48 protein-coding genes and 2 pseudogenes (2 of these 50 running past the window's edge) are annotated in these 56,572 nt (G+C 70.8%); 20 read left to right on the forward strand and 30 right to left on the reverse strand.

Features of this window, described 5'->3' with window-relative positions; genetic code table 11:
- The 3 genes from ACIBBB_RS18605 to ACIBBB_RS18615 all read left to right on the forward strand — a co-directional run.
- A protein-coding gene (locus ACIBBB_RS18605; protein ID WP_398983205.1) for an FABP family protein crosses the window boundary here: on the forward strand, positions 1-465 show its 3' portion. 111 nt of this gene lie to the left of the window's left edge; 465 of the gene's 576 nt are visible here — the last part of the coding sequence; its start codon lies beyond the left edge, outside the window; its stop codon occupies positions 463-465.
- Positions 466-576: 111 nt separating this feature from the next.
- On the forward strand, positions 577-1,680 hold the full coding sequence (locus tag ACIBBB_RS18610) for an LLM class flavin-dependent oxidoreductase (protein WP_398983397.1): 1,104 nt from the start codon (positions 577-579) through the stop codon (positions 1,678-1,680).
- Positions 1,681-1,693: 13 nt separating this feature from the next.
- Complete coding sequence (locus ACIBBB_RS18615) at positions 1,694-2,323, forward strand: CE1759 family FMN reductase (RefSeq protein ID WP_398983207.1); 630 nt, start codon at positions 1,694-1,696, stop codon at positions 2,321-2,323.
- Between the two features lie 5 nt (positions 2,324-2,328).
- Here the strand turns inward: ACIBBB_RS18615 and ACIBBB_RS18620 are convergent, their stop codons facing one another.
- Entirely contained in the window at positions 2,329-2,934 is a 606-nt protein-coding gene (locus tag ACIBBB_RS18620; protein ID WP_398983209.1) for a TetR/AcrR family transcriptional regulator, read from the reverse strand.
- Between the two features lie 92 nt (positions 2,935-3,026).
- On the opposite strand from ACIBBB_RS18620, the gene ACIBBB_RS18625 reads away from it, so the two are divergent.
- Both ACIBBB_RS18625 and ACIBBB_RS18630 read left to right on the forward strand, forming a co-directional pair.
- Complete coding sequence (locus ACIBBB_RS18625; RefSeq protein ID WP_398983211.1) at positions 3,027-3,449, forward strand: nuclear transport factor 2 family protein; 423 nt, start codon at positions 3,027-3,029, stop codon at positions 3,447-3,449.
- A complete protein-coding gene (locus tag ACIBBB_RS18630; RefSeq protein WP_398983213.1) occupies positions 3,449-4,288 on the forward strand; it encodes an NAD(P)H-binding protein in 840 nt (279 codons plus the stop codon). Before ACIBBB_RS18625 ends, ACIBBB_RS18630 begins: the two co-directional genes overlap by 1 nt.
- A gap of 42 nt (positions 4,289-4,330) precedes the next feature.
- Here ACIBBB_RS18630 and ACIBBB_RS18635 read toward each other — a convergent pair.
- The 3 genes and pseudogenes from ACIBBB_RS18635 to ACIBBB_RS18645 all read right to left on the reverse strand — a co-directional run.
- Positions 4,331-4,510, reverse strand: a pseudogene (locus ACIBBB_RS18635) (GNAT family N-acetyltransferase); the annotation flags it as partial.
- Between the two features lie 76 nt (positions 4,511-4,586).
- Entirely contained in the window at positions 4,587-5,297 is a 711-nt protein-coding gene (locus tag ACIBBB_RS18640; RefSeq protein ID WP_398983215.1) for a maleylpyruvate isomerase family mycothiol-dependent enzyme, read from the reverse strand.
- Between the two features lie 43 nt (positions 5,298-5,340).
- A complete protein-coding gene (locus ACIBBB_RS18645; RefSeq protein WP_398983216.1) occupies positions 5,341-6,177 on the reverse strand; it encodes a helix-turn-helix transcriptional regulator in 837 nt (278 codons plus the stop codon).
- A gap of 219 nt (positions 6,178-6,396) precedes the next feature.
- On the opposite strand from ACIBBB_RS18645, the gene ACIBBB_RS18650 reads away from it, so the two are divergent.
- The gene (locus ACIBBB_RS18650; protein ID WP_398983218.1) at positions 6,397-7,830 is read left to right on the forward strand and encodes an aldehyde dehydrogenase family protein; all 1,434 of its coding nucleotides are present in this window, start codon (positions 6,397-6,399) and stop codon (positions 7,828-7,830) included.
- 226 nt (positions 7,831-8,056) lie between these two features.
- On the forward strand, positions 8,057-9,193 hold the full coding sequence (locus ACIBBB_RS18655) for a PQQ-dependent sugar dehydrogenase (protein ID WP_398983220.1): 1,137 nt from the start codon (positions 8,057-8,059) through the stop codon (positions 9,191-9,193).
- A 141-nt stretch (positions 9,194-9,334) separates the two neighbouring features.
- On the opposite strand, the gene ACIBBB_RS18660 is transcribed toward ACIBBB_RS18655, so the two are convergent.
- Both ACIBBB_RS18660 and ACIBBB_RS18665 read right to left on the reverse strand, forming a co-directional pair.
- On the reverse strand, positions 9,335-10,030 hold the full coding sequence (locus tag ACIBBB_RS18660) for a UdgX family uracil-DNA binding protein (protein ID WP_398983222.1): 696 nt from the start codon (positions 10,028-10,030) through the stop codon (positions 9,335-9,337).
- 104 nt (positions 10,031-10,134) lie between these two features.
- A complete protein-coding gene (locus ACIBBB_RS18665) occupies positions 10,135-11,217 on the reverse strand; it encodes an aldo/keto reductase (protein ID WP_398983224.1) in 1,083 nt (360 codons plus the stop codon).
- A gap of 161 nt (positions 11,218-11,378) precedes the next feature.
- Here ACIBBB_RS18665 and ACIBBB_RS18670 point away from each other — a divergent pair, with 161 nt between their 5' ends.
- Positions 11,379-12,296 carry an AraC family transcriptional regulator N-terminal domain-containing protein gene (locus ACIBBB_RS18670; RefSeq protein WP_398983227.1) on the forward strand — a complete coding sequence of 306 codons (918 nt, stop codon included), beginning with the start codon at positions 11,379-11,381 and terminating at the stop codon, positions 12,294-12,296.
- A 125-nt stretch (positions 12,297-12,421) separates the two neighbouring features.
- On the opposite strand, the gene ACIBBB_RS18675 is transcribed toward ACIBBB_RS18670, so the two are convergent.
- Positions 12,422-12,577, reverse strand: a complete 156-nt coding sequence (locus tag ACIBBB_RS18675; protein WP_398983229.1) for a hypothetical protein — start codon at positions 12,575-12,577, stop codon at positions 12,422-12,424.
- 124 nt (positions 12,578-12,701) lie between these two features.
- Complete coding sequence (locus tag ACIBBB_RS18680) at positions 12,702-13,181, reverse strand: CAP domain-containing protein (RefSeq protein WP_398983231.1); 480 nt, start codon at positions 13,179-13,181, stop codon at positions 12,702-12,704.
- A gap of 255 nt (positions 13,182-13,436) precedes the next feature.
- Here ACIBBB_RS18680 and ACIBBB_RS18685 point away from each other — a divergent pair, with 255 nt between their 5' ends.
- Entirely contained in the window at positions 13,437-13,961 is a 525-nt protein-coding gene (locus ACIBBB_RS18685; protein WP_398983233.1) for an NUDIX domain-containing protein, read from the forward strand.
- 66 nt (positions 13,962-14,027) lie between these two features.
- Here ACIBBB_RS18685 and ACIBBB_RS18690 read toward each other — a convergent pair whose 3' ends face one another.
- Positions 14,028-14,453 (reverse strand): VOC family protein, encoded by a 426-nt coding sequence (locus ACIBBB_RS18690; RefSeq protein ID WP_398983235.1) that lies wholly within the window; start codon positions 14,451-14,453, stop codon positions 14,028-14,030.
- Positions 14,454-14,511: 58 nt separating this feature from the next.
- Here ACIBBB_RS18690 and ACIBBB_RS18695 point away from each other — a divergent pair, with 58 nt between their 5' ends.
- Entirely contained in the window at positions 14,512-15,120 is a 609-nt protein-coding gene (locus ACIBBB_RS18695) for a TetR/AcrR family transcriptional regulator (RefSeq protein WP_398983237.1), read from the forward strand.
- Between the two features lie 156 nt (positions 15,121-15,276).
- Complete coding sequence (locus ACIBBB_RS18700; protein ID WP_398983240.1) at positions 15,277-16,488, forward strand: erythromycin esterase family protein; 1,212 nt, start codon at positions 15,277-15,279, stop codon at positions 16,486-16,488.
- Between the two features lie 220 nt (positions 16,489-16,708).
- On the opposite strand, the gene ACIBBB_RS18705 is transcribed toward ACIBBB_RS18700, so the two are convergent.
- The 5 genes from ACIBBB_RS18705 to ACIBBB_RS18725 all read right to left on the reverse strand — a co-directional run bounded on the left by ACIBBB_RS18705 (position 16,709) and on the right by ACIBBB_RS18725 (position 21,594).
- A complete protein-coding gene (locus tag ACIBBB_RS18705; protein ID WP_398983242.1) occupies positions 16,709-17,563 on the reverse strand; it encodes an LLM class flavin-dependent oxidoreductase in 855 nt (284 codons plus the stop codon).
- Between the two features lie 89 nt (positions 17,564-17,652).
- The gene (gene hpnR / locus ACIBBB_RS18710; RefSeq protein WP_398983244.1) at positions 17,653-19,164 is read right to left on the reverse strand and encodes a hopanoid C-3 methylase HpnR; all 1,512 of its coding nucleotides are present in this window, start codon (positions 19,162-19,164) and stop codon (positions 17,653-17,655) included.
- Between the two features lie 70 nt (positions 19,165-19,234).
- A complete protein-coding gene (locus tag ACIBBB_RS18715) occupies positions 19,235-20,407 on the reverse strand; it encodes a Rieske 2Fe-2S domain-containing protein (protein WP_398983246.1) in 1,173 nt (390 codons plus the stop codon).
- A 305-nt stretch (positions 20,408-20,712) separates the two neighbouring features.
- On the reverse strand, positions 20,713-21,054 hold the full coding sequence (locus ACIBBB_RS18720) for a hypothetical protein (RefSeq protein WP_398983248.1): 342 nt from the start codon (positions 21,052-21,054) through the stop codon (positions 20,713-20,715).
- Positions 21,055-21,219: 165 nt separating this feature from the next.
- The gene (locus ACIBBB_RS18725) at positions 21,220-21,594 is read right to left on the reverse strand and encodes a hypothetical protein (RefSeq protein ID WP_398983250.1); all 375 of its coding nucleotides are present in this window, start codon (positions 21,592-21,594) and stop codon (positions 21,220-21,222) included.
- 313 nt (positions 21,595-21,907) lie between these two features.
- Here ACIBBB_RS18725 and argB point away from each other — a divergent pair, with 313 nt between their 5' ends.
- Positions 21,908-22,798, forward strand: coding sequence for an acetylglutamate kinase (gene argB, locus ACIBBB_RS18730; RefSeq protein WP_398983252.1), 891 nt, complete (start codon positions 21,908-21,910; stop codon positions 22,796-22,798).
- A gap of 108 nt (positions 22,799-22,906) precedes the next feature.
- On the opposite strand, the gene ACIBBB_RS18735 is transcribed toward argB, so the two are convergent.
- The 3 genes from ACIBBB_RS18735 to ACIBBB_RS18745 form a co-directional block, all read right to left on the reverse strand.
- Positions 22,907-23,440: a GNAT family N-acetyltransferase gene (locus ACIBBB_RS18735; RefSeq protein WP_398983254.1), complete on the reverse strand. Its 534-nt coding sequence runs from the start codon at positions 23,438-23,440 to the stop codon at positions 22,907-22,909.
- An 85-nt stretch (positions 23,441-23,525) separates the two neighbouring features.
- A complete protein-coding gene (locus tag ACIBBB_RS18740) occupies positions 23,526-25,133 on the reverse strand; it encodes an amidohydrolase (protein ID WP_398983256.1) in 1,608 nt (535 codons plus the stop codon).
- 25 nt (positions 25,134-25,158) lie between these two features.
- Positions 25,159-25,371, reverse strand: a complete 213-nt coding sequence (locus tag ACIBBB_RS18745; RefSeq protein ID WP_398983258.1) for an MbtH family protein — start codon at positions 25,369-25,371, stop codon at positions 25,159-25,161.
- A gap of 109 nt (positions 25,372-25,480) precedes the next feature.
- Here ACIBBB_RS18745 and ACIBBB_RS18750 point away from each other — a divergent pair, with 109 nt between their 5' ends.
- Positions 25,481-26,584: an alpha/beta hydrolase-fold protein gene (locus ACIBBB_RS18750; RefSeq protein ID WP_398983260.1), complete on the forward strand. Its 1,104-nt coding sequence runs from the start codon at positions 25,481-25,483 to the stop codon at positions 26,582-26,584.
- Between the two features lie 125 nt (positions 26,585-26,709).
- Here ACIBBB_RS18750 and ACIBBB_RS18755 read toward each other — a convergent pair whose 3' ends face one another.
- The 8 genes from ACIBBB_RS18755 to ACIBBB_RS18790 form a co-directional block, all read right to left on the reverse strand.
- Positions 26,710-28,332: an ABC transporter ATP-binding protein gene (locus tag ACIBBB_RS18755; RefSeq protein WP_398983262.1), complete on the reverse strand. Its 1,623-nt coding sequence runs from the start codon at positions 28,330-28,332 to the stop codon at positions 26,710-26,712.
- 64 nt (positions 28,333-28,396) lie between these two features.
- Positions 28,397-39,400 carry an amino acid adenylation domain-containing protein gene (locus tag ACIBBB_RS18760; RefSeq protein ID WP_398983264.1) on the reverse strand — a complete coding sequence of 3,668 codons (11,004 nt, stop codon included), beginning with the start codon at positions 39,398-39,400 and terminating at the stop codon, positions 28,397-28,399.
- Positions 39,401-39,471: 71 nt separating this feature from the next.
- Entirely contained in the window at positions 39,472-41,274 is a 1,803-nt protein-coding gene (locus tag ACIBBB_RS18765) for an ABC transporter ATP-binding protein (RefSeq protein ID WP_398983266.1), read from the reverse strand.
- 52 nt (positions 41,275-41,326) lie between these two features.
- Entirely contained in the window at positions 41,327-42,376 is a 1,050-nt protein-coding gene (locus ACIBBB_RS18770) for an iron-siderophore ABC transporter substrate-binding protein (RefSeq protein ID WP_398983268.1), read from the reverse strand.
- Positions 42,377-42,574: 198 nt separating this feature from the next.
- Positions 42,575-43,435: an ABC transporter ATP-binding protein gene (locus ACIBBB_RS18775; protein ID WP_398983270.1), complete on the reverse strand. Its 861-nt coding sequence runs from the start codon at positions 43,433-43,435 to the stop codon at positions 42,575-42,577.
- Positions 43,436-43,469: 34 nt separating this feature from the next.
- Positions 43,470-44,600, reverse strand: coding sequence for a FecCD family ABC transporter permease (locus tag ACIBBB_RS18780; protein ID WP_398983272.1), 1,131 nt, complete (start codon positions 44,598-44,600; stop codon positions 43,470-43,472).
- Positions 44,597-45,655 (reverse strand): FecCD family ABC transporter permease, encoded by a 1,059-nt coding sequence (locus tag ACIBBB_RS18785; protein WP_398983274.1) that lies wholly within the window; start codon positions 45,653-45,655, stop codon positions 44,597-44,599. Before ACIBBB_RS18785 ends, ACIBBB_RS18780 begins: the two co-directional genes overlap by 4 nt.
- A gap of 54 nt (positions 45,656-45,709) precedes the next feature.
- Positions 45,710-47,050, reverse strand: coding sequence for a lysine N(6)-hydroxylase/L-ornithine N(5)-oxygenase family protein (locus ACIBBB_RS18790; RefSeq protein ID WP_398983276.1), 1,341 nt, complete (start codon positions 47,048-47,050; stop codon positions 45,710-45,712).
- 249 nt (positions 47,051-47,299) lie between these two features.
- Between ACIBBB_RS18790 and ACIBBB_RS18795 the strand changes: the two genes are divergently transcribed.
- Positions 47,300-48,247: a methionyl-tRNA formyltransferase gene (locus tag ACIBBB_RS18795; protein WP_398983278.1), complete on the forward strand. Its 948-nt coding sequence runs from the start codon at positions 47,300-47,302 to the stop codon at positions 48,245-48,247.
- 31 nt (positions 48,248-48,278) lie between these two features.
- On the opposite strand, the gene ACIBBB_RS18800 is transcribed toward ACIBBB_RS18795, so the two are convergent.
- Positions 48,279-48,647, reverse strand: coding sequence for a DUF6233 domain-containing protein (locus ACIBBB_RS18800; protein ID WP_398983280.1), 369 nt, complete (start codon positions 48,645-48,647; stop codon positions 48,279-48,281).
- A 207-nt stretch (positions 48,648-48,854) separates the two neighbouring features.
- On the opposite strand from ACIBBB_RS18800, the gene ACIBBB_RS18805 reads away from it, so the two are divergent.
- Complete coding sequence (locus ACIBBB_RS18805) at positions 48,855-49,733, forward strand: ABC transporter permease (RefSeq protein WP_398983282.1); 879 nt, start codon at positions 48,855-48,857, stop codon at positions 49,731-49,733.
- Positions 49,734-49,851: 118 nt separating this feature from the next.
- Here ACIBBB_RS18805 and ACIBBB_RS18810 read toward each other — a convergent pair whose 3' ends face one another.
- The 3 genes from ACIBBB_RS18810 to ACIBBB_RS18820 form a co-directional block, all read right to left on the reverse strand.
- Positions 49,852-50,541: a M24 family metallopeptidase gene (locus ACIBBB_RS18810; protein WP_398983284.1), complete on the reverse strand. Its 690-nt coding sequence runs from the start codon at positions 50,539-50,541 to the stop codon at positions 49,852-49,854.
- Between the two features lie 97 nt (positions 50,542-50,638).
- On the reverse strand, positions 50,639-50,848 hold the full coding sequence (locus tag ACIBBB_RS18815; protein WP_398983399.1) for a pyridoxine 5'-phosphate oxidase C-terminal domain-containing protein: 210 nt from the start codon (positions 50,846-50,848) through the stop codon (positions 50,639-50,641).
- On the reverse strand, positions 50,827-52,872 hold the full coding sequence (locus tag ACIBBB_RS18820; protein WP_398983286.1) for an NAD-binding lipoprotein: 2,046 nt from the start codon (positions 52,870-52,872) through the stop codon (positions 50,827-50,829). The genes ACIBBB_RS18815 and ACIBBB_RS18820 overlap by 22 nt, the downstream gene beginning before the upstream one ends.
- A 328-nt stretch (positions 52,873-53,200) precedes the next feature.
- Between ACIBBB_RS18820 and ACIBBB_RS18825 the strand changes: the two genes are divergently transcribed.
- The 5 genes and pseudogenes from ACIBBB_RS18825 to ACIBBB_RS18845 all read left to right on the forward strand — a co-directional run.
- Positions 53,201-53,644, forward strand: coding sequence for an asparagine synthase-related protein (locus ACIBBB_RS18825; protein ID WP_398983288.1), 444 nt, complete (start codon positions 53,201-53,203; stop codon positions 53,642-53,644).
- 9 nt (positions 53,645-53,653) lie between these two features.
- Positions 53,654-53,926, forward strand: a complete 273-nt coding sequence (locus ACIBBB_RS18830; RefSeq protein WP_398983290.1) for a lasso peptide biosynthesis PqqD family chaperone — start codon at positions 53,654-53,656, stop codon at positions 53,924-53,926.
- Entirely contained in the window at positions 53,908-54,330 is a 423-nt protein-coding gene (locus ACIBBB_RS18835; RefSeq protein ID WP_398983292.1) for a lasso peptide biosynthesis B2 protein, read from the forward strand. The genes ACIBBB_RS18830 and ACIBBB_RS18835 overlap by 19 nt, the downstream gene beginning before the upstream one ends.
- The gene (locus ACIBBB_RS18840; RefSeq protein WP_398983295.1) at positions 54,327-55,262 is read left to right on the forward strand and encodes an ATP-binding cassette domain-containing protein; all 936 of its coding nucleotides are present in this window, start codon (positions 54,327-54,329) and stop codon (positions 55,260-55,262) included. The genes ACIBBB_RS18835 and ACIBBB_RS18840 overlap by 4 nt, the downstream gene beginning before the upstream one ends.
- A 125-nt stretch (positions 55,263-55,387) precedes the next feature.
- Positions 55,388-56,050: pseudogene (locus ACIBBB_RS18845) on the forward strand (ABC transporter permease); the annotation flags it as partial.
- A gap of 162 nt (positions 56,051-56,212) precedes the next feature.
- Here ACIBBB_RS18845 and ACIBBB_RS18850 read toward each other — a convergent pair.
- A protein-coding gene (locus ACIBBB_RS18850) for a response regulator (protein WP_398983297.1) crosses the window boundary here: on the reverse strand, positions 56,213-56,572 show its 3' portion. It continues 318 nt past the right edge of the window; only the last 360 of its 678 coding nucleotides appear in the window; its start codon lies off the right edge, out of view — the gene reads right to left on this strand; its stop codon occupies positions 56,213-56,215.

Genomic DNA, 56,572 nt, shown 5'->3' on the forward strand with positions numbered 1-56,572 from the left:
GGCCGGGGACGCGGCGGATACCCCACGCTCACCGGGGATTTCAGCTACGCGCAGGAGATGACCTTCAGCCACGACGGCCGCCCCTTTCTCCGCTACGAGACCCGGGCCTGGCTGCTCGACGCCGACGGGGCGCCGCTGCGGCCGTCGGCCCGGGAGAGCGGCTGGTGGCGGCTCCAGCCGGACGGCCGGGTGGAGGCGCTGATCACCCAGCCCACCGGCATCGCGGAGATCTCGGTGGGCCACGCGGCCGACAACACGGTTGACCTGGCCACCCACGAGGTGGCCCGTACCCCCACCGCCAAGGAGGTCGACGCCACGCGCCGCCGGTACACCCTGACCGACGACGACGCGCTCACGTTCGTCCACGACCTCGCGGCGGTGGGCCGGCCGCTGCAGCACCATCTCTCGGCCCAGCTGCGACGCACCTCTGGGCCATCCGGATTCGGCACCAGTCCCATTGGGTAGAAATGGAATGGTTTGTGAGGCTTCGGGGGCGGATTAAGCGTGCCGCATCCGGCATCAGGGCGCCCGAGCGGCCCGCGCGAGCTGAGAGGTGCCAGTGACATGACGACCGGGATGCAGTTCGGAATCTTCACCGTGGGTGATGTGACCCCCGACCCGACCACCGGCGGGGCTCCTACCGAGGCGGAACGGATCCGGGCCTCCGTGACCATCGCCCGTAAGGCGGAGGAGGTCGGCCTCGACGTCTTCGCCACGGGCGAGCACCACAATCCGCCCTTCGTCCCGTCCTCACCCACCACCCTGCTCGGCTACATCGCCGGGCAGACCGAGCGGATCATCCTGTCGACGTCGACCACGCTGATCACCACCAACGACCCGGTGAAGATCGCCGAGGACTTCAGCGTCCTGCAACATCTGTCCGGCGGACGGACCGACCTGATGCTGGGGCGTGGCAACACCGGTCCGGTCTATCCGTGGTTCGGCCAGGACATCCGTAAGGCCATCCCCCTGACCGTCGAGCACTACGGCCTGCTGCGCCGCCTGTGGCGTGAGGAGGTCGTCGACTGGGAGGGCAAGCTCCGCTCGCCCCTCCAGGGCTTCACCCTCGCTCCGCGCCCGCTGGACGGCATCCCGCCGTTCGTATGGCACGGCTCCATCCGCACCCCCGAGGTCGCGGAGCTGGCCGCGTACTACGGCGACGGATTCTTCGCCAACCACATCTTCTGGCCCTCGTCCCACACGCGGACGATGGTGGACATGTACCGGCAGCGCTTCGCGCACTACGGCCACGGCGCACCGGAGACGGCCATCGTCGGCCTGGGCGGGCAGGTGTTCATGCGCCGCAACAGCCAGGACGCCGTGCGGGAGTTCAGGCCCTACTTCGACAACGCGCCCGTGTACGGGCACGGTCCGTCCCTGGAGGAGTTCACCTCGCTCACACCCCTGACCGTCGGCTCTCCGCAGCAGGTGATCGACAAGACGCTGGGCTTCCGGGAGTACGCGGGCGACTACCAGCGCCAGTTGTTCCTCGTCGACCACGCGGGACTGCCGCTCAAGACCGTGCTCGAACAGCTCGACCTCCTGGGGGAAGAGGTGGTGCCGGTGCTCCGCAAGGAATTCGCCGTCGGCCGGTCCCCCGAGGCGCCGGCCGCCCCCACGCACCAGTCGCTCCTGCGGGAACGCGACGCGGGGAACACCGAGGAACCCACCGGATCGTGACAGGAGTTGGAGGATGGATGACGTGACGACCAAACTCACGATCATCACCGGCGGGCTGCGCGAGCCCTCGTCGACGCGCATGCTCGCCACCAGACTTGAGGCGGCGGTACGCACGGAACTCGCCGGCGCCGGGGTCATGGTCGAGTCCTCGTTCGTCGAACTGCGCCCCCTGGGACACGCCATCATCGACGCGATGTTCAGCGGATTCCCGTCCGCCCCGCTGGAGAAGGCGTTCGGCACGGTCGCCGACGCGGACGGGGTCATCGCGGTCACCCCGGCGTTCAACGCTTCCTTCAGCGGTCTGTTCAAGTCCTTCTTCGACGTGCTCCCGGAGGAGACCCTGTCGGACATGCCCATCCTCATGGGCGCCACGGGCGGCACCGAACGGCACTCTCTCGTCCTCGAACACGCGCTGCGGCCGATGTTCTCCTATCTGCACGCCCTGGTGTCGTCGAGGGGTGTGTACGCCGCCACGGACGACTTCGGCACCCAGTCGAGCGGAGCGGTCCTGCGCGACCGTATCGCCGCCGCCGCGGCCGACTACGCGCGACTGGTCCAGGGATGCGGCCCCCACCGCAAGCGCGACTCCTTCGGCGAAGGAGCCATCGCGATGGAACAACTCCTGCGCGGCGACGGGCCCTGAGACCGTCAGCCCGGGGAAGTACCGGAGGGGGTACGGGAGTCCAGGACCTTGGCGACGAAGGACGCCAGGTGCTCCCTCATCCGCTCACGAGGCACGCCCTGCTGACCGGCGAGGTGTTCGACCAGGTCGGCGCGGACCGCGGCGAGCAGCGCGTGGGCGGTGAAGTCGCTGTCGGTCAGACCGGGAACGCGCTCCAGCACCGCCTGGAGCATGCCGTGCCAGCGCTGGTAATGGTCCGCCTGGTACGGGCTGTCGCCACCCGCGCTCTCCAGGGCCAGGGCGAGGTGACGGTTGTCGAGCTTGAAGCAGAGGACCGCGTCGAGCAGGGCGGGTACGCGCTGGAGCGGCGGCGCGGTCGGCCCCAGGGGTGGCGGGCCCTCCTCGATGGCGGCGCCGACCGGTTCCAGGCGTGCTTTGTACAAGGCGTGGATCAGGCCGGTGCGATCGCCGAAGGCACGGAAGAGAGTCGCCTTGCCGACGCCCGCCGCCGCCGCGATGTCGGCCATGGTGACCGACTCCGGGCTCTCGCACCGGGCGAAGAGGTCGTCGGCCGCCGCGAAGGCGGCAGCGCGGTTGCGGGCCGCGTCCTTGCGCGGCTTGCGCTCGGGCATGAGGTTCCTCCTGTTGCAAAGCGGACCCGGGGTCCGTATCGTTCATCCCAGAAGCGGACCCTCGGTCCGCATCGTACTGGACGGAGTTACTCATGCCCACGAACACGGCAGCGGCGGACGTCTACCGCCAAGGCCTGCGACTGCTGCTGGACAAGAACATCCCCGGCTGGGTCGACCTCTGGGACACCGGCGGAGTCCTCGAATTCCCCTTCGCCCCCGACGGCTGGCCGAAGCGGCTGGACGGCAAGGCCGCGATCGGCGACTACATGCGCGGCTACCCCGACCACATCGACGTCCACGACTTCCCCGACGTGGAGATCCACCAGAGCACCGTCGCGGAGACCGTCGTGGTCGAGATGCGCGGGGTGGGCCGCCTGGTGGAGACCGACAAGCCTTTCGACATGAACTACATCGCCGTCGTGACGGTCAAGGACGGCCTCATCACTCACTACCGCGACTACTGGAACCCCCTCGCCGTCCAGGACCCGGCCACCGACTTCACGGGCAAGAACTGATGCGCGCCCCGGGCACGACCCTGGTCATAGGCGCCACCGGCACCACCGGCAGCCGCGTCGTCGCCCAACTCGTCGCGGGCGGGCACCGCGTCAAGGCCGCGAGCCGGCGCGCCACCGCCGTGGCCGGCGCTCAGGCGGTCCGCTTCGACTGGGACGACCCCTCGACCTTCGACGAAGCTCTGAGCGGCGCGGACCGGGTCTATCTCATTCCGCCGCTCGGCTCCCTGGAGCCCGCCGATGTCATGCTGCCCTTCCTGAAGCAGGCCCGTACGGCAGGCGTGCGCCGCGCGGTGCTGCTCAGTTCGTCGGCCATCCCGGCCGGCGGGCCCTCCACGGGACAGATCCACCAGGCGCTGCCGGGGCTGTTCGACGAATGGGCGGTGCTGCGGCCCTCGTGGTTCATGCAGAACTTCACCGGCGACAGCCCGCACGCGCAGAGCATCCGCGCGGACGGGACCGTCCTGACGGCCACCGGTGAAGGCCGTGTCGGGTTCGTCGACGCGGACGACATCGCCGCGGTCGCCGTCCACGCGCTGACCGACGCCCAGGCCCCGAACAGCGACCTGGTCATCACCGGGCCGCAGGCGCTGAGTTACGGCGACATCGCCGACATCCTCGCCCAGGTACTGGGCCGGGCCGTGAGCCACCGCGGGCTGACGTACGAGCAGATGCGCGACCGTCTGGCCCCCGTCATGCCGGCCGAGTACGCCGCGATGCTCGCGGGCCTGGACCGCTCCATCGCGCAGGGGGCGGAGGACCGCACCACGGACACCGTCCAGCGGCTCACCGGCCGTCCGCCGGGTACCTTCCGCGCCTTCGCCGAGCGGGAGTTGGCCTGAACGAAGGACCGGCGCGCGGGCCGGTGAAGGTCTCGGCGCGGGTCAGCCCTCAAAGCTGTAGAAGTGCATCGGTGAGTTCGGCCGGAAGCCGATACGTGGGTAGACGGGCGCCCCTGCGGCCGTCGCATGCAGGGTGGCGCGGGTCAGTCCGGTGGCCCGGCCCCCTTCGTACAGCGCCTTGCGCGTCACCGCCTCGCCGTAGCCTCTGCCATCGTTCCGGGGTGGAGCGGGCGCCATGGTGAGTCGTTCAGTGGGTCTCGCGTGCCACGCCGCCGGCCTTGGACGCCGTTGATCGCCGTCACGCCACCTGCCGGCCGCGCTCGCGGAGGAGGTCGACACCGTCGCCCTCAAGGTCGTCGCAGTACGCCGCGCGACCGGTCATGGCCATCACCAGGGCCACCGTCGAGCCGAACACGAGCGGCCCCGAACCCGTCGTGAAGGGGCCGTCATTCGCGACGAGTCTCATGCCACCGATACGTCCCTTGGCAGGGACTACGAGGTCCGTACCGTGGCAATACCCGGCCACCCTCGTGACGACCTCGATCGGATGGTCGCGGCGGATCCCCAGCGGGCGCCGGATGTCCTCCGCGTGCACAACCGTCTCGCCCAGCATGGCCAGGGCAGGGAGAGGAGGCTTGGTCGTGCTCGGGACGATCCGACGGAACCGCTCAAGGGTCTCGGCCGGGGTCGCGCCCAGTTGCTCGGCAAGCCGCATGGCCACCTGCTTGTCGAAGTCGAATCGGCAGCGGATCACCCCCGCCAGCCACCGCACGGAGTTGAGGCTCGCCCCCGAGGTGAGATGGGCCAGAACCTCGCGCACGGTCAGTTCATCGCACAGCGACCGTATCGCCCACTCCTCGGCGGTCAGATCCGCGAGATCGGCCGCCAGCGGAGTGAACTCCTCACGACAGTGCTTGTGCTCTGCGGCTCGGTCGTTGCGACTGGGCGGATCCTCACGGGGAGTCCGGGAGCGGCCGGGGCCTCCCCCCGGTGTTCGTGCTGCTCGCAACGGTGTACTCGCCTCTGGTTCTTGTTCCGTGTGACCGGAAGCGTCAGGCGGCCACGCCGGGGCCAAGGACCAAGAGAAACTTCAGCTTCTCGTGGCTCTCCGTGCCCGGTGGCGCGGTGAAGACCGTGAGGAGCTGGGACTCGTCGGGGTCCAGCAGGTTCTGGCCGTGCAGTTCCAGGGAGCCGATCCGTGGGTGGTCGATGCGCTTCGGGTCGCAGTACGGGCCGATGACCGGGTGCTCGCTCCAGATGGCGGCGAACTCCGGGCTGGTCCTGAGCAGTTCACCGACGAGAGCGGCTGTGCGGGGGTCGGCCGGGTCGCGGGTGTGGGTGGCCAGCAGTTGGGCGGTGACCGTACGGCTGTGCCGGGCGTGGTCCTCGGGCGGGAGGAGACGCCGTTCCGCGGGGTCGGTGAACCAGCGGTAGGCCAGGGCGCGGTGAGGTCCGGTGTGCCGGGTCTGGTCGCCGAGGAGGAGCGTGGAGAGCCGGTTCTGGGCGAGGGTCTCGCCGAGGCGGCTGAAGATCTGCGCCGGGGTGTCCTCCATACGCTGGAAGACCGCGAGCATGCCCGGGTTGATGTGACCGGTGCGCGGAACGCGTCGCGGGGTGGGGTATCCGGCCAGGCGGAACAGGTGGTCGTGCTCGTCCGGGGAGAGCCGCAGGGCCCGCGTGACGGCGGAGAGCATCTGCTCGGAGGGGCGCGGCCCGCGCTGCTGCTCGATACGGGTGTAGTAGTCCGTCGACATGTTGCTGAGGTCGGCGACCTCCTCACGGCGCAGACCGCCGGTGCGGCGGCGGCGGGTACGGGGCAGGCCCACGTCCTCGGGCTGGAGCGCCTCGCGCCGGGTGCGCAGGAAATCGGCCAGTTCGGCGCGGTCCATGCGCCCACACTCCTCTCGGTGACGCGCCATGCCGTCCCGGTGGCCCGAACGGCATGATCACCTCCCCATGATCCCTTTTGCACTCAGCACGGCCCGGGTGAGGGGTATTCCCCCGGCGGCCGGGTCCGCGGACCGGCCCGCCGACAGCACACCTGTGACCTGGATCACGGGACACTCTGTCCCTGGTTGCGCTTCCCGAACCTTGTGACGCTCGGGGCCATGAACACCGACAGCGCACTCAGCTTCCCCTCCCCCGCCCACTGGATCGACGGCCGCGCCGTCCCCTTCGACGGCCCCCTGATCGAGGTCGTCAACCCCGCCACCGGCGACGTCGTCGCCGCCGTCCCCGACGGCACGGCGGCGGACGTCGACCGCGCCGTGGAGGCGGCCGGCGCCGCCTTCCCGGGGTGGGCCGCGACCGACCCGGCCGAACGCGCCGCGGTCATACGGCGCGTGGGCGCGGGCCTGAAGGAGCGCGGCGGCGAGATCGCCGCCGCCATGACCGCCGAGATGGGCGCCGCGCGCTCGCTGACGGGCACGCTGGCCATCGGCCTGCCCCCGATGACGGTCGACAGCCTCGCCGACGTCGCGGAGAAGTTCCCGTGGAGCGAGGAGATCGCGAACTCGCTGATCGTGCGGGAGCCGGTCGGCGTGGTCGCCGCGATCGTGCCGTGGAACTTCCCCGTCCAGCAGATCGTCACCAAGGTCGTCCCCGCCCTGCTCGCGGGAAATTCCGTGGTGCTCAAGCCTGCCGAGGTCGCCCCGCTGGCCGCGCGGATCTTCGCCGAGGTCACAGCGGCCGCCGGGCTGCCGGCCGGGGTGTTCAACGTCGTGCACGGCACCGGCGAGGCGGTCGGCGAGGCGCTGGTCGCCCACCCGCGCGTCGACATGGTGTCCTTCACCGGCTCCACCCGGGCGGGGAGGCGTGTCTCCGCCGTCGCGTCCGAAACGGTCAAGCGGGTCGCCCTGGAGCTCGGCGGCAAGTCGGCCAACATCATCCTGCCCGGCGCCGATCTGAGGGCCGCCGTCACCGGCGGACTGGCCGCCGCCTGGGCCAACAACGGCCAGGTCTGCGGCGCGTACAGCCGTATGCTCGTCCCCGCCGCGCTGCACGACCAGGTGGTCGGTCTGCTACGGGAGGCGGCCGCCGAGTACACGGTCGGCGACCCGGCCGACGAGAGCGTACGTCTCGGGCCGCTGGCCTCCGAGGCGCAGCGCGAACGCGTCACCGCGTACATCGAGCGGGGCATCGCCGACGGCGCCACCCTGGTCCTCGGCGGCCCCGGCCGGCCCGAGGGCCTGACCGGCGGCGCGTACGTCAGGCCCACGATCTTCGCCGACGTCGACCCGCGGTCGGCGATCGCCCAGGAGGAGATCTTCGGCCCGGTTCTGGCGGTCATCCCCTACACGGACGACGACCATGCCGTGGAGATCGCCAACAGCACGATCTACGGCCTCACCGGAGCCGTATTCGGCGAAGAGGAGCACGCCCTGGCCATCGCCCGGCGCATGCGCACCGGACAGGTCGACATCAACGGCGCGCGGTTCAACCCCTTCGCCCCGTTCGGTGGCTACAAGCAGTCCGGCAACGGCCGCGAGTACGGCCGCCAGGGCCTGGAGGAGTTCCTGGAGACCAAGGCGATCCAGCGCTGAACCGACGGCGAGAGCCGGCGCTGAAACCGCCGCCGACGGAAAGCGAACGGCTGTAAATGGGCGGGGCATTGGTCTAGGCCAACCGTCCTGGCCCCTGTAGATTCATCCGTGGCCAGTAGCCCAAGATCCCCACACCCCAGGTTGCGTGCTGGCGCGCGGGCGATGCCCAAGATCTCTGCCCCGAGCAGCCGGGTCACCTCCCCATTCGCCGCCTCTAGGAGTCACGGTGAAAGTTCGCACCAGAAGCTCGGCGATCATCAGCGCCGTCTGCCTTGTTGCTTCCCTCGCCCTCACCACGGCGTCCGCCGACGAGCCCGCCGCCTCGCACAAGGCGGCGGGAGTCGAGTTGACGCAAGTGGCCACAGCCCAGAACCCCATCGCCGGTACCGCCGGTCCGGGTGGCCAGGTCTGGATTGCCGAACGCGCGGGTACCGTACGGGTCTTGGGCGCACAGGGGCTCGGACGACCGGTCCTCGACATCTCCGCCGAGACCACCACCGACGGCGAACGCGGCCTGCTCGGCATCGCGTTCGACAAGGGCCACAAGCACTTCTACATCTCGTACACGGACCTTGAAGGCACCAGCACCGTGGACGAGTTCACGATGCGGTACGGCAAGATCCAGCCGAACACCCGGCGTACCGTCATCACCCAGACGCAGCCGTACGAGAACCACAACGGCGGCGACATCAAGTTCGGCCCCGACGGTTACCTGTACATCGCCCTCGGCGACGGCGGCGCGGGCGGGGACCCGCACGGCAACGGGCAGAAGCTCGACACCCTGCTCGGCAAGATGCTGCGCATCGACCCGAACGGCGCCAAGCCGTACGCGATCCCGGCGGACAACCCCTTCGTGGGCGACCCGAACGCGAAGGACGAGATCTGGGCGTACGGGCTCCGCAACCCCTGGCGCTTCTCCTTCGACTCCGGCACGGGCGACATGCTCATCGGCGACGTCGGCCAGAGCGAATGGGAAGAGATCGACTGGGCCTCCGCGAACAGCGGCGGCGGCGAGAACTACGGCTGGGCCTCCATGGAGGGCAACCACCCCTTCCGCGGCGGCACAGAGCCCGCGAACCACGTCCCGCCGGTGCACGAGTACGACCGTCTGGGGCTGGGCTGCTCGGTGACCGGCGGCTTCGTCTACCGCGGATCCAAGATCCCGGAGCTCAGGGGGCAGTACCTGTACAGCGACTACTGCGACGGCACCGTCCGGTCCCTGAAGCTCAAGAACGGCAAGGTGACCGGCCAGGGCGACCTCGGGGTCAGCGGCGGCGAGGTCATCTCCTTCGTGCAGGGCGGCGACCGCGAGCTGTACGTGCTCGCCCTCGGCGGCACCATCTCCCGTATCGACCCCGCGTGAGCACCTGCTGAAGCGACCTGAGTCCCAGAGGGTTTTCGAGCCCTCCTGACGGATGAGACACAGACAGGCCCGGTGCCGGGAAATCGGCACCGGGCCTGATCGGCGTTCTCGCCGCCCATCCCCTACCGCGCCTTTCGACGCTCAGCGCAGCGCGTCCGCCGCCACCCGCAGGTCGGCCAGGAAACCCGCGTACGCCGCCTCGCGGTCGTCGGAGCGCAGAACCGCGGACGGGTGCAGCGTGATGAGGACCGTTGCCTGTTCCGTCCGCGTAGCGTCGCTCCCCGGGGGAGAAGGCAGCGGGACCGTACTCCCCCGGTCCTTCGTCACCCGGAACGAGGGACCCAGCAGCGAGCGGACGGCGATGGCGCCCAGCGCCACGACCATCTCGGGCCTCACCAGGCGCAGTTCGGCGTCGAGCCACGGGCGGCAGGCGGTCATCTCGCGCAGGCTCGGCGGTTTGTGGATGCGCCGCCCGCTCCCCTCGAAGCGGGTGAACTTGAAGTGCTTCACCGCGTTGGTGAGGTACGTCGGCTCCTCGTCGAGCCCCGCCTCCTTCAGCGCCCGCCGCAGCAGATGCCCGGCCGGCCCGACGAACGGCCTGCCCTGCCGGTCCTCCTGGTCCCCGGGCTCCTCGCCGACGAGCATGAGCCGTGCCGCACTCGTACCCGATCCGAAGACGGTCCCCTTCGCGTCCTCGTAGAGGGGGCAGCCGTGGCAGTCGGCGGCGGCCTTCCGGTGAGCGGGAAGTCCGCCTCGGCCGGGCAGGAAGGGCTCGGCGTCGTACCGCTCGGCGTCGTACCGCTCGCCGTTCTCGTCGGTGCCGTTCGTGGACGTCATGGTCCGGCTCACCTCCCACGTCGCCGACCGTACGGCCGGCGGACGGGGCCCGCACGGCGAGATGCCGCACGGCGGCGCGGCCCGTCAGGACCGCCCGGGACCTCTCAGTAGCGGACGTCGCTCTGCAGCAGCGGCGGATATACGGCGGACTCCTGGCCGTCCACCGTGGCTCCGGCGAACTGCAGCATCGCGCGCGGCTCGCCGTGCATGGGGGCCGGGTAGTCGAGCGTCGGGGCGGAGACTTCGTCCAGGGCGCGTACGTGCTCCGGGCTGAGTACGGTCTCAAGGGCGGCGAGATTGTTCTCCAGGTGCTCCACGCGGCGGGCTCCCAGGATCGGTACGACGGTGCCCTGCCGGGCCCGCAGCCAGGCGAGGGAGACGGCGGCGGAGTTGGTGCCCAGTTCGTCGGCGATGGCGGCCACCGTGTCGATGACGGCGTACTCCTCCTCGCCGGGCCCGCCGACGAAGGCGGTGCGCGCGGAGTCGACCACCTCGGCGCCGCGCCGGTACTTGCCGGAGAGGAAGCCGTTCTTCAGCGGGCTCCAGGGCACGAGGGCCATGCCCTGGTCCTGTGCCAGCGGGGCGATCTCGCCCTCCACGGTGCGGGCCAGCAGCGAGTACTCGACCTGGAGCGCGATCAGCGGGGTCCAGCTTCGGAGCTGGGCCATGGTCTGTGCCTGCGCGGTGACCCACGCCGGGGTGTTGGAGAACCCGATGTAGCGGATCTTGCCTGCCCGCACCAGGTCGTCGAGGGTCCGCATGGTTTCCTCGATCGGCGTGCTGCGGTCCCAGTTGTGCAACCAGTACAGGTCCAGATAGTCGGTGCCAAGCCGGCGAAGCGACTCGTCGAGCTGGGCGGTGATCGACCCCCGGCCCGCGCCGCCGCCGTTGGGGTCCCCGGGGAACATGTTGAAGAAGAACTTGGACGCCAGCACGGTGTGTGAACGCAGCCCGGGGTGTGCGGCGAAGTAGTCGCCGAGGATCTTCTCGGAGTGGCCGTTGGTGTAGAAGTTCGCCGTATCGATGAAGTTCCCGCCCCGGTCCAGGTAGGCGGCCAGGATCTTCTCCGACTCCTCCACGCCGCAGCCCGCGCCCCCGGGGTCCCGCCCGAAGGTCATGGCGCCCAGTGCGAGCGGGCTGACACGCAGTCCCGAGCGGCCGAGGGTGACGTAATGGTCGAGTGACATGAGCCCCACCTTTGCTGGATGGCGTACAGGAACGAACACCTCCAGCACACCTCACCCGGGTGGTCCGGTGTAGACCGATCCGCTCGGGCTTTTGCACGATCCTGCCGAGTTCGCCCGGATCAGGCTTGCTCGGGAAGGTCGGGAGTGCTTTCGTGGAGTGCATGTCCACCACTACCGAGCCGCTCGACGAACTCAGAACGCTGATCGCGTCCCACGCGCGCGCGGACGGTGGCTCCGCGATCGACGGACTCTTCCTCTCCCGGGTGGAGACCACCGAGCCGCATCATTCGCTGACCGAGCCGCTTCTGGTGGTCATGGTCCAGGGCGGCAAGCGGCTCCTGCTCGGTGACGAGGTCTATGAGTACCGCGCGGGCCAGTATCTGATCGTCACCACGGATCTCCCGGTCAGCGGCCACTTCCTCGGCGCCGGCCCCGGCCACCCCTCCCTCGGCCTGGGACTCGCGCTGCGGCCGGGCGCGATCGCCCCGCTGCTGCTGGAGAGCACGGCCCGACGGAGTACGCGCGGAGACGCCGTACCGCCGGCGATCACCACCGGGGAAGCCGGCCCCGAACTGCTCGACGCCGCGACCCGGCTGGTGCGGCTGCTCGACCACCCGGCCGACGCGCCCGTACTCGCTCCGCTGATCGAGCGGGAGATCCTGTGGCGGCTGCTCTCCGGACCGCACGGCGGCATGATCCGCCAGATCGGTCTGCCCGACAGCAATCTGACCCATATCAACCGGGCGGTCCAATGGATCCGCGAGAACTACGCCGAACCTCTGCGCATCGACGACCTCGCCCGGCTCGCGGGCATGAGCACGTCGGCGTTCCACCGGCACTTCCGCGCGATCACCGCCATCAGCCCGCTGCAGTTCCAGAAACGTATCCGGCTCCAGGAGGCCCGTTCCCTGCTGCTCGCCCAGCCGAACGACGTCGCGGGCGCCGGGCACCTGGTCGGTTACGACAGCCAGTCCCAGTTCACCCGCGAATACCGCCGTCTCTTCGGCGCACCGCCCGGCCGCGACGCGGCACGCCTGCACGCCGCCACCGGCCCGGCCGAAGGCCGGCGCCTGCCGTAGCCCATCCGGAGTGTTTGGCACTCCACCGCGCCCTGACCCGCGAACCGCACGACCGGGACCTGACGCTTGAGGCCATCACGGGCATCACCCGCGTGTGAGTGGAACGCCTTTCTCGCCCGGAAGCCTCAGAAGTAGTGCCTACGGCCACCGACGGCGCGACCGGTGGCGCCGAGGATCCACAGGAGAGCGCCGATCAGGACGAGCACGCCGCCGATGGTCGTGAGGAGGGACACGCCGACCGCCAGGCCGATGATGAGCAGAACGAGACCAAGGAGAATCATGACGCTTCCAATCTTGAGGTTCGAACGGTGGACCGTTTCGTTCGGTACGCACTCCGTGTAACCCCGCGCTCTCCCACCAAACCTGGCCGGTTCGCCGGCTTCACGAACCGCCGGCCGGAGTTCGTCAGGACTTCGTTCCGAAGTCCTGCGTCCAGTACTTGCCATGGGCGGTGCCGCTCTTCTTCACGTAGCCAACGCCCATGTGCGTGAGTGAGCAGTTGAGAATGTTCGCCCGATGGCCCGGCGATTGCATCCAGCTCTTGACGACCTCCGCGGGGCTCTTCTGGCCTGCGGCGACGTTCTCCGCGAGCGACCTCCATCCGGAGTAGCCGGCGGCCTCCGCCCTCGTCTCCATGGTGCTGCCACGCGAACCGGTGTGGCCGACGAAGTCGTTCTTGGCCATGTCCGTGGAATGCCGCTGGGCGGCCCTGCCGAGGGCGACGTTGCCGTGCAGTTCCCGGCAGCCGACTTTGGCGCGTTCCTCATTGGTCAGCTTGATCACCCCGGCCCGCGGCGAGGCCCCGGACGTCGCGGGTGTGGTCGATAACGCGGTGGCCGCGGTGGCGGCGGTCAGAACCGCGGCCAGATAACGGGGAACTGACATGGCTCTCTCTCCCAATCAATCGGTTCGCAGTGCGGGAGGGCCTACGTACCCCGGCGGCCGTCCGCCCCTCCCCGAACTCAACGACTCCGGGCCCCCGGCGATGCGGACGAGTCCGACAGGCGCCGCCCGGACCGCCAGGGGGGGTGCCTCGTGGGGCCGGCCGGGTCCGACGAGCTGCGCGGCCAGGCGGTCACCGGGCTGGTCTCCGGCCAGGGCGGCCTGTGCGTGTCTGCGGCGGTTGACAGAATCCCCGGTATGGGGTGGAAGCGGCTGGGGACAGAGATCGTGCACCAGGGACCCGTTCTGACGGTGCGTCGGGACGCGGTGCGCCTGCCGGACGGCACGGCAGGCGTCTACGAACACGTCGCCGTCGAGGACGGCGTACGCGTGGTCGCACTCGACAGCGACGGCCAAGTCCTCCTGGTCGAGGACGACTTCTACCTCCAGCACCGCCGGATGCTTCATCTGCCCGGCGGCGGGACGGACGGGCAGGACCGCTACCGGGCCGCTCTGCGAGAGCTGGAGGAGGAGACGGGTCTGACGGCCGCGCACGTGGACACACTTGGCGTGATCGACCCCTTGCCCGGCCTCATCACCGCCCGCACCCACCTCATGCTCGCCACCGACCTGCGGCCCGGCACGATGCGCAGGAACGGGGCGGAGGTCGGCATGACGGTCCACCGGCGTCCCCTGCCCGCAGCCGTCGCGGCGGTGCGTGCGGGGGAGATCACCGACGCCGGCAGCGTGACGGGCCTGCTCCTCGCCTCCCGCGACCGCTAGGCCGTTTCTGACAAATCCCGCCGCGCGCCCCGCCCTGCGGGCGGACGGCGCTATTTGTCAGACACCCTAGGACCCGCCCCAGGACGTTTCGATCAGCTCCAGCAGGTTGCCTTCCGGGTCGGCGACGTACGCGTAACGCATGCCCTCGGTCACGCCGGGTCCCGGGGACGAGACCTGGACCGCGCCGCATTCCGTGGTCAGGCGCGCGAACGCGGCGTCGAGATCGGGGACTTGAAGAGCCAGGTGCGTGAAGGTCTGCACGACGGTGGCGGCGAAGGGGTCGGTGTACGAGGCGGGACTCGAACCGGGCCGTTCGACGAATTCGACGCGCAGGCCCGCCCCGTCACTCAGGACGACGGTGCGCAGCCCCGCCTCCGGCATCTCCAGGCGCTCCTCCACGTGCGTGAGCCCGAAGGCGTCTCCGTACCAGGTTTCCTGGGCGGAGAGGTCGGCGACCGAGAGGCTGATGTGGTGGAAACGGACAGCGGTCATGACGGCCCCCATGGTTGGTTAATGGCTATCACCTAGTAAGTGGTGTTAACCTTAGCCCATGAGTCCTCCCGTCAAGCGGCGCCCCGTCGGTCACCATCACGGGGATCTGCGCAACGCGCTGATGCGTGCGGCCCTCGACCTGGTCGGTGAACGGGGCCCGCACGGCTTCACCCTGGCCGAGGCCAGCCGCCGGGCGGGAGTGAGCGTCGCGGCGCCGTACAAGCACTTCGCCGACCGGGAGACACTGCTGGCCGAGCTCGCCACGCGTGGATACCGCGAGCAGCGGGATCGTTTCGCCGTCGCGGTCGGCGGCGGCGAGGACCCCGTCGGGCAACTGGCCGCTTTCGCGTCCGCCTACGTCCGCTTCGCGGCCGAGGAGCCGGCCCTGTTCGACATAACCTTCAACGCGGGACTGGACAAGTCGCGATTCGCCGAACTGGCCGCGGCCGGAGACGAGGTGGCCGCCCTGTTGCTGCCCGTGGTCCGCCGGCTGGCCCCGGACCCGGACGACGCGTTCGACCTGCTGCTCCGTGTCGCCGGTGCCGCACACGGACTCGCCGTGTTCCTTCGCCAGGGGCTGTTCGGGGTGGGAAGCGGAGCCCTCACCGACACGGAGCGCAGGGCTGCCCGTACGGCACGGGACATCGCGCGACAGCACAACGTCTGAGATGCGTGCCCGTGGCCCGAGCCGGCTGTCGCGGTCCTGGTGGTGGACGTCTGAGGTGCGCCGGGCAGGTGGTCGTGTGTTTGAGGGTTGTGCTCCGCCATCCCCTTGAAATGGCGTGAAAGTCTCAATTGAAAGTTCAGCGATAGCGTTCAAGGCATGGCTAATGACATCAAGGACACCGTCCACGCCGTCGAAGCCGCGGCCGTCATGGAACTGCTTCCGTCCCGGCCGCGGTTGCTCGCCCTGGGCGAGCCCACCCATGGCGAGGAGACACTGCTCGATCTGCGCAACGATCTCTTCCGGCAGCTCGTGGAACAGGAGGGTTACCGGGCGATCGCGGTCGAGAGCGACTGTATGAGGGGCCTGGTCGTGGACGACTACGTCACCGGCGGCACGGGCACCCTCGACGGGGTCATGGCGAACGGGTTCAGCCACCCCGATCTCGGGCTCACCGCGTCCGCCGCCAACCGCGAACTGGTGCGGTGGATGCGCGCGTACAACGACGGCCGGCCCGCGTCCGAGAGCCTCCGCTTCGCCGGTTTCGACGGCCCGCTGGAGATCACCCACGCCGCGAGCCCCCGGGGGGCCCTCACCGCACTCCACGGCTGTCTCGCGGCCCAGGTGGACGCGGCCCTGCTCCCCTGCACCGCGGAGACGCTCGACCGTCTGCTCGGCGCCGACGACCGGTGGACCGATCCCGCCGCGATGAGGGACCCGGCCCGGTCCGTGGGGCGGTCGGAGGGGGCCAGGGAGCTGCGGCTGCTCGCCGACGATCTGGTGGCGCTGCTCGACGAGCGGACGCCGCACCTGATCACGGCGACCTCGCGGGACGAGTGGAACCGGGCCCGCCTGTACGGGCGCACCGCGACCGGCCTGCTGCGCTACCACTTCTGGATGGCCGACGCCTCACCGAGCCGTATGACGCGGCTGCTGGGCCTGAGGGACCGGATGATGGCCGGCAACCTTCTCGCCCTCGCCGAGCGGGGACCCGCACTGGTCCACGCGCACAACGGCCATCTCCAGCGGGCCAGGAGCTCGATGCGGATGGGTGGCCGGCCGGTGGAGTGGTGGAGCGCCGGCGCGCTGGTGAGCGCCCAACTGGGCGACAGATACGCCTTCCTGGCCACCTCTCTCGGCACAATCCACCACAAGGGGGTGGACACTCCGCCGCCGGACACCGTCGAGGGGCTTCTGTACGCGCTCCCGGAGGACCGCTACCTCGTGGACGTCCGCCGGTTGGCGACCGTCCTCGCCGACACACGGCCCGCCGCCCGCGTGTCCCCGTACTACGGCTACGCCTCGCTCGACCCCTCCCACCTGGCCGGATACGACGGGATGGTGTTCGTCAAGGACGTCCCGCGGAGGTAATGCCGTCACCGGCCCCCCGGTGACGTCGAGCGGGCCTGTCCCGGTGGGGCGGGCCCGCTCTCGCAGCCGACCGACGGGTCCCTGGGGTCAGGGCAGCACTTCGCGCAGCACCGGTCAAAGCCCTGAAGTGACTGGGCCAGGTCCTGAATACGGCGAGCGACTTCCTTCGCCGCAACGGTCTTCGTGGTGACGGCCGGACGAATTCCGGAGCCGCACGCCCCTACAGGGCGGCCTCGGCCAGCCGTGCCACCTCGTCGAGGCTGTCGAGCGTCGGGTGGAGAATCAGTTCGTCGGTGCCGATCTCGGCGAAGGAATCGATCGTCGCCCTCACGGCGTCGGCCCCTCCGCTGACCCCGGCCGCCCCGAGATCGGCCATCTCGGCGCCGAGGGCGACGTAGTAGTCGTGGACGTTGGCCCGGCCCGCGTCGATGTCGCCGAAGGCGAAGTAGGCGATGGCGACCAGTCGCGGCGATCCCTCGCGGCCGGCCTCCCTCCAGGCGGCGCGCACGCTTTCGAAGACGGGGGCGACCATGGAGGCGGGCACGGTCGCGCCGACGCATCCGTCACCGGCCCGGGCCACGCGGTCGAACGACGCCTGCGCCATGCCGCCGAACAGCAACGGGATCTGGCGAGAACCCGCGGGCACAGCGGCGTTGTCGCTGCCGGGGACGGGCTCGCCGGCCCAGACGCGCCTGAACATCTCGATGTCCGCGTCGAGCCGCTTGCCGGTGCCACGCGGGCCGAGCCCCTCCGCGACGAAGTCGTCCGGGCGGCCGCCGAGCCCGAGTCCCAGCGTGAGGCGCCCGCCGGAGATCACGTCGATACTGGCGGCCTCCTTGGCCAGGATCACCGACGGCCACACGGGGCCGAGCAGGACAGTGCTGACGAGCCCGATGGTGCTGGTCGCTCCCGCGGCGGCGGCCAGGGCGACGGTGTCCATGACGCCGGGGTAGGCGATACGGCCCAGCGTGCCGAGCGAGGAGAAGCCGGCCTTCTCGGACCTCCTGGCCCACTCGGGGATGACGGCGGCCCGCACGTTGCGTACCTGGTTGGGGAGGCCGATACCGATCTTCACGAGCCGTGCTCCTTACGACGAGACCGAACAGGCGGAACAGGGGCCTTCAAGGACAGGAGAAAGGCGCCGGGGAGGTTCGGCGCCGCCCATCAGCCGGGCTCGGGCTCCGGATCGGCCCGGCGGCGGGAGTGGGTGGCCGCCTTGGTGTGGATGTACAGCTCCTCGCGGCCGACGGGGGCTTCGCGGGTGGGTGGCAGCGGCAGTTCGTACCGCACATGCCGCTGGTGGTCGGCGAGCTGACGCTGGACGTTGTAGACGCTGCCGAACTTCCAGAGCATGCGGGCGAAGTTGGTCTGGCCGTGCATGAGGTTGCGGCCGAGTACGCCGAGCGCGCCGAAGGCCGTGCGCACGCCCAGGTGTTTGCGGTTGATGACCGCTTGGGTGCGCACCAGCTCGCGGTAGAAGACGTCGAGCGGGAGCGTGGTGGGAACGACCGCGTGCTGAATGTCGAAGAGCCGGTAGTCACGTGTCGTGAGCTGGCGGGCTTCCGTGTGCCAGATCTCGGTACCCGGATACGGCGTCATTACGGTGAGGTGCACGATCTCCGGTACGGCGAGCGCGAAATCGCGTACCACCCGGAACCGTTCCTCGTCCCATGCCGGGTCGACGATCAGATTGATGGCCACCACGATGCCCATGCCGCGCGCCATCTCCAGCGCCCGGAAGTTGTCGTCCGGGGTGACGCGCTTGCGGTAGAGGTCGAGCCCTTCGGCGTCGATCGCCTCCATGCCCAGGAACATGTAGCGCAGTCCGAGCCTGGCCCACCGTTCGAAGACCTCCTTGTTCCGCAGGAGCACATCGCTGCGGGTCTCCAGGTAGTAGCGCTTGCGGATCTTGCGGCGCTCCAGTTCGGCGGCGATGCCGTGGCCGTGTTCGGGCCGGATGAACGCCACGTCGTCGACGATGAAGACGTTCGGTTCCCGGATCGACGCCATCTCCGCCCCGGCGGCCTCCGGGGACGCCTTGCGGTAACTGCGGCCGTAGAACGTCCATGCGGAGCAGAACGAGCAGTCCCAGGGGCAGCCGCGGGTGAACTCGATCGAGGCGCACGGGTCGAGCTCGCCGATGAAGTAACGGTTGCGCTTGCGCATGAGGTCGCGGGCCGGCAGAGGTTCGTCCAGGGTGTCCAGCAGCTTGGGGGCCGGCCCCCGGCCCTCCGCGCAGACGACGCCGGGGACCGACTTCAGCCCGCCGTCCCGTGCGGCGTCCAGCAGGAGCGGGACGGCGGGCTCGCCTTCGCCTCGTACGATCGCGTCGACCGCTCCGTCGGCCTGCGCCAGCACATGCTCGGCGATGAACGAGATGCTGTGCCCTCCGAAGAAGACGAAGCACTGGGGGAACATCGCCTTGGCCTGCTGCGCGATCTCGATCGCCTCGGGAACATTCGCGAGGTAGTTCAGTGAGAGGCCCAGCGCCTCCGGGGCGAATTCGGCCATCTCACGGTCGAGGAACGGGCGGGAGAGTACTTGCAGGTCCACCACCCGGACCTCGTGGCCCGCGTTGCGGACCGCCGCGGCGACACGTTCCAGACCCAGCGGCTCCAGCCGCAGAAAGATCTCCGAGTACATCAGCGCACTCGGGTGAACGAGCATCACGCGCATCTCAGTTCTCCAGCCACAGGCTACGAAATGAACACATCCATGCATTTCATCCCTGTTTGGCCGCCAGATCTCAGCGGCGCGCCGCAGGACGGTCGCCGAGCGCCGAGGCCCGGCCGTCGCACGCCGGGGCGCTGCCGCACACGGCAGCCTGGGGATCGAGAGGGACTCCGTTGGTACGCAGCACCTCGCGGAGGTCGAGGATCAGCGGGAAGATCTCGTGGTTCAGGTCCCGGCCCTGCTCGTCCCACGCCCGCTGCTCGGCCTCGACGGCCAGGCGGTCCTCGGCGAACACCCGCTCGGTGAAGCGCCGGATGAGCGGCCAGGCCAGCTGGAGGGCGCCGGGGACACCGGGCTTCTCGATCATGAGCAGGCCATAGGCGTGACACCTGCGCTGCTCGGCGTCCTCGGGCACGTACGCGACCCAGAGGCGGAAGGCCGGATGGTCGGCGGCCTCCGGGACCAGGTCGAGTGTCTGGTACGGGTACCCGGTGCGGATGGTCATGACGTCGCTGGAGTCGCCCCCGCCGATGCCCTCGTTGGCCAGCAGGCCGGCGCCGCGGTTCCGCTTCCCCCCGGTGTGGGTGAACAGGTACCTGGCCTCCACCGACCGCGCGTCGGTCTCGTACCCCAGCAGCTCGGGATGGAGCTTGCCGACGACGCCCCGGTGGAGGAACTGGTGGTTCATGTCCAGCAGGTTCTCGTGCATGAACGAGTAGTGGCAGCGCACGGTCCGGGAGAAGGTCATGGTCTTGTACTTCGGCGAGCCGAAGGCGGGCAGCTCCGGCAGCGGGGTGGCCACCGCCCTCTCCGGGTCACCGGGGAAGACGAACACCAGGCCGTACGCCTCACGGACGGGGTAACCGCGCACGCCTCGCGGCGGACGCCCGTCCCCCTTGGACAGATACGGGATCTGCGAGATACGGCCGTCTCCGCGGTAGGCCCACGCGTGATAGCAGCAACGGAGCTTCTCGCCCTCCACGACACCCATGCTGAGCGGCACCTGCCGGTGGGCGCACCGGTCCTCTACCGCGTAGACGGTGCCGCTGTCGCCGCGGTAGAGCGCGATGCGTTGACCGGCGAACGTGGCCGCGCGCACGCGCCTCCTGCGCACCTTCTTGGACAGTGCGACGGGGTACCAGAAGTCCGGGTTGGCCCCGACGAGCCGAAGGTCGCATACGGGGGCCGGGCTGGGGTGTGCCGAGGGCCGACCGGTCCCGGCTCTCTCGGATTCGGTCTCGGTCATACCTCTCCCTCGCACGGGGGACACCGGCACGGACGGTCACGCGTACGCCGGGCATCACCGACCTCGCCCCTGCGGCGAGAGGAGCCCAGCACGCTCCATCCTGGTGTCCCGGGCCCGCCGAGGCCCTGCCCAGCGCGTCCGGTCGGGTGATCGCCCGGCGGCCGTACAGACGTCCATCAGGATCGACGCCATGCGTGTGGTCGACGGCAGGATCGTCGCACACCGGGGAGTGGGCAATCTCTACTCCCTGGCCAGTCAGCTCGGCGGGATCCCCGAGTCGGGGCAGTCCATCTGACGGGGCGAGGTCAGATTCCGGAGCCGTGACCCGGGTCTCCGTGTCGTGGAGTCCACCACTCCATGAGCCCCCAGATCCCGAGCGCGAGCGCGGCCACGGCGACGAGCACCGCGACCCAGGGCCTGCCCGTCCGGCGCCGGGTCAGAGCCCAGGCCAGGAGAGGTAACAGAGCGCCGCCGAGCGCGATGAGCGGCAGGTCGACGTAGAGCACGCTCAGATCACGGGCGTTGCCCTCGAACCCGCCGCCGATACTCAGCTGGGCCCGTGGTGCCCATACGAGCGGGGCGGTCGCCGCGCCGAGGGCGGCAAGGAGGCATCCGGCGCCGCCGGTCGTCCGTGAAGAGGTGTTCATGTCCTGTCCAGCCGCATATCCGCGCATGCCAGCGACAGACGCATCCAGCGGGTGATCGGTTCCGCCGAGGGGGTCAGCACCTCCCCGACCGGGGGGTGGTCAGCACCTCCCCGACGGCGCGCCCGGGGCAACCGCGCCCGAGCGCGCCGTCGGTGGCCCGGCGGCTCAGGCCGTGGGCAGGACCCGGTAGCTCAGCGCCGGGAAGGGGAACGACGCGGTATGGAGGCTGCCGAGTACGTAGTAGGTGTCGCCGGGCGCGGCGGGTGTTCCGGTCTCGCAGCCGGGGCGGAAGAAGACGTCGATGTCCTGGGCGGACAGATTGACCGCCGACCGGGCCGACAGCGGCAGTGACCGGCAGACGCCGACGGCGTCGAGGTCGACCGCCGTCTCGTCCCCGGTCTGCTGGCCTCCCGTGTAGAAGGAGGCCCCGCCGGCCTGCGCGCTCGCCATGGCGGAGGGCGCTACGCCCAGCAGGCCGAGCAGCGCGCCGGCCGTCACAGCGGCGGCAGTTCCGGTGAGTCGCGGCATTCGCAGGGTCATGTGGTCCGCCTTCGTGGGGAGATGGTCGGGACGCTCGGGCCGGCGGCCCGGGACCGGGCAATGGTTGCACCTTCAACAAGGCAAGGGGAGCCCGTAACCGGCCAAGGCATCGACCGTAACCACTCACCGAGGTCCCTCCCACGGTCCGCCGGTTGAGCTCCGCACCGCTCCGCGCAAGAGCGTCGACCCAGTCATTATTTAGGTTAGGCTAAGCTAACGAGCGCTGTGGCAGTGTCTCCTGCGGCCCTCTCCCGCACCGTGCGCGGGAAACCGGAGAACGCGTGACGCACGGACACCACTGGAGACGGAGACCATGACCGAACGGGCCACGACGACCGTGCCGGAGCACGGACAGCTCGTGAACGGTACGAGTACCGGAGCGCGCCCCGTCAGCTCCGTCGTCGTCGTCAAGTTCGGCGGCAGCGCCATGGTGGACGCCGGGCTGCGGCGGACATTCGCCCAGGACGTCGTGGAGTTGTGGCACGCGGGCCTGCGCCCGGTCGTCGTGCACGGTGGCGGGCCGCAGATCAGCGCGATGCTCGACCGCCTGGGCCTGGAGACCCTGTTCGAGGCGGGCCTGCGGGTGACCACGCCGGAGACCATGGACGTCGTACGCATGGTGCTGGCCGGGCGGGTCCAGCGGGAGCTGGTCGGCCACATCAACGCGTACGGGCCTCCCTTCGCCGTCGGTATGACCGGTGAGGACGCGCACACGATGACGGCCGTACGACGGCCGGCCCGGGTGGACGGCCGGCCGGTCGACATCGGCCTCGTGGGCGACATCGTGGACGTGAACCCGGGCATGGTGCACGCCCTCCTGGGGGACGGCCATGTCCCGGTGGTCTCCCCCGTGGCGCGCGGTGAGGGCGGAGAGATCTACAACGTCAACGCCGATCTCGCGGCCTCGGCCCTGGCCGTGGCGCTCGGCGCCGAGCGGCTGGTGATGCTCACCGACGTGGAGGGGCTGTACGAGAACTGGCCGCACAGCGCCGAGGTGATCGGGCGCCTGACGGCGGACGCGCTGGACGGGCTGCTGCCGGGGCTGGCGGGCGGGATGCTGCCGAAGATGGAAGGCTGCCTGCGGGCCGTCCGAGGCGGGGTGCGCCGGGCCCACGTGCTGGACGGGCGCGTGCCGCACGCCGTCCTGCGAGGCGTCCTCGACGAGACCAGCCCCGGAACCACCGTGGTCCCTGGCGCGGTCTGATCCCCGGCCCGCCCGGCCGGAAGGCCGAACAGGCCCAACAGGCCCGGTAGGCCGGGGAGTTGACCGTCAAGCGCCCTCAGGGCCTGGCCCCGAGGGCGAGCCGAGAGATCACAGAACCTTCGCGAGAATCCGCGCGTTACGCCGAGGATCCAGCGACTCGGCCCACGACGCGGGCGCCAGAAGCGCCGTCGTGGGCGCGAAGCCGTGGCGGAGGAAAAGGCCGCCACCGCCGGTCGTCGCCGTGTACAGCGCGTCCAGGGACCGGGCACGCGCCGCGGCCAGCGCGCCGCGCAGGAGCGCGGCACCCACCCCGTGTCCCTGCCGCTGCCCGGTCACGCAGAAGTTGTACAGAACGCCCACTGCTCCGCGGCCGCCCTTCCCCGGGTCCGCCGGGTGCACCCGCAGGCCCACGCAGCCGTCGAGCGGGCCCCCGGGCCGGCCTTGCGTCACGAGGAAGTCGGCGGCGTGGGTGGCGTAGAGCGAGGCGGGCCGCTCCCTCAACGCCCCCGAACGCACGAAGGGTTGGGACAGCTCCGCGAGTGCGGACGCGTCCTCCGCGCGGGCGGAGCGTACGGAGGGCGTCGGCGCGAGCGGCGCGTACGGCGCATGCGGCAGCGGGGCGGGCGGCGTAGCCGTGATCAAGGCTTTCCTTCCTCGGTTCCACGATCGGAGAACGGCTTGATGGCGTGTCACTCCGACGAACAAACGAATTAAGGTTAGCCTTACCTTACTTTCGAGTCCAGTGCGGGGAGGCCGAGGCCGGCGCCGTCTTCTCCGCCGGACTGCCGTCGACGTACGTCGCCACCACCTCGATGTCTCCGATACGCGAGGGGTCGACGCGCCGGGGGTCGTCCCCGAGCACCACCAGATCGGCGGACTTGCCCGGGGCGAGACTTCCCACGTGCTCCTCCCAGTGGCAGGCGTAGGCGCCGGCGACCGTGTAGGCGCGCAGGGCCTCGTCGACGGTGACGCCCTCGTCCGGGCCGATCAACTGGCCGGACTCGGAAGCGCGTTCGACCATGAACTGCACGGCTCGCAGCGGGGATCCGTCCGTGACGGGCCGGTCGGAGCTGCCGACGAGGGGGATGCCGTGGTCCAGGAACGCCCTGCCCCGGTAGAGCCACGGGGCCCGTTCCTCGCCCATGATCGCCGCGTAGTCGTCGCCGAAGCGGCGGAGGAAGTTGGGCTGGACGACCGCGCTGACGCCGAGCCGCGCGAAGCGTGGGAGCTGGTCGGGGCGGATCAGTCCCGCGTGTTCGATACGGTGCCGGGCGCCGGGGCGCGGCCGTAGGCGCTGGGCCCGTTCCAGGGCGTCCAGGGCGAGTTGGGCCGCCCGGTCGCCGATGGCGTGGACGGCGAGCTGCCACCCGGCGAGGTGGCCGTCCACGATCGCCTCGGTGAGCACGTCCGGGTCGTCCTGCAACTGGCCGCTGTGGTCGAGCCCTTCGTACGGGGCGCCGAGTGCGGCGGTCCGGGCCATCATCCCGCCGTCCGTGTAGATCTTCAGCGCGCCCACGGAGAGCCGGCTGTCGCCGAACCCGGTGCGCAGGCCGAGGTCGAGCGCCCGGGGAATGCCGTCGGCCTCGTGCCCGGCGGCCGTGCGCAGCCGCTCGGCGGCCACCATGAGCTGTACCCGCAGCGGTAACAGGCCCTGCTCACGGGCGAGTTGGTAGGCACCCAGCTCGACGGGGCTGTGACCGAAGAGGGTGCCGCCGATGCCGGCCTCGGCGCAGGCGGTGATCCCTTCGGCCAGACAGGTCCGGCCGGCGCGCCCGATCGCCTCGGCGAGTTCCCGCTGGGAGTGGGGCGGCCGCAGTGCGCGGGCGGCGCCCATGGCGCCCTCGGCGAGGAAGCCGTTCCCGTGCGGAACGCTTGCGGGAAGCAGGCCGAGAACGGCGGAGTTGACGACGCAGCCGTGCCCGGAGTCGTGCAGCAGGAAGACCTTGTGCCCGTGGCTGACCGTGTCCAGTTCGGCGGCGGTCAGATGACGGCCCAGGGCCCGCTGGTCGTAGCCCGCGACACTCACCCAGGCGCCGGGCGGGCCCTCCCGGGCGACGGCTTCCGCCACGACGGCGAGCACGTCGTCGGTCCGTGCGAGGCCCGCGATGCTCGGGGTGTTCTCCTTGAGCCCCGCCCAGGCCAGATGGACATGGGCGTCGACGAACCCGGGCAGCACGGTGGCGCCCTGAAGGTCGATCACCTCGCGTGCGGGCAGAGAGGTCACGGCCTCGTCCAGCCCCACGATCCGGCCCCGCCAGATGCCCAGGTCGTGGGCGACGGGGCGGTCCGGATCCATGGTGAGGAAGCGGGCGTTCGTCAGTCTGGTGCAGAGCATCGGTGGCGTACCGCTCTCCGGGAGGTCAGCCGTCCGTCGATGCCGCGAGGGACCGGGGACGCAGATCGGTCCAGTGAGTCTCGATGAACTCCAGGCACGCGTCACGGGAGTTCTCGTCCAGGACGGTCCTCCACCCCCCGGGCACCTCGGCGAAGGACGGCCAGAGGGAGTGCTGCCCCTCGTCGTTCACCAGGACCAGGAAACGGCCTTCGGGGTCGTCGAAGGGGTTGGTGCTCATATCTCAGTGCCTCCTGGGGGTCCAACGGAAGGGAGTCCAACATTAGGTTAGGCTCGCCTAATCAAAGGGGAGCCTAACGTTTCCCCTTCCCTCTCACAAGGAGACGTTCATGCGCCTCGCGGCCGACGAGGACAACGCCTTCGTCGCTTTCGGACTGCCCGGCGAGCCGGGCACCGAGGAGTTCTGGGCGGCGGCGCGTACGCCCGTGTCGGTGCCCGCCGGCGACGGCGGCTGGCTGACCTTGTTCCTGTGGCGCGGATCTCCCGCGAGCGTCGTCTTCGAGAGCTGGTCGGAGCCGGTTCTCCTGCGCAGATGGCGCGAGAGCGACTGCTGGTACGCCGAGGTGCCCATGCCCGCACGGCTGCGGGTGACCTACCAACTCCTCGCGGGAGACGCCTCGTACGCCGACCCGTTGAACCCGAACGGCGCCGGCGGCGACCGGTCCGTGGCCGCGACCCCGGACAGCCCTCCTCAGCCGCACTGGCCGGCCGTCGGCTCCGGCAGCGACGTCGTCCTGCCACTCCCCCGCACCCGGCTCCGCTGGAGCAGCGAACGGCTCGGCGGACGGCGCACGGTGCGGGTCCACCCGGCGGGCGGCGGCGGGCCGGTGGTCCTCCTGCTCGACGGGGACGACTGGCTGTATCTGCACCCGGCCATGGCCGCGTTCGACTCGGCCGTCGCCAGTGGTGAGATGCCCCCCGCCACCCTTGTCTTCCTGCCGGCCAAGGACAGGGAGGCCGAGTTCGGCTGCCGGCCCGAGCTGTGGGAGGCGGTACGGGACGAGCTGCTGCCGCTGGTGGCGGAGAGCGGCGTACCGGCCGCGAGGGAGGGGCTGGTGGTCGCCGGGCAGAGCCTCGGCGGGCTGAGCGCGATGTACGCGGCGCTGGAATTCCCGGACCTGGTCTCCCGCGTCGCCTGCCAGTCGGCGTCCTTCTGGTGGACGCCCGATGCCATGGCTCTGGCGGACCCGTTGGGCGGCCCCGTCGGCGGCACTGTCGCGGCGCGTCTGCGGGAGCGCCCCGACCTGTCCGGTCTGCGGTGCGCGTTCGACGTGGGGGAACACGAGACGGGGATGCTGCCCCACTGCTCGCTGACCGAGACCCTGGTCGAACAGGCCGGTGCGACCGTGCGGGTCTCCAGGTCGCCGTCGGGCCACGACCGGGTGGGCTGGCGGCACGCCCTGGTCAGGGATGTGGCCTGGGCGCTCGGCTGAGCCCAAGGGAGGCCGTCATCCCCGGTGGATCAGTGCGCGGCGTCGGATGCGGTGGATCGGAGGGCGAAGGATCGTCCTCGTACCGGGGACACCACTTCGCGAAGTCCCCGGCAGGGCTCAGCGGTTCACCGCGCCACGGCCAGGCAGTACTCCTCGTCCGTGGCGAGCAGGTTCCGGTGCGTGTCCTCGGCGGTGATGGCCCCGTCGTCCAGGACGAGGACACGGTCGGCGGCGTCCAGCAGAGCCGGGCTGCTGGTGAGCACGACGGTGGTGCGGCCTCGGCGCAGCTTCGCGACGTTGCGCGCGATGAGCTGTTCGGTGACCGCGTCCACGGCCGTCGTCGGATCGTGCAGGACCAGCACGTCGCTGTCGGTGGCCAGGGCGCGGGCCAGGGACAGCCGTTGGCGCTGCCCGCCGGAGAGGTTCGCGCCCCGGTCGCGGACGCCGTAGTCCAAGCCGTCGCGGTGCAGGGCCACCACATCGGTCAGCAGGGACGCCTCGACGGCCTCCGGGACCATCGGGCTGGTGCCCGACGGATCGATGTTCGTACGGAGGGTGCCCGCGAAGATCTCCGCGTCGTACGGGTTCATCAGCATGTGCTCGCGGACGGCCTCGACCGACAGGTCCGTGATGGCCCGGCCACCGACCCGTACCGTTCCCTCGTACGCGTCCGGCGGCACGTTGACGGCGAGAATCGACGCGAGGTCGGCGGCGGCGCGGGGCTGGTAGACGGTGATCGCCACGAACTCGCCCGCCCGCACCTGGAACTTCAGCTGACGCAGGGTCCCGTACCGTACGCAGTCGATCTCCAGGTCCCCGCCCGGGGCCGGGCGCTCCGCCCCCGGGGCCGTCACCGGCGGCGCGGACAGCACCAGCGCCATGCGCTCGGCCGACGCGCGCGCCATCATCACGTACTTCGGCATCTCCGAGAAGAGTTTGAGCGGTTCGATGATGAACTGCGCGAGGCCCACGGCCATGACGAGTTCCCCGATGGTGATCTGCCCGCCGAACGCCAGCCAGCCAGCCGTCAGGGTCACCGCGGCGGCGAGGACCGCGTTGAGGGCCAGCGCGGTGCCCGCGTACACGCCGTTCACCCTGGCGACGGTGACCGCCTGGCGCTTCGCGTCCGAGCTGACCTCGCGGTACGAGAGGAACGCCGCGTGGTTGCCGCCGAAGCCGTGCAGCGGGCGCAGGCCGGTGATCAGGTCGGCGACCTTCGCGCCCGCCCGCGCCACCCGGGCCTGCTGCTCCTGCGTACTGGCGCCGATCCGCCGCGACATGACGGCCAGGATCGACAGGATCGCCACGGTCCCCGCGATCACCAGCAGGCCGAGCCGGATGTCGGCCAGGCCCAGCGCGACCGCCGCGACGAGCACCGCGACCAGCGAGCTGATCAACAGCGGCACCACCTCGATGATGTCGGCGGTCTGGTCGGCGTCCTCGGTGGCGATGGTCAGCACCTCGCCGGACTTCAGGTCGACGTCCCTGGCCACCGGCTGGAGCCCGCACTCCGCCACCCGTACCCGCCAGCGGTGCGCCTCGGTCGTGTTGGCCTTCTGCAAGGTGCGCATGCCGAACCGCCACGACAGCGACACGGTCGTGATGATCACTGCCAGCGCGGCGATCGACAGACCGAGCGCCCGGGGGCTCCGGTCCTGCATCGTGTGCTCGACGATCAGGCCGAGCGCGACGGGGAAGGCGGTCTCCCCCGCCTGGTACAGGCCCATGAGGACGGTGCCGCGCGTCATGGCTCCGACGTTGCGGCGCAGCGCGGTGCGGAGAATGTCGGCCCCGGGGCGGGGCCGCTGGGTGTCAGCTGTTTTCTTCAAGGTGGCGGGCAATCGCTTCCGGGGTTCGCAGGGTCAGCAGATCACGGATCGTGACCACAGGTCCGTACTCGCGGCGGAGCAGGCCGATCAGCCGCACCGCCAGCATGGAGTGCCCGCCGAGGGACACGAAGTCACTCACCGCGCTCACCTCGTCGTCGTCCAGGTCCAGTGCCTCGGCGAAGAACTCGCACACCGTGGTCTCGGTCCCGGTCTCCGGGCCGCGCTCGCCGGCCGTGGTCAGCGCGCCGAGCGGCTTGGCCTCCGGCAACGCCTTCGTGTCAGCCTTCCCGTTCACCGTCAGCGGGATGCCGTCGACCTGGGCGTAGTGCGTCGGACGCAGGAAGTCCGGCAGCGCGGCGCCCACTTCGGCGGCGACCTCCGCCAGGCCGGAGCCGTCCAGCACGAGATACGCGGCCAGCCGGTACGCGCCGTCGACCTGCGGGTCGGGCTGGGCGACCGCGGCGGCGAACCGTACGGCCGGGTGCGCCGCGAACGCGGCCTCGACCTCGCCCAGTTCGACCCGGTGCCCCCGGATCTTGACCTGCTGGTCGGTGCGGCCCAGATACGTCAGGTTCCCGTCGGGCCGCCGGACCACCAGGTCGCCGGTGCGGTACATGCGCTCGCCGGGCTCACCGAACGGGCACGCGACGAAGCGGTGCGCGGTCTGGGCGGGCTGTCCGAGATAGCCCCGCGCGATGCCGATGCCCGACACGTACAGCTCACCGGGGACTCCGTCCGGCAGGGGACGCAGCCACGGGTCCAGCACGTACACCTCGGTGTTGTCGATCGCCACACCCACCACCGGGTCCTGGCATTCGAAGGTGCCGACGCCGAGGGTGTTGATGGTGTACTCGGTGGGCCCGTACAGGTTGTAGCCGACCGTTCCCCCGGTCTCGGCGAGCCGCTGCCAGAGCGCCGGCGTGACGGCCTCGCCGCCCAGCAGCACCAGCGCCGGCCGCCGGCCCGGGTTGTCGAGCAGCCCCTCCGCGACCAGTTGCCGCGCGTAGGTCGGGGTCACGTTGACGACATCGATCCCGTGCGCGAGGCAGTACTCGACGAGACGGGGCGCGTCACGGCGCAGCTCCTCGTCGCAGATGTGCACCTCATGGCCGTCGGCGAGCCACAGCAGCTCCTCCCACGACATGTCGAACGCGAACGACACGGTGTGCGCGATCCGGAAGGTCCGGTGGTCGTGCTCCGCGAGGACGGGCTCGAAGATCCGGCGCTGATGGTTGATCAGCATGTTGGTGAGCCCGGCGTATTCGGTGACCACGCCCTTGGGCTTGCCGGTCGATCCCGAGGTGTAGATCGTGTACGCGGGGTGCCGCAGACGGTCCGGGTCGTCCGGCGCGAACGTCGTGTACGGCTCCGCCTCGGGCAGCGGGCGGTCCAGTTCGATGAGGTCGCCGGTGAGCCGGGGCGACACTCCGCTCACGGTGAGGGTCACGTCCGGGCGGGCGTCCGCGACGATCGCGGCGATCCGCTCGTCCGGATGGTCCAGCTCCAGCGGCACGTAGGCCGCGCCGGCGCGCAGCACGGCGAACAGCGCCACGATCGAGTCGAGCGAGCGCGGGATCGCGAGTGCCACGGTCGTCTCGGGGCCGATGCCCCGCCCGGCGAGCACGCCCGCCACGGCACGGCTGCGGTCCCGGAGCCCCGCGAAGGTCATGGTGGAGCCCCGCGCGACGAGCGCGACCCGCTCCGGATCACGGTCCGCCGCGAGGTCGAACCGGTCCACGACGGTGTCCGTGCCCACGTCGGTGCGCCCGGCGGGCTCGGGCTCCTGCCCGACCCCCCGCAGAGCGCCCACCGGCCCTGTCGACCGGGCCAGGTCGTCGAGCACGCGCAGGTAGTCGTCCAGGAGGCCACGGGCTTTCTCGGTGTCGCCGTCGCGGTGCTCCAGCTTGACCGTGAGCCGGTCGCCGGGGGTGACGACCCAGGTGAAGGGATAGTGCGTGGAGTCGTCGGCCTTCACCGACTCGATGCCGTGCCTGGCGTTCATCTCGGCGAAGGCGTCCATGTCCAGGAAGTTCTGGAGCACGAACAGGTTGTCGAAGAGGGTGTCGTGCCCGCCCGCCCGCTGGATCTCGCCGAGTCCCAGATGCTCGTGCTCCATCGCCTCGACCCTGTCCGTCTGTACGGCCGCGAGGTAGTCGCGGACCGAGTCGTCCGGCCGCGCCCGCGTCCACATGGGCACGGTGTTGAGGAGCACGCCGACGATGTCGGACAGTCCCTCGCCCTCGCGACCCGAGACGGTCACACCGAACACGGCGTCACCGCGGCCCGTGTGCGCGCCGAGGAGGAGTCCGAAGGCACCGGTCAGCACCGAGTTCAGCGTGACGCCGTGCGCCTTGGCCGCTTCCCGGAGCCGGTCGGACAGTTCGGCGGAGAGCGTGCGCGTGAGCGCGCCGGGCAGGTCGTCCGAGAGGGACGGTGCCACTCCGGCGAGCAGGGTCGGGCCGGGGAGGCCCGCCAGGTGCTGCGCCCAGAAGCGTTCCGATACGGCGGCGTCCTTGGCGTCGAGCGCTCGGGCGTACTCCTCGAAGCTCGGCGTGGCCGGGGACGCGTCCAGTGGCTCGCCCCTGACAACGGCCTCGTAGGCGTCGAACAGGTCCCGCAGCAGGATCTCGCGCGACCAGCCGTCCCACAGCAGCAGGTGGTAGCTGAGCAGCAGTCCGTCCCGGTCGCCGGGCAGCCGCACCACGGTCAGCCGGATCAGCGGCGGCTCGCCGGGGTCGAATCCCGTGTCCCGGTCCTTCTCGCGCAGGGCGTCGACTTCGGCGTCCGTGGACAGCCGCACGGTGCGGACCCAGACCCCACGGCCGGCCTTGAGGATCTGGACCGGGTTTCCGTCGTCGTCGGTGGTGAAGCCGGCGCCCACGACCGGATGCCGTGCGATCACGTACGCCATGGCCTCGGCCAGCGCGTCGGCGTCCAGTCGCCGGCCGAAGGTGAAGTAGCTCTGCGCGACGTAGTGCCCGGCCCTGCCCGCCATCTGGGCCTGGAAGAACAGGCCCCGCTGGAGGGGGGTGACCGGCGCCGTGCGCTCGGCCGTCGCGGCGGTGTCGGCGATCTGCTCCAGCGCGCGCCGCCAGTGCTCGGTGATCTCGTCGGGGATGCCGTCGGCGAGGGTGAAGGCCGCGTGCAGGGACCCGGTGGTCTCGTCGGTCCAGGCGTTGACCTCGACGGCGTACGGGGTGCTTTGATCGACGGCGGTGAGGTGCGGGGCCGCCGACTCGCCGCCCCGGCCCAGGTAGTTGAAGAGCACCTGCGGGCGGGCGGTCAGCAGCGGGGCCGTCTGCGGGTTGAGGTATCTGAGCTGGCCGTACGCCACGTGTCCGCGCTCGTCGGGCTGGCGTTCGGCGACCTCGCGTGCCGCCGCGACCGGGTCGGTGTGCGCCGTGAGCCGTACGGGCGCGATGGAGGTGAACCAGCCGACCGTACGGCTGTAGTCGTGGTGGTCGAGGGCGGGGACCCGGCCGTGCCGCTCAAGTTCGATCGCGAGATCGGTGGCTGCCGGCTGGATGTGTGTCAGCGCGCTACGCAGGGCGCCGCACAGCAGCTCGGTGAGACCCACGCCGAGCGCCGAGGGCGCCGTACGGGTCACGAGGTCGCTCGCACCGGGCGCGAGTACGACGGTGGTCTCGCGCGGACTCCCGACCTCGGTCAGCAGCGCGGGGGCGTCGAGCGTGCTGATCCAGTGCCCGAGACCGCCGATCGCCTCGGCCGACCCTGACGCCAGTGCTTCGGCGTACTCGGCGTACGAGGTGGTGGGCGGCGCCAGTTCCTTCCCGCTCATGGCGGTGGCCAGGTCGTCGAGGAGGACCAGCCAGGACACCGAGTCGACGGCGGTGTGGTGGACGGTGACCACCAGGGTGCGGCTCGCCTCCAGCCACGAGAACGCGATGACGTCCCCGGCCTCGGGGTCGAGCCGTCCGGCGGCTTCGTCGGCCGCGGCCGTCGCGTCGGTGGTGTCCGCACGCAGGACGGTGACCTCGCGGGCGGGTTCGGTGCGCGGTGCCCACACCCCGTGCTCGACACGCAGGCGGAGGCGGAGTACGGGGTGCGCGGCGACGACGGCGTTCGCGGCGCGCCGCGCGTCGGCGAAGCCGGTGCCCGGCGCCGCGGCCAAAGTCCTGGCCTGGGCGAACCGTTCGAGGGATCCGCCCAGTTCGCGCTGGCGCAGGAGGATCGGCGTCGGCGTGAACGGTCCGTCCTCCCGGCGGGCGGGCGCGGGCGCCTCGGCCCGCGGTGCACGCGTGGCCAAGTGTTCGGCGAGGGCGCGCGCGGTACGGAAGAGGAACACGTCACGGGGCGCGATGGGCAGGCCGAGAGCCCTGGCCCGGTTGATCACGGTGATGGCGACGATGCTGTCGCCCCCGGCCATGAAGAAGTCGGTGTCCGCGTCGACGGCGGTACCGGGAAGTGTGTCGGGCAGCGTGTCGGCGAAGATGCCGACCAGGGCGGCGAGCACGGAATCGGCCGGCGCCAGGGAGGTGCCGTCCTGGGCGGGGGCTCCGGTCGGGGCAGGCGTCCGCGACTGGGCCTGCGCCTGCGCTTCTGCGGCGCGCTCGGCCAGGGCCGCACGGTCCAGCTTGCCGTTGACCGTCAGCGGCAGGGCGTCGACCGGCAGCACCCGGCCTGGCACCATGTGCGCGGGCAGTTTCGTGGCCAGCAGCGCGGCGACATCGCCGGGCACCCGGCCCACCACGTGCGCGACGAGGTGGTCGCCGCTGTCCGCGACGGTGACGGCCACATCGACCACACCGTCCAATTCCCTTACGGCGGACTCCACTTCAGCCGGCTCGACCCGGAAGCCCTTGAGCTGCACCTGGTCGTCGGCGCGGCCGGTGAACTCCAACTCGCCGTCCAGCGTGCGGCGGGCGAGGTCACCCGTGTGGTACATCCGGGAGCCGTCGTCCGCGAACGGGTTCGCCACGAACCGGCTCGCGGTGAGACCGGGCCTGCCCAGATAGCCGAGCGACACCTGGTCCCCGGCGACGTAGATGGCGCCCACCCGGCCGGGCGGCACCGGCCGCAGCCGGTCGTCCAGCAGATGGGTGACCAGTCCGGGAATCGGGCCGCCGATCGGGCTGACGTCGCAGCCGGGGCCGAAGTCCTCATCGGTCAGCACCCGGTGGGTGACATGGACGGTGGTCTCGGTGATGCCGTACATGTTGACCAGTTCCGGCGAGCCGGCGCCGTGCCGCTCGACCCAGCCGCGCAGCCGGCCGGGGTCCAGTGCCTCGCCTCCGAAGATGATCCGGCGCAGGGCCGTGACCGGTTCGCCCGCGTGCCGGTCGGCCTCGATGAACTGGTAGAACGCCGACGGAGTCTGGTTGAGCACGGTCACCCCGCGCTCGCGGACCAGCCGGTGGAAGTCGACCGGGGAGCGCGTCAGCCCGTACTCCGGCACGAGCAGTTCGGCGCCGTGCGCCAGCGCGCCCCACAGCTCCCAGACCGCGAAGTCGAAGGAGAAGGAGTGGAACTGCACCCATACGTCGCTCGGGCCGAAGTCCATGTCGGGCCGGGTGTTCGCGAGCAACGACACCACACTGGAGTGCGGGACGACAACGCCCTTGGGCCTGCCGGTCGATCCGGACGTGTAGATCACATACGCGGGGTCGTGCCAGTCAGCCTGAGGTTCGGCGGGCCGAGTGGGCTCCGCGGCGCCGGCCGGCCGCGCCTCCCCCTGTTCCTCTCCCCGTACGAGTACGCGGGCGGGAACGCCCGCCCGGGAAAGCAGCCCGGTGAAGCGGTCCCGCTGTTCGCGGTCGACGAGAACGACCTGCGGAGCGGCGTCGGCGAGGATGTACTCCAGCCGTTCGTCCGGGTACGCCATGTCGAGCGGCACGTACGCGCCGCCCGCGGTGACGACCGCGACCAGGGCGACGACCTGCTCGACGGAGCGCGGGACGGCGACGGCGACCCGCTTGCCCGGCCCGACACCGGCCGCGCGCAGCACCGAGGCCAACTCGTCCTTCGCGTCGGCCAGTTCGCCGTAGGTCAGGGAGCGCGTACCGCCGTCCAGTGCGCACTGGGTGACGGCGGTGGCGGCCGGGTCACGGTCCGCGGCTGCGTCGAAGAGCCCGCCGAGGGTCGTCGGGGTGATCGGCGCGGGGAGCCGCCCGGTCCCGGACGCCGGCTCGACGGGGGCGTCCGGCCGGGTGAGCAGGCCGGTGAGGATCCGGGTGAACGTGCGCAGAATCTCCTGGGCGCCCGTCTCCCGCAGCAGTTCGGCGTCGTAGATCAGGTTGAAGCGCGGGCCTCCGTCGCCCGTGCGCTCCACGACCAGGGTCAACGGGTAGTGCGGGGCGCCCTCGTTGACGATGGCGGCGATGCCCAGCCCGTCTCCGGGCCCGCGCAGCGCCTCCACGTCGGTCGCGACGTCGAACACCACGAGGGTGTCGAACAGGGAGCCGACGCCGGTCTGTCGGCCGATCCTCGCCAGCGAGACGTGCTGGTGGGGCAGTACCGCGCTCTGATGCTCCCGGACGGCGGCGAGCAGGTCGCGCCCCGTGCCGGTGGCTGTCCAGCGGGCGCGCACGGGGATCGTGTTGATGAACAGTCCGACCATGTCCCCGATGCCGGGCACTTCCGCGTCGCGCCCGGACACGGTGGAGCCGAACACGACGTCCCTTCGCCGCAGGATGCCGCCCAGCGTCACCGCCCAGGCGCTGTGCACGGCGACACTCAGCGGTACACCGTCGGACCGGACGGCCGCGTCGATGTCGTCGCCGTCCGCACCGGGGACCACGGCCGTGTCGGCGAACCGGTCGGACGGTGTGTGCCCCTCGGCGACCAGGGACGGGCCGGGCAGCTCGGCGAGCTCCTGGCGCCACACCAGGTCGCTCTCGTCCTCGTCGCGTCCGGCGAGCCAGCTCAGGTAGTCGGAGAAGCCGCCGAGCGGGTACACGGTGCCCGGCGCGTCGTACTCGGTCAGCAGCGCGCGCAGCATCGGCGGTACCGACCAGCCGTCGGCGATGATGTGGTGCACGGTCTGCACCAGGACGTTCCGGCCGGCGCCGGCGCGGATGAGGGTGTAGCGCATCAGCGGCCCGGAGGCCAGGTCGAATCCGGCGAGGCGGTCCCGCTCGGCGTGGTCGCGGATCTCGTCCTCGGTGATGCCGGGTCGGTCCAGCGTGATGAAGGGCGCTTCCACACCGCCCTGAAGGACGGAGACCACGCGGCCGTCGGCGAGCGCGGTGAAGCGCGCGGCCAGGTTGGGGAAGAGCGTGAGCAGACGGGTGGCCGCCGCCGCGAGCCGGCCGGCGTCCACGTCGCCGTCCAGTGTGAGCAGTTGCTGCTCGACATAGCTGCCCGTCGAGTCGTCGTCGAAGACCGAGTGGAAGTACAGGCCCTCCTGCAACGGGGTCAGCGGCAGGATGTCCCGCAGCCCCGGGCCGTCGAGACCGTCGACATCGGCCTGGGTGAGCGGCACCAGGGGGAAGTCGCTGGGTGAGTGGCCGCCCTGGTCGAGCGCGGCCAGTCCGGCGAGGGCACTTCGGAAGTACTCGCCGAGGGTCGCGATGTCGCCGTCGGTGAACATTCCGTCGGGCCAGGAGACGGTGGTGACCAGCTCGTACCCGCCGGTGGAGGCCGGTTCGGCGATCGCGTTGAACTCCAGGGCGCGCGGAAGGCGCATCCTCGGGTCGCGCTTCTCGCCCAACTGGCCTGTCGCGCCTGCCAGTTGCCAGTCCCCGGACGCTCCGGCGTCGAAGCGGCCGAGGTAGTTGAAGAGCACCTGCGGCGCGGGCGCGTCGAACTCGGACTGGGCCAGATAGCGCAGGGCGCCGTAGGAGACGCCGTTGTCCGGTACCTGGGCGAGGTCTTCCTTGACCGCCTTGAGCGCGGCGGCCAGATATCCGGGCGCGGTGAAGTCGCCCGCCGTGCCAGGGTCCACGGTCACCGGGAAGAGGGTGGTGAACCAGCCCACGGTGCGGGAGAGTTCCGGCTCGAAGCCCGCGGAGCCCGCGACGAACCGTCCCTCGCGGCCGTGGCCTTCGAGTTCGATGTGCGCGTAACTCTGGTCCTGCCCGAGATCGCGGCGCCACCGGGCGAGGGCGACGGCGAGGGCGGTCAACAGGACGTCGTTGACGCCCGCGTGGAACTTCGCCGGGATCTCCCCCAGCAGCGCGGCCGTGATGTCAGGTCCGGCCGAGACCGTCCTCGTACGCTCCCGGGCGACGGTGTCGTCCCCGGAGAGCGCGCGCCTGCCCAGCGGCCCGTCCGCTCCCGGCAGGGGGCGCCGGAAGTAGGAGCTGTCCGCGTCGAACGCGGCGCGTTCCAGCAACTGTGTCCAGCGCCGGAACGAGGTACCGACGGGGGGCAGTTCCACCGGCACGCCGGAGGCGAACTGGCGCCAGGCGGTGGCGAGGTCGTCCATCAGGATCCGCCAGGACACGCCGTCGACCACCACATGATGGACGGCGACGACCAGTTGCCGGGCCTCTCGGCGCCAGACCGCGCGCAGCATCACGCCGCTGTCCGGGGCGAGCCCGTCGGTGGCGAGCGCGACGCACTCGTCGAGCGGAAGGTCGCTCTCCTGCCATCCGGTGACGGCTTGACCGGTCTCCTCGGCCGCCCGCGGAATGTCGAAGCTCCACCTGTCGCCGCGTACCAGCGTGGCGCGCAGCATGTCGTGCCGTGCCACGACGGCGGCGAGGATCGTGTCGAGTGCTTCCCCGGTGAGGTCCGCCGGTGCGTTCAGCACCACGGACTGTACGAAGCCGTCGATCGCGTCCGTCGTCTCGCCGAGCCACTGCACGACGGGTGATCCCACGACGGAACCGGTGGATACGTCCCGGTGGTCCACGGTGGTGACGTCCTCGCGGCTCGCCACGGCCGCCAGGGCCCGTACGTTGCTGTTGGCGAAGATCTGCCGGGCCGTGACGTAGAGTCCCGCCTCGCGCAGCGCGCTGAGCAGCGAGATCGCCAGAATGCTGTCTCCGCCGAGCTGGAAGAAGTCCTGGTTGACCCCGACCTGTTCGAGCCGCAGCAGCCCCGCGACCGCCTCGCACACCAGCCGCTCGTCCTCGGTGGCGGGCGGGAGGACCGCGCCCGTACCGATCACGGGCTCGGGCAGCGCGTTCCGGTCGAGCTTGCCGTTCGCGGTGAGCGGGAACTCCTTCACGACGACGGTGTGGGCGGGCACCATGTACTCGACCATGTGCTCGGTGGCCCACGCCTTGACCTGCTCCGCCCGCAGATCCTCACTCCCGGCGGCCGGGATCACGTATCCCACCAGGTAGGTGCCGCCCGCCGCGTTCTTCTTCGCGACGACGCAGGTGTGCCGTACGGCGGGGTGTTCCGCCAGACCGGCCTCGACGTCCTCGATCTCCAGCCGCATGCCGCGGATCTTGATCTGGTTGTCGGCCCGGCCGAGGAAGTCCAGCGACCCGTCGGGGGCGTACCGGGCGAGGTCGCCGGTGCGGTACAGCCGGGATCCGTCGTCGGCGAACGGATTGGCCACGAACCGGGACGCCGTCAGGCCGGGCGCGTTGACGTAACCGCGCCCCAGGAGGAAGCCTCCCGCGTACAGTTCGCCGCCGACCCCGACGGGAACCGGGCGCAGTTCGTCGTCCAGCACGTACAGCTGGGTGTTGGGGTTGGCCTTGCCGATCGATGTCGACAGGCGTTCCGCCGCGCCCCGATAGATGACGTGCGAGACACCGATCGTCGTCTCGGCCGGGCCGTAGCCGTGGTAGAGGGGGATGTCGAGCTTGGTGCGGAATCGCTCGTACAGCTCCGGGGTCAGTACCTCGCCGCCGCACCACACGTGGCGCAGGCTGTCGAGGCGCCCGGAGTCGCCGGTCATCTCCAGCAGGACGTCCAGCATGGACGACACCAGATAGGTGAAGGTGACGCGCTGCTCGGCGATCACGGTCAGCAGGTGGTGCGGGTCGCGTTCGCCCCCCGGGCGCAGGACCACGAGTCTGCCGCCCGACACCAGGGGCAGGAAGATCTCGTTGATGGAGATGTCGAAGGACAACGGGGCCTTGAACAGGGACGCGTCGTCGTGGCCGAAGCCGAGGATCTCGTTGACCTGCCACAGAAGGCGCTCGCTGATCGCCTCGTGCCGGATCATCGCGCCCTTGGGGCGGCCGGTCGAACCGGAGGTGAAGATCACATACGCCAGGGCCGCGCCGGAGACGGATATGCCGGTGCCATCGGCGGGGTAGGACCCGAATGTCCAGGCGTCGAGGTCGACGGCCTCGGCTTCCGGTTCTCCCGGGCCGGGCTCGCCCGAGGCGTTGAGTTGCAGTACGACCCGGGCGTCCTCGACGACGACGGCTCGGCGCGCGGCGGGCCACTGCGGATCGAGCGGTACGAACGCACAGCCCGCCTGGAGCACGGCGAGCAGCCCGATCACCATTTCGGCGGAGCGGCCCAGCGAGATGCCGACGACCTGTTCGGGGTTAAGTCCGCGTTCGATCAGGCGGTGGGCCAACTGGCTTGAGAGTTCGGCTGTCTGACGGTACGTCAGGGAGCGGTTGTCGTCCACGACGGCGACGGCGTCCGGCCTCGTGCGCGCCTGCTCGCGGAACATCTCCACGATGGTCGGGCGGTGCCGGTCGGCGGTGGTGTCGTTCCACTCGGTCAGGGCCTGGATCCGCGCCGCCGCGCTGGACGGGGCGATGGTGCCCAGTGGCCGGTCGGGGAAGTCGGCGAGGTCGTCCAGGGCGAGTCGCGCGTCGGCCGGCGTGACGCCGTCGGGGACGGCGATGGTCCAGGCGCCCGCGCCGTCCGTACCGGTCCTCCAATCACCGGGCGCGGAACCGCCGTTGTCGACCCAGCCGAGGACGTCGGCGAACAGCGTGCCGGGGGAGAGGTCGATCCCGTCGGGGCTCCCGCCCGTCGCCCAGTACGACAGGCCGACGGCGCACGCCTCCGCGATGGTCCGGTCGGAGTAGTCGCCGGCCCGTCGTCGCACGTCGGCCAGACCTGTGGCGGAGAGCAGTACGAGACGAGCGCTCGGTTCCATCATCGAAGACTCAGCATCCCTTCCAGACATGAAAGTTAGCCTAACCTAACTTAGGCTCGCCTAATCAAGGCGGCCTAGCTACCTTCTCGCCACGCCCGCCACAGTCGCGCGTACCGGCCTCCCAGGGCCACCAGTTCATCGTGGGTGCCCCGCTCCACCACGCGCCCCGCGTCCAGCACCGCGATGCGGTCCGCCGTCATCGCCTGGGTCAGCCGGTGCGCGACGAACAGCGTGGTACGGCCCGAACAGGCGGCCAGGACCGCCCGTTCCAGCTCGGCGGCGCCCTCGCTGCCCGCCTCCGCGGTCGACTCGTCGAGGACCACCACCGGCGACCGGCTCAACACCAGCCGGGCCAGGGCGATCTGGGCGACCTTGGTGACGTCCAGGCGTTCGCCGCCCTCGCCGACAAGGGTGTTCAGCCCGTCGGGCAGTCCCTCGGCCCAGCCGCCGGCACCGACCGTCCGCAGCGCGTCGACGAGTTGGGCATCGGTCGCCTCCGGCGCGGCGAGCCGCAGGTCGTCGGCGAGCGGACCGGAGAACACGTGCGTCTCCTGCGTCAGGATGCTCACCAGGGCGCGCGAACCCGCCTCGTCCAGAGAGGCGAGATCGTGAGACCCGATGCGCACCGACCCGGCCTGCGGGGTCCCGATGCCGGCGATCAGCGCGGCCAGGGTGGACTTGCCGGCGCCGGTCGCCCCCACCAGGGCGAGCGAACCGCCCGCCGGGATCGTCAGGCTGACGTCCCGCAGGACCGGCTCGTCGGTGTCGGGATAACTGAACGTCAGCCCCTCCACCGTCACCGGATACGGCGCGGACTCCGCCGAGGCGACCGAACGGTCGCCCACCAGCCGGTCCTCCGTCTCCTCCGCCAGCACCCCGACCAGCCGGGTCAGGCTCGCGCCCGACTTCTGCGCCTCGTCGAAGGTGAACATGATGGCGCCCAGAGGGGTGAAGAGCCGGTGGAACATCAGGGGGGCCGCCGACACCTCGCCCAGACTGGCGGCGTCGGCCTCCAGCAGGGCGTACCCGACGACAAGTATCAGGACGAGTCCGATGAACTCGGCGCGGTTCTCCCTGCCGACGAAGCGGCCGAAGAACCGGAACACCTCGATACCGAGATCGCGCACGCGCCACGACTCGCGGGTCACCGTCTCGCGGACGGATTCCTCAAGGCGGTACGCCCGTACCGTGTCTATGCCGTTCAGTCCGCTGATCAGCGCCTGCGCGCGGTCGGCCTGGGCCACCCGCTGTTTCCGGTAGAGGGGGGCGGACCTCGGGAGATACCAGCGCAGGGCAAGCGCGTACGCGGGCAGGGCCCCGGCGCCCGCCAGGCCGAGCCGCCAGTCCAGTCCGAACATGCCGACGGTGGCGATGAAGACCAGCACGCCCGCCGAGAACACGGTGGGGACTGCCGTCCGGATGCCCCGGGAAAGCACGGCCACGTCGTCGCCGACGCGGGACAACACATCGCCCCGGCCCACCTGTTCGACCCGTGTGCTGGGCATTCCCAGCACCGCCCGCACCGCGTGTTCCCGCAGGCGTGCGAGCAGATCCGCGCCGAGGCGCCCGATCAGATAGGTCGAGGCGGCGGTGGCCGCCGCGCCGAGCAGCGCGGCGGCCCCCATCAGTACTCCGACGGTGACCAGGACCGAGCGCGATTCGCCCGCGACCACGCCGTCGACCACCTGGCCCAGGAGCAGCACCGGAAGCACCTGGAGCGCCGCTCCGGCCACCGTGGTCAGCACGGTGGCGAGCGTCAGCCATGGCGTCTCGCGGCAGTGCGCCACGACCCACCGGGCCGCCTCGCCTCCGCTCGCCGTACGCAGTGTCGCCGTACGCGGTGCCTCCGGGGCGACGCGGGTGCCGGGGGCGCTCACCCGGGGACCGGGCCGGGCAGCGAACGGGACAGGTTGACCGCCATCGTCATCTCTACTCGACCGACTTGACGAGCTCGTCGATCGCGTACGGCAGGGAGAGCAGGGTGCCTTGGGACATGGCCGCGCCGATCGCGGGGCCCTCGCTGTCCAGCAGGTACGACACCTTCTTGTTCTTGACCGCGGGCAGGTTGGCGAACAGCTCGAACTTGTTCAGCGCCTCCGTGTCCGCCTTGTCGTTGACCACGAAGATGCGGTCCACGTCGATCAGGTCGATGCGCTCGGGCGAGAGCTCGGTGGAGAAGCCGCCGTCCGCGATGTCGTCGATCTTGGTCTGATACCTGAACCCTGTGCCCGTCACCAGCTGTCCACGTACGTCGGTGGAGGTGAAGGGCGAAATCGAGTCCTTGTACCAGGAGATGACGACCGCGGTCTGGTCGGCGAACTCGGGGTGCGCCTTCTTGGCCGCGTCGAGCTTCTCCTGGATACCCCGCACCATCTCGGTGCCCTCGTCCTCCTTGCCGAGCGCCTTGGCGATGTGGACCGCGTTGTCCTGCCAGGGAGCGCTGAAGGGCTCCTTCTCGGCCTTGGTACGGCCCACGGTCGGGGCGATCTTGGAGAGCTTGTCGTAGGCGGCCTGGTCGATCTCGGAGTAGACCGCGATGATCAGGTCCGGGCGCAGGGCGGCGATCTTCTCGTAGTTCGGGCCGGAGTCGCCGTTCTTCATGATGACTTCGGGGCGGGCGTCGCCCCACTTGTCCTTCACCCAGGGCCACTGGGTGTTGATGTCGGGGGACTTGCCCGCCGGGTTCGGGTACTGGTCGACCATGCCGACCGGCTTGATGCCGAACGCCAGGATGGCCTGGTCGTCCGTGTAGCCGACGGAGACGACCCGCTTCGGGGCCTTGGTGACCTCCGTGGATCCGAACGCGTGCCCCACGGTGACCGGGAACGCGCCGGAAGCTGCGGCGGGGGCGTCGTCGCTCGGCTTGTCCGCCGAGTCGGAGCCACATCCCGCGAGGAGGCCGACACCGAGCGCCGCGGCGGACAGTGTCGCCGCCAGTCGCCGCCACGGCTTCACGAGCGTCGTTCTATGGAGAAGCATCCGGAATCCCTTTGCGTTCGCGCTACCCGCTGCACCCTTGTCTTAGGGCAGCCAAACCTTATCCTGCGTTGGTGAGGTTAGCCTAGCCTAACTTGCGAATTCCCTTTACCTCGCCATGGGTTGCCCCCGGGGACGCCGACGCGAGCCGGATCCAGGCCGATTCGGCCTGGTCCGTCCTGATCCGAGAGAGACGGACCCCTAGACGTGCGTACGGCCCAGCGGCACGATGATCGGGCTGTCGCCCACCGGCGCGTCGATCACCTGGGCGCGCAGCCCGAACGCCTCGTGCAGCAGCTCGGCCGTGATCACGTCACGCGGGTGCCCCTGCGCGAGGATCGCCCCCTCCCGCATCACGATGAGGTTGTCGCTGTAACGCGTCGCCAGATTGAGGTCGTGCAGCACCATGACCACGGTGCGCCCCGACTCGTGCAGATCGTCCACCAGGTCGAGCACGTCGATCGCGTGCGCCAGATCCAGATAGGTGGTCGGCTCGTCCAGCAGCAGCAGGTCGGTACCCTGAGCCAGCGTCATCGATATCCAGACGCGCTGGCGTTGCCCGCCCGACAGCGAGTCGACCGGACGCTCGGCCAGATCGGCCACCCCGGTCATGGCCAGCGCGCGCTCGACGACGTCGGCGTCGTCCGACGACCACTGCCGCAGCCAGCTCTGGTGCGGATGGCGCCCTCTGGCGACCAGGTCGGCCACCGTCAGCCCCTCCGGCGCGACCGGCGCCTGCGGAAGCAGACCGAGCTTCTTCGCCACGTCCCTGGTCCTGAGCCGGGCGATGTCCTCGCCGTCCAGCACGACCGTCCCCTTGGCCGGCCTGAGCAGCCGGGTCAGGGTGCGCAACAGGGTCGATTTCCCACAGCCGTTGGGGCCGATGATCGTGGTGATCACCCCGGGCGGGATCGTCACGTCGAGGCCGTCAATGACGGTCCGGTCGCCGTACCCGACCGTGACACCTCTGGCTGCCAGCCGTACGACGTCGTCGGCGCCGGAGCCGATCCCGGAGTCGGCCTCCGACCCGGTCTCTGTCTCGGTGATGTACTGAGCAGCCACAGGCCCCCCTTATTAGGTTTGCCTAACCTTTTTATCATCTATCTGTCTGTCTGAGGTTCGCCCTCACGAGCAGATAGACGAGGAAGGGGCCGCCGATCGCGGCGGTGACCACACCGACCGGGAGCGTGATCGGCAGCGCCGCACGCGCGATCAGGTCCGCACCGATCAGCAGCAACGCGCCCACTAGGCCGGAGGCCATCAACGGCGGTGTCGGGCACCTCATCAGACGCATCGCCACCTGCGGCGCCACCAGCGCGACGAACGCGACCGGGCCCGCCGCGCTCACGCCCACAGCTGCCAGCAGGACGGCGCACAGCAGCAGAACCGCCCGTACGACCGAGTACCGCACCCCCAGTCCCGCGGCGACCTCGTCGCCGAGGTGCATCGGCTTGAACTGGAAGGCGGCGGCCGCGACGACGGCCATGAGGACGACCGTGCACCAGAGCGCCACCCGCACGTCGTCCCACGACCGGTTGTCCAGCGAGCCGACCAGCCACACCTGGGCCCGCGCGACATCCCTGATGTCGGCCTTGACCAGCAGCCAGGTGGTGATCGCCTGCATCACCGCGCTCACCGAGATGCCGATGAGGATGAGCCGGAAGCCGTCGATCCCGCGCCGCCAGGCCAGGAAGTACACCAGGAGTCCGGTGCCGAGGCCGCCCCCGAGCGCCGCCGCGGACATGCCCACGGAGCTGACGACCGCCTCGGTCGTACCGCTCGACACCGTCACCAGGAACACCGCGACCGCGCCGGCGCCCCAGGTGATCCCCAGAATGTCCGGGCTGGCCAGCGGATTGCGCGCGACGGACTGCGTGATCGCCCCGGACATCCCCAGCGCGATTCCGACGACGAGGCCGGCGAGAGCACGCGGCATCCGCAGATCCATGATCACGAACTCGTCGACCTGTTCGCCCCGGCCGAGGATCGTGGCGATCACCCGGGGGAGGCCGATGGGGAAATCGCCGACGCCGATGGACACGCAGAAGACCAGGAAGGTCGCCGCCGCGAGCAGCAGCGTGACCAGCATCATCCAGGGCCGCCATACGAACGACAGTTGGCCGAGGCGCGCGCCCGGAGCCACCGATCGCTTCATGTGCCGCACGTCGGTCCCGGCGTCTTTCGGGCCGTCGGTCCGGGCGCCGGTCCCCGCTTCTGTCCCGCTCATGAGCTCTTGAACTTTCCACGCCACACGAGGCCCGCGAAGAACGGGGCACCGAGGAGGGCGACGACGACGCCCGAGTCCAATTCGCCCGGCCGCACCACCAATCGCCCCACGATGTCACTGACAAGAAGGATCAGGGCTCCGAGTACACCCGCGTACGGCACCAGCCAGCGGTAGTCCGGCCCGGTGAGATAGCGGGCCACATGGGCCACCATGAGCCCGAGAAAAGCGATGGGCCCGCACGCCGCCGTCGCCGCGCCCGCCAGCAGCGTGATGGCGACGATGCCGACGGTCCGGCTCAGCGCGATGTTCACTCCCAGTCCGCGCGCCACGTCGTCGCCGAGGTTGAGCAGGTTGAGAGCGGGGAGCGTGGTCAGCGCCAGCACCAGCCCGACCGCGATGAACGCGGTCACCGGCCAGATGACGCCGAATCCGACACCGGCCACGGAGCCCGAGTTCCAGAACCGCAGCGCGTTCAGCGATTTCTGGTCGGAGAGGGAGATCGCCGTGGTCATCGCCGCGAGGAACACCGTGACCCCCTGTCCCGCCAGCGCGAGCGTCAGCGGGTTGCCGGCCCCCCTGCCGATGCTCGAAAGACCGAACACGACGACACCGGCGACCCCCGCCCCCAGGAAGGCGAACCAGACGTACTGGAAGGGGTCGGTGAACCCGAACAGGGCGATCGCCGTGACCACGGCGAACGAGGCTCCGGCGTTCACCCCGAGCAGGCCCGTGTCCGCGATCGGGTTACGGGTGTACCCCTGGATCAGCGCCCCGCCGACCCCCAGGGCGATGCCCACCACGACCGCGAGGACGGTCCGCGGCACCCTCACGGTGTGCACGATCAGCCTGATCTCGGTGAGCCGCTGGTCGGATTCCGGCGCCGCGAACAGCCCTTGCCACACCTCGGCGGGGCTCAGGGCGCGGGCGCCGACGGCCAGCGAGACCACCCCCACGACCAGGAGGATCGCCAGCAACGTGCCCAGCCCCAGGGCCCGGTGCCGACGGGCCTCTGTTCTCACCTTGGGTATGGGGCGCCCAACCGCAGTCGTGCTCATGTCGCCGTACGCTATCCCTTTGATCTACGAGGAGAGCATGCCCGGTCGGGCCTCTCAGGCCCCACGAGCGGGCTGACGGGCGGTGCCCGGGGCGGACTTGGCCGCGCGGTCGAGCAGCGAGTCCAGGATCTCACCGACCCGGATCGCGGTGTTCGACAGCAGGGACGACGTGATGCCGTGCGTGTGCTCCGTACCGCCCTGGAGATAGATGCCGCAGCTCAGGCCGAGGTCCGTCGCGACGCGGTAGTCGCGCTCGACACGGACACGGCCCTCGTCGTCCCTCAGGCAGCGGTCCGCGACCTCGCCGAGAAGACCGACGGGGTCGGCGGGGCCGTAACCGGTGGCGAACACCACGACGTCGGCGTCCAGGAAGGTCTCCTCGCCCGTGACGAGGGACTTCACCGTGGCACGGGCCTTGTCCGGCGTCTCCTTCACGTCCACCAGCCGGGAGACGTTGATGAAGCGCAACCGCTCCGTCCCGAGGACCTTCTCCCTGTACATCTGCCGGTAGAGGTCGTCGATCAAGTCGATGTCCACCACGGAGTAGTTGGTGTTCCCGTGGTAGCCCATGAGCCGGCCCTTGACGTCCTCGGGAGCGGCGAAGTACTGGTCGACGGCCTCGGGGTCGAAGATCCGATTGGCGAACGCACTGTCGTCGGCGGGGCTGTAGCCGTAACGCGAGAAGACCGCGCAGACCTCGGCCTCGGGGAAGCGGCGGTGCAGGTAGGCGACGTTCTCGGCGGCGCTCTGACCGGCGCCGACGACGACGAAGCGGGACGGCGAGGAGCCCTCCAACTCATCGACCCGCTTGAGCAGTTCGGAGTTGTGCCAGACGCGGTCGCCGCGCTCCACGCCCTCCGGCATCCGGGGACGCAGCCCCGTGCCGATGACGAGGTTGCGGGCGCGGTGGACCACGAGCCCCTCCCCCGACCGGACGGTCACATCCAGATACTCCGTGGTCCCGTCACGGACGACGGGCGCGACGCCGACGACCTCGTGGCCGTAGGAGACCGTGTCGTCCACCTTGGCGGCGGCCCACTCGAAGTAGTCGTGGAACTCGATCCGCAGCGGGAAGAGATTCTTGTGGTTGATGAAGTCGATCAACCGTCCCTTGCTCTGCAAATAGCAGAGGAAGCTGAACTCACTGGTCGGGTTCCTGAGCGTCACCAGGTCCTTCAGGAAGGACACCTGCATGGTCGCGTCGTCGATCAGCATCCCCCGGTGCCAGCCGAAGCGCGGCTGCTGCTCGAAGAAGTGAGCGGTGACCGGCTCCTGCCTGCCGACGCGTGCGTTGTGCTCGCTGACCGCGATCGACATCGCCACATTGGACGGCCCGAAGCCGATGCCTATGAGGTCGTAGACCGGTGCTGCGTCGCCAGGAAGAACCTGTGACATGTCACTCCCATTCATACGGGGGAAGCCGCCTGTCAGGCGTGGGGGTACGTAAGACACACAGAAGGTGGGCACGCCGACGAAGCGATCCCACTCCGAACTTAGGTGAGCCTAAGCTAATCTCGTACGGCTGTCGAGTAGGACGCCGGGCGCCGGCGCCCGCCGACTCGGCGACCGGGCAGGCCAGTTGCGGACTAAGGTAAGCCTTGCTTAACTACCTTCGGTCATTCCCTGCTCTGAGGAGGAACCCCCATGCGGGTCGTCATGTTCGGTTACCAGACCTGGGGCCACCGCACCCTGCGAGCCCTTCTGGACTCCGAGCACGACGTGGTGCTGGTCGTGACGCACCCCAAGAGCGAGCACGCGTACGAGAAGATCTGGAGCGACTCCGTCGCCGACCTCGCCGAGGAGCACGGCGTCCCGGTGCTGATCCGTAACCGCCCTGACGACGAGGAGCTGTTCGAACGCCTCAAGGCGGCCGACCCGGACATCATCGTGGCCAACAACTGGCGGACCTGGATCCCCCCGCGGATCTTCGGCCTGCCGCGCCACGGCACCCTGAACATCCACGACTCACTGCTGCCGAAGTACGCCGGCTTCTCCCCGCTCATCTGGGCCCTGATCAACGGCGAGCCCGAAGTGGGCGTCACCGCGCACATGATGGACGACGAACTCGACGCCGGCGACATCGTCCGGCAGGAGGCGGTTCCGGTCGGGCCGAAGGACACCGCGACCGACCTCTTCCACAAGACCGTCGACCTCATCGCACCGGTCACCATCGGCGCACTCGGCCTCATCGCGGCCGGGCAGACGGAGTTCACCAAGCAGGACCGCTCCCGGGCGACCTTCTTCCACAAGCGGTCCGTCGAGGACATCCGCATCGACTGGACCTGGCCGGCGGAAGACCTCGAACGCCTGGTCCGCGCCCAGTCGGAGCCGTACCCGAGCGCCTTCGCCTTTTACAAGGGCGAGCGGCTCGAAGTCCTCGCCGCGGTGGTGTCCGAGGGCCGCTACGGCGGTACGCCGGGCCGCGTCTTCTACCGCGAGGGCGAGGGCGTGGTGATAGTCGCCGGAGCCGATGCCCGCACGGGGCGCAACCACGGTCTGGCGATCACGCGCGTACGCACGGAGGACGGCCGGGAGCTGCCCGCGACGGAGTACTTCACCACCATGGGCGGCTATCTGACGAGCCGCCCCTGACACGTACGGCCTCCCGGACCGGCCGGGGCCCTCACGGCAGCCCGAGGGTGATGTCCGGCCGGCACACCTCGCACACCGTCAGGCCACCGCGGGTGAGGGCATCGATCGCCTGCTCTCGGCTGATCGTCCGGGCCACCGCGCCGAGGGTGCTGCGTACGGCGAAGCACTTCGGGTCTTGGTGGACAGCCCGGAAGGCACGCTTCCCGCCGTCGAGCGTCCACTCCGGCGACGGCGAGCCCGCTTCGGGGGCGGTCCTGACGGCGGCCTTGTCGGCGCGTTCCTCGGCGCGTCCCTCGACCCGTTCCTCGGCGCGCTCGATCCAGCGCCTGGTCTGGGCGAGTTGCTGGAGCTGGACGCGTTCGAGGAAGCGCAGCATCTCCATACGTTCCGGATCGCTCACACGTTCGATTCTACGGGCCGGGAGTCCGGAGGTCGCGCACCGCCGATCACACCCCCACCGAAAAGGCACATAAGCTGCCACCGCGCCGCCCGTCGCGGGCCGTCCAAGGAGGAATCCTGTGTCAGCACGACTTCGCCACCCGCAGGGTCAGGGTTGACCTCGGCCTCGCCGTGGGGCCGGACAGAGCGCTCGGAAGGGACAGAAGGATTGCTGGCGAGTGGCGCGTCTCTCCTGCCCGTCAACCCCACCTTGGGCGTGCTGCTCGCGGTACTTCTCGTTGTCGCGGCCGGAGCGGCGGCCCTCTTCCGGCTGGCACCGGACTCCGGCACGGGACGGTCGCGCCAGATTCTGACGGCGGGTCTACGCGCCACCGTTCAACTGGCCGTTGTCTCCGCACTCATCACATGGGTGATCCACCACGCGGTGGCCACGGTGGCATTCATCCTGCTGATGTTCGCTGTCGCCGTCCGTACGGCCGGGCGCCGCATCACCACCGACGAGACGTGGTGGAAGACAGCCGCGCCCATCGCCGCCGGGGTGGCGCCGGTGGTGGGTGCCCTGCTGCTCACCGGCCTGGTACCGGTCAAGGGCATTGCCCTGATCCCGATCACCGGCATCCTCATCGGCGGCGCCCTGACCGCCACGGTCCTGGCCGGCCGCCGGGCGCTGGACGAACTGGAGCTGCGTCACGGCGAGGTGGAGGCGGGCATGGCGCTCGGTCTCCTGGAGCGGGAAGCCCGAATGGAGGTCGCTCGCCCGGCAGCCTCCGATGCGCTCCTCCCGGGCCTCGACCAGACTCGGACCGTCGGACTGGTCACCCTGCCCGGTGCCTTCGTCGGCATGCTCCTGGGCGGTGCGGACCCGCTGTCGGCCGGGGCGGTTCAGCTCTTCGTCCTGATCGCGCTGATGGCGATCCAGGCCGTGGCGGTAGCCGTCACCGTGGAGCTGGTCACCCGGGGTCAGCTCCACCGTCCGGGCAGAGGTTCCGGAGGCACGGCCGAGCGCACCGGGCGGCTGGATCGCCTCACCGGCTCCGTCAAGGCCGTCCTCACCCGCCACCGGTCGCGTCGCCGCGCACCGCGTTAGCGCCGGGCCGCGAGCCCCCCGAGTCGTTCTTCGACCTCGCCACTCTGTCGCGGCCCTCGCTCGAATCGACCCGCGGCGGGAATCCGCGTCGGGCCGGTCCGTCGCCTTGGTGGACGTCTCAGCCGAGGTCGAGGAGCTCTTCGTAGAAGCCGCCGAAGCCCCGCTCGCGGTCCACGAGGTGGATCTCAAGGATCCAGTGGCAGACGCGTCCGGCGCGGTCGGGGCGTCGCAGCCGGGTTTCGTTGCCGGGCGCGATGTACGACTCGATGTCGGCGCCGTCGATCTTCTCGTGCGGGAACTCCCCCACCGGATGCCCGGCGTGCCAGCCACCCAGCTCCCAGCCTCGTTCGGCGGCCAGCCGGGCGATCTCGGCGTACAGAAAGGCGCCGGTGATGTCCGGGTCGGCGTCGAAGGCGCGGCGTCCGGCGGCGAAGACCTCGGGCAGGTCGTCACGGAGCCGGTGCTTGACGGGATCGTCGCCGAGGACGAACGTACGCCCGAAGTCGGCCTCCCACTCGTCGAAGATCGGGCCGAAGTCGGCGAAGGCGATGTCGTCCTGGCCGATGGTCCGGTCCGGCGGGTTCTCCCGGTACGGGTGGAGGGTGTTGGGTCCGGAGCGGACGATGCGCTTGTGCCAGTGACGGGTCGGACCGAACAGTTCGTTGGCCAGGTCGCGGATCCGGTCGCTGACCGCCTGCTCCTCGACGCCCGGTGCGACCAGGCCGCGCGACTCGATCTCGGCGAAGAGCTCGGCCGCCTTGGCCTGGGCGTCCAGCAGGCGCTCGGCGCGGGTCGTCTCTTCGGTCATCTGTCCCCCTTGTGCTGAGTTCTGAGTTCTGACGTGCTGAGTTCTGAGTGCTGCTCGCTGCGTCCTGCGTCGCGTGTTCTTCGTGGTGTGTCGTGCCTCAGGGCTGAAGGCGCTGCCAGGACCAGGCAGCCAGGGCGTCCGTACGGTCGTAGCGTAGGCGCCGGTGCAGACGGTCCGGGCTGCCGTACCAGAACTTCAGGCTCTCCGGCAGCAGTCGGTAACCCGTCCAGTCGTCCGGGCGCCTGATCGCGTCCGTGTCGCCCAGCAGGGCGCCGGCCCGGTGCCTCAGGGCGGCATCGTCGTCCAGGGGGCGGCTCTGCCGGGAGGCCGCGGAGGCGGCACGGGCGGCGCAGGGGCGGGCGGCGGTTCCGTCACTTCCGGCGCGTCCGGCGCGTCGATCGCTTCCGTCGTGACCACGACCACCTGGTCCTCGGCGCTCCACTCGCGCCGCTCGCCCTTGTGGGGGTTGAGCCGGACACCGTGGTCGGGCGCCGTCGTGCGTCGGTCGGCACGGCGGTAGCCGATGGCGCATTCGCCCCGGTCGCGCGCGGCGGCCACGACCGTGGCGAACGTGGCCTCGCTGCCCGGCCGGACATAACCCCCGGCGGGCCGCAGACAGATCGTGCTGCCGTCGGCCGAGAACAGCTCGTCGAACACGCTCGCCAGATGCCGGTTCTGCGCGATCTGTGCCATGAGCAGTCCGGTCAGCTCACCGCTGACGATGACGTCCGAGCCGGGGTTGACCGGTGCAAGGGGCCGGTTGCGGTCGTCGATGAGCTCGCTGACCACCCGTAACTCCCGCCCCCCTGTGCGTTCTTGCGCCAGCCGCAGGGCCAGCAGGGTGACCAGTGTCCAGTCGTCGGGGCGGTCCGGGCCGTCGCCCGGATCGGGTCCGAGGACGATCAGGCCGTCGTACGGGGCGAGGTCCGGCCCGAGCAGGGTCTCCGGATGCGACAGGGGCGCGGACCGGAACCGTACGGTCAGCCGGACACCGGAAGCCGCACCCGGCGCTGACTCCCGCAGCAACTCCGGCTCCGGCTCGCGCGGTCCGGGCACGGGCCTGTCCGTCACCACCTCCAGGACGGAACCCGGCCGGGCCGTACGCCGTAACTGCCCCACCACCAGCGGCGCTCGCCGGTTCCAGCCGAGCATCAGCAGGCGCGCGGCGCCCTCCCGCGGGGGCCGGTCCGTGGCCATCACCGACGCGTCGACAAGGTGCAGGCAATCCTCCGGCAGGGCCGTACCGTCGTCGCGGGTGAGGACGATCAGCCGGCTCCCCGGCGCGACGACCGTGTCGGTCGGCGGATTGAGCAGCGTACGTCCCTGAGCGGTGAGCAGCCCGATCACACAGGAGCCGGCGTGACCGAGCAGTGTCGCGCCGAAGGGGCGGCCGTGGAACGCGGTCGCGTCGGCGAGGTGGAACTCGTCCCCGGCGAAGTCGAGCAGGTCGCGCAGGACGAGAGAGAGGCCGGGGCGGCCGACGCACTGCGCGATCAGCCGCGCCGTGACCGTGTCGGTCTCCAAAACCGTGCCGAGCGGTCCGGCCGCCATCCGCGCCGCCGCGAGGTACCGGTCGTCCCGTACGGCCGCCAGCACCGGCGGCCCGGCCAACCCCTCGCCGACGACCGCCCGCAGCGAGAGCAGTGTCCGCAGGACCTCGGCGTCCGCCCCCGGCTCCCCGGTGGGCAGCACCAGCACAGTGCTCGCCGTCCCCGGGCTGACCAGCGCGAGTACCGCGGGGTCGCTCGCGGGGCCACTGCGGCAGATGAGCCGGGCACGTCCACCCGGACCGATCCGAGCCGCCAGCGCCCGCTCCATCTCGGTCTTGTCCCGGTCCGAGAGCACGACGACCGCCCGTGGCCGGTGCGCCGCCTGGGCGGCGACCAACTCGCCCACCACCGTGCCGACTTGGTCCGACCAGCCCAGGACGACGACATGCCCCTGTTCCAGGACCGTCGACCGCCCACGGCTCAGCTCGGCCATCCGCTCGGCCAGGCTGTTGGTGATCACCCCGATCAGGGTCGACACACACAGCAGGGCGACCAGCCCGAGGAGGGCGGACAGCACCATACGCGGCGGCGTACCGGTCATCGCACCCAGGCGCAGCGTCTCCGCGCTGGTCCGCCACGCCGCCGTCAGCCGGCCCGACACCGAGCGCGGCGAGCCGGGATCCGTCCACACCAGCACCACGCTCACCGGCACCACGACGGCCAGGCAGGTGATCACCAGCCAGCCCATCAGCGTGCCGGTGCTGCGGGCCAGCGTGCGGTCGAACCGGTAACTCGCCCGGTCCCGCAAAGAGACCGGCCGCCGCCCCTTCCCTCGTCCCACCCCCGCCCCCCTCCCCCATGCCTCGCACAGCGGGCCGTGCGCTGGTCAGCCCCCCACCGCACAGTGCCGCCTCCGCCAAGGGAACACGCCGTATTCAGAAGCCGGTTCACCCTTACGGGCGGGCGCCCATCGCTGTCGGCGGAGCTGACGCGTCCCCGGACGTGCGCCTTGAGAAGGCGGTGACGTCGAAAGCGGGGTGGAAACGGCCTGGTCATGTCCGGCGACGGGCGATCAACTGCCCCTGTTTCAGGGTGTGTTACTGGCCGGACGACGAGATCGTGTCCGTCTCCGCCGGCCCGCGCCGATCAACCGGGTCAACGGCACGGTCATGCGCCGCAATTCACGTATCGGCGCGCAGTCGGGCGTCACCTTCCACGCCCCTTACACCGACGACCGGGTGCTGGAGGCCGTCCTGTCCGTGCGCCTGGCCGATCGCGTGGCTCCGGGTCTCCTCAAGCCCGTGCTCGCGCGGGCGCTGGACGGAGTGGTGCCGGCCGGAATCCTGCGCCGCACGGGCAAGGACGACGCCAGCCCCGTCCTGTACGCGGGACTGCGCCGGCGCCGCGGCGAGCTGTTCGACTTCGCCGCGGACACGCACCTGGCGCGGATGGGCCTGATCGACACGGCGGCGCTGCGCCGCATGCTCATCGGCACCCATGCCGACACCCGGCCGCTGATGCCCTTCGACCCCACCCTCGCCTGCGAGTTGTGGCTGCGAGCCGTGTCCTCCGCGGACACGACCACCCCGGCTCCCACGTCCCGAACCACGTAAGGAAGAACGATGACCTTCGCCTTGGTGCCCGGGGTGTCCGTCGCCGACACCGAGAACGGCACGGTGCTGCTCGACGAACGCAACGGCCGTTACTGGATGCTGAATCGCACCGGCGCCGTGGTACTGCGCTGCCTGCTGGACGGTGAGTCGCCGGAGGAGACCGCCCATACGCCGCTGCGGCGCTTCCCCGACGCCGCCGACCAAGCCACCGCCCATGTGGACAGCCTGCTCGACGCCCTGCGCACGGCCAAGGTGATCGCGCCGTGGGCGGCGGGACCCTGAGCCTCGAGTCGGCCGACGCACCGCCGTGGCACCTGCGCCCACCGGCCCTGCTCGCCGCGGGCCTGGCACGCCTGCTGACCCGGCTGTCGCCTGCCAGGCTGCGCCGGATCCTGGCGTTCGTGAACCGGGGCGCACGTTCGGCGAGCGCGGCACAGGCGCTGCGGGCGCGCAACGCGGTGGTGTACGTGAGCCTGGCCTGCGCGGGCCCGCGCTGTCTGCAACGGTCCATCGCCACCGCGCTGTTGTGCCGTCTGGGCGGCACCTGGCCCCAGTGGTGCACCGGCGTGGTCACCGAGCCCTTCGCGGCACACGCCTGGGTGGCGGTGGACGGCGAGCCCGTCGGCGAGGACGCAGGCCACGTCCGCGCCTTCCACGTCATCATGTCCGTACCACCGCGCCGGTGAACGCCGGCGAGCCCGCGGCGATCCGCACGCGCGGTCTGCGGCGTGTCTACGGCGACGCCGTGGCGGTGCACGGCCTGGACCTGACGGTCGCCGAGGGGGAGAACCTCGGCTTCCTCGGCCCCAACGGCGCCGGCAAGTCCACGACCATCAGCATGCTGTCCACGCTGCTGCGCCCGAGCGCGGGAGAGGCGGCCGTGGCCGGGATGGATGTCGCGCGCCGGCCGGACGAGGTCAGGCGGAGGATCGGCGTCGTCTTCCAGGAGCCGACCGTCGACCGGGAGCTGACGGGGTGGCAGAACCTCCGTTTCCACGCCCGTCTGCACGGGATGTCCCGGCGCGACGTGCAGGCGCAGGCGCGGACCTTGCTGGAGATGGTGGGGCTGGCCGACCGGCGCGACGCGATGGTCGGCACGTACTCCGGCGGCATGCAGCGTCGGCTCGAAGTGGCCCGGGCCCTGATGCACCGGCCGCGGGTGCTGTTCCTCGACGAGCCGACGACCGGACTCGACCCGCAGAGCCGGGCCCAGGTCTGGCAGAAACTGCACGAGCTCGGCCGGCAGGAGGGAGTCACCGTCTTTCTGACCACCCACTATCTGGAGGAGGCCGAGAACTGTGACCGGATCGCCGTGATGGACCACGGCCGTCTCGTCGCTCAGGGGACGCCGCACGAGCTCAAGTCGGCGATCGGCGCCGATGTCGTCCATCTGCGGACGGACGACGACGGGAAAACGGCCCAGGCCGTCCGCGAACTGTTCGGTCTGGACGCCGAGGCCGGTCCGGACGGCGTGCGGATCATGACTGCGGACGGGGCGCGTTGGGTGCCGCGGCTGTGTGCCCGGCCGACCACGGGCGTCACATCGGTGACGGTCACGAGGCCGAGCCTGGACGATGTCTTCCTGCACCACACCGGCCGTTCCATGCGGAATCCGTGAGAAGAAGAGAAAAGGGAGCCGACGTGCTGGAGTCCACCGCGGAGCGTCCCGGCCGGCTCACGACGCGACCGACCGGCCGGCGCACAGCCGAGCTGACCGCGCTGCTGGCGCTGGTGCGACGGGAGATGACCCGGCTGGTCGCGAGTCCCGCCCAGGCGGGGCTGACGCTGCTGAATCCCCTGCTCTACTTCGTGGTGCTCGGAACCGGCCTCAGTGGCATGGTCGGGTCCGAGTCCGGCACCGGGGACTACATGACGTACGTCTACCCCGGGATCCTGATGATGGCCGTGCAGATGCCCGCGCTGAACGCGGGGATGTCCATCGTCCGCGACCGCGAGACGGGGCTGCTGCGCGCCGTGCTGGTCGCGCCGGTCCGGCGGGACACCTTTCTGGTCGGCAAGTGTCTGGGCAGCGCGGCGACCGCGCAGGGCGGACTGCTGCTCGCCTTCGCCGGATTCGCCGGTCTGCCGTACGACCCGCTGTTGCTGCTCGCGTTGCTCGGGGAGCTGGCGCTGGTGGCGTTCACCCTGACCGCGTTCGTGACCCTGGCGGCCGTCTGCATCACCCGGATCGAGACGTTCCAGTCCGCGCTCGGCGTGACCATGCTGCCGCTGTTCTTCCTGTCGGGCGCGATGTTCTCGGTGGCCGGTCTGCCGTGGTGGCTGGCCGCGCTGAGGCTCGTCAACCCGCTGACCTACGCGGTGGACGCGCTGCGCCAGACCGTGGCCTGGGCCGCACCGAGCGGCGCGCTCCCACCCGGGCCCGACTGGGGCGGCTGGGCACCGCCGCCGGCGGTCGAACTGGTGGTGATGTGTGCGCTCGGCCTCGCCGCCCTCGCCGTCGCGGCGCGCCTCTTCTCCCGCGCCGCTGAGCGGGAGGCGGGAGGTGGGCGGGGCGGGGGCTGCGGGCGCGGGCGGCCGGGAACGGCGGCGCGCGACGGCGGGCGGGGATCACATCGGCGGCGGCGTCCCCAGGGTGGAGTCCGCCACCTCGGCGGGGGTGACCAGGCCGTCCTCGATCGCGCGGGCCAGCATGTCCGCCTTCGTCGGTGCGGCCCTGCCGACCTGGGCGTACTTGACCCGGGCCCGTCTGATGTACATGTCCACGGTGTGCACGGACACGCCCATGCGGCGGGCCACCGACGCCTTGGACATGGACTGGAACCACCACAGCAGCGACGTCCGTTCCTGATCCGACAGCCGGGGACCCACCGGGCTGCGGTCGGACACCAGGACGCCGGCGGTGGTCGGGGGCACGTAGGGCCGGTCGGCCGCGGCGGCGCGCACCGCGTGGAGCAGGTGCGCCTGGCC

The organism is Streptomyces sp. NPDC051217, from assembly GCF_044455465.1.
Classification (GTDB): domain Bacteria; phylum Actinomycetota; class Actinomycetes; order Streptomycetales; family Streptomycetaceae; genus Streptomyces.

What these genes read in the sequence shown, in the direction of transcription:
- ACIBBB_RS18610 (WP_398983397.1), top strand. Translation starts at nt 577, where the DNA reads ATGCAGTTCGGAATCTTCACCGTGGGTGATGTGACCCCCGACCCGACC.
- ACIBBB_RS18615 (WP_398983207.1), top strand. Translation starts at nt 1,694, where the DNA reads ATGGATGACGTGACGACCAAACTCACGATCATCACCGGCGGGCTGCGC.
- ACIBBB_RS18620 (WP_398983209.1), bottom strand. Translation starts at nt 2,934, where the DNA reads ATGCCCGAGCGCAAGCCGCGCAAGGACGCGGCCCGCAACCGCGCTGCC.
- ACIBBB_RS18625 (WP_398983211.1), top strand. Translation starts at nt 3,027, where the DNA reads ATGCCCACGAACACGGCAGCGGCGGACGTCTACCGCCAAGGCCTGCGA.
- ACIBBB_RS18630 (WP_398983213.1), top strand. Translation starts at nt 3,449, where the DNA reads ATGCGCGCCCCGGGCACGACCCTGGTCATAGGCGCCACCGGCACCACC.
- ACIBBB_RS18645 (WP_398983216.1), bottom strand. Translation starts at nt 6,177, where the DNA reads ATGGACCGCGCCGAACTGGCCGATTTCCTGCGCACCCGGCGCGAGGCG.
- ACIBBB_RS18650 (WP_398983218.1), top strand. Translation starts at nt 6,397, where the DNA reads ATGAACACCGACAGCGCACTCAGCTTCCCCTCCCCCGCCCACTGGATC.
- ACIBBB_RS18660 (WP_398983222.1), bottom strand. Translation starts at nt 10,030, where the DNA reads ATGACGTCCACGAACGGCACCGACGAGAACGGCGAGCGGTACGACGCC.
- ACIBBB_RS18665 (WP_398983224.1), bottom strand. Translation starts at nt 11,217, where the DNA reads ATGTCACTCGACCATTACGTCACCCTCGGCCGCTCGGGACTGCGTGTC.
- ACIBBB_RS18670 (WP_398983227.1), top strand. Translation starts at nt 11,379, where the DNA reads ATGTCCACCACTACCGAGCCGCTCGACGAACTCAGAACGCTGATCGCG.
- ACIBBB_RS18675 (WP_398983229.1), bottom strand. Translation starts at nt 12,577, where the DNA reads ATGATTCTCCTTGGTCTCGTTCTGCTCATCATCGGCCTGGCGGTCGGC.
- ACIBBB_RS18680 (WP_398983231.1), bottom strand. Translation starts at nt 13,181, where the DNA reads ATGTCAGTTCCCCGTTATCTGGCCGCGGTTCTGACCGCCGCCACCGCG.
- ACIBBB_RS18685 (WP_398983233.1), top strand. Translation starts at nt 13,437, where the DNA reads ATGGGGTGGAAGCGGCTGGGGACAGAGATCGTGCACCAGGGACCCGTT.
- ACIBBB_RS18690 (WP_398983235.1), bottom strand. Translation starts at nt 14,453, where the DNA reads ATGACCGCTGTCCGTTTCCACCACATCAGCCTCTCGGTCGCCGACCTC.
- ACIBBB_RS18695 (WP_398983237.1), top strand. Translation starts at nt 14,512, where the DNA reads ATGAGTCCTCCCGTCAAGCGGCGCCCCGTCGGTCACCATCACGGGGAT.
- ACIBBB_RS18700 (WP_398983240.1), top strand. Translation starts at nt 15,277, where the DNA reads ATGGCTAATGACATCAAGGACACCGTCCACGCCGTCGAAGCCGCGGCC.
- hpnR (WP_398983244.1), bottom strand. Translation starts at nt 19,164, where the DNA reads ATGCGCGTGATGCTCGTTCACCCGAGTGCGCTGATGTACTCGGAGATC.
- ACIBBB_RS18715 (WP_398983246.1), bottom strand. Translation starts at nt 20,407, where the DNA reads ATGACCGAGACCGAATCCGAGAGAGCCGGGACCGGTCGGCCCTCGGCA.
- ACIBBB_RS18720 (WP_398983248.1), bottom strand. Translation starts at nt 21,054, where the DNA reads ATGAACACCTCTTCACGGACGACCGGCGGCGCCGGATGCCTCCTTGCC.
- ACIBBB_RS18725 (WP_398983250.1), bottom strand. Translation starts at nt 21,594, where the DNA reads ATGACCCTGCGAATGCCGCGACTCACCGGAACTGCCGCCGCTGTGACG.
- argB (WP_398983252.1), top strand. Translation starts at nt 21,908, where the DNA reads ATGACCGAACGGGCCACGACGACCGTGCCGGAGCACGGACAGCTCGTG.
- ACIBBB_RS18740 (WP_398983256.1), bottom strand. Translation starts at nt 25,133, where the DNA reads ATGCTCTGCACCAGACTGACGAACGCCCGCTTCCTCACCATGGATCCG.
- ACIBBB_RS18745 (WP_398983258.1), bottom strand. Translation starts at nt 25,371, where the DNA reads ATGAGCACCAACCCCTTCGACGACCCCGAAGGCCGTTTCCTGGTCCTG.
- ACIBBB_RS18750 (WP_398983260.1), top strand. Translation starts at nt 25,481, where the DNA reads ATGCGCCTCGCGGCCGACGAGGACAACGCCTTCGTCGCTTTCGGACTG.
- ACIBBB_RS18755 (WP_398983262.1), bottom strand. Translation starts at nt 28,332, where the DNA reads ATGACGCGCGGCACCGTCCTCATGGGCCTGTACCAGGCGGGGGAGACC.
- ACIBBB_RS18760 (WP_398983264.1), bottom strand. Translation starts at nt 39,400, where the DNA reads ATGATGGAACCGAGCGCTCGTCTCGTACTGCTCTCCGCCACAGGTCTG.
- ACIBBB_RS18770 (WP_398983268.1), bottom strand. Translation starts at nt 42,376, where the DNA reads ATGCTTCTCCATAGAACGACGCTCGTGAAGCCGTGGCGGCGACTGGCG.
- ACIBBB_RS18780 (WP_398983272.1), bottom strand. Translation starts at nt 44,600, where the DNA reads ATGAGCGGGACAGAAGCGGGGACCGGCGCCCGGACCGACGGCCCGAAA.
- ACIBBB_RS18785 (WP_398983274.1), bottom strand. Translation starts at nt 45,655, where the DNA reads ATGAGCACGACTGCGGTTGGGCGCCCCATACCCAAGGTGAGAACAGAG.
- ACIBBB_RS18790 (WP_398983276.1), bottom strand. Translation starts at nt 47,050, where the DNA reads ATGTCACAGGTTCTTCCTGGCGACGCAGCACCGGTCTACGACCTCATA.
- ACIBBB_RS18795 (WP_398983278.1), top strand. Translation starts at nt 47,300, where the DNA reads ATGCGGGTCGTCATGTTCGGTTACCAGACCTGGGGCCACCGCACCCTG.
- ACIBBB_RS18810 (WP_398983284.1), bottom strand. Translation starts at nt 50,541, where the DNA reads ATGACCGAAGAGACGACCCGCGCCGAGCGCCTGCTGGACGCCCAGGCC.
- ACIBBB_RS18825 (WP_398983288.1), top strand. Translation starts at nt 53,201, where the DNA reads ATGCGCCGCAATTCACGTATCGGCGCGCAGTCGGGCGTCACCTTCCAC.
- ACIBBB_RS18830 (WP_398983290.1), top strand. Translation starts at nt 53,654, where the DNA reads ATGACCTTCGCCTTGGTGCCCGGGGTGTCCGTCGCCGACACCGAGAAC.